The 57,543-nt window shown below is 68.6% G+C and carries 50 protein-coding genes (2 of these 50 cut by a window edge); 24 read left to right on the top strand and 26 right to left on the bottom strand.

Going from position 1 to position 57,543, the window contains the following annotated elements:
- Positions 1-362, top strand: partial view of a GMC family oxidoreductase gene (locus ACFORO_RS21350; protein ID WP_377873879.1) — the final stretch only. The gene continues 1,078 nt to the left of window position 1, outside the view; only the last 362 of its 1,440 coding nucleotides appear in the window; its start codon lies beyond the left edge, outside the window; its stop codon occupies positions 360-362.
- A 30-nt stretch (positions 363-392) separates the two neighbouring features.
- Positions 393-1,868 carry a hypothetical protein gene (locus ACFORO_RS21345; RefSeq protein ID WP_377873878.1) on the top strand — a complete coding sequence of 492 codons (1,476 nt, stop codon included), beginning with the start codon at positions 393-395 and terminating at the stop codon, positions 1,866-1,868.
- 24 nt (positions 1,869-1,892) lie between these two features.
- On the opposite strand, the gene ACFORO_RS21340 is transcribed toward ACFORO_RS21345, so the two are convergent.
- The 3 genes from ACFORO_RS21340 to ACFORO_RS21330 are packed head-to-tail and all read right to left on the bottom strand — an operon-like array spanning position 1,893 to position 6,177.
- Positions 1,893-3,503, bottom strand: a complete 1,611-nt coding sequence (locus tag ACFORO_RS21340; RefSeq protein WP_377873877.1) for an amidohydrolase — start codon at positions 3,501-3,503, stop codon at positions 1,893-1,895.
- A 3-nt stretch (positions 3,504-3,506) separates the two neighbouring features.
- On the bottom strand, positions 3,507-4,295 hold the full coding sequence (locus ACFORO_RS21335) for a molybdenum cofactor biosynthesis F family protein (protein ID WP_377873876.1): 789 nt from the start codon (positions 4,293-4,295) through the stop codon (positions 3,507-3,509).
- Positions 4,296-4,305: 10 nt separating this feature from the next.
- The gene (locus tag ACFORO_RS21330; protein ID WP_377873875.1) at positions 4,306-6,177 is read right to left on the bottom strand and encodes a primary-amine oxidase; all 1,872 of its coding nucleotides are present in this window, start codon (positions 6,175-6,177) and stop codon (positions 4,306-4,308) included.
- Positions 6,178-6,319: 142 nt separating this feature from the next.
- On the opposite strand from ACFORO_RS21330, the gene ACFORO_RS21325 reads away from it, so the two are divergent.
- Positions 6,320-7,036: an SDR family NAD(P)-dependent oxidoreductase gene (locus ACFORO_RS21325; RefSeq protein WP_377873874.1), complete on the top strand. Its 717-nt coding sequence runs from the start codon at positions 6,320-6,322 to the stop codon at positions 7,034-7,036.
- A gap of 15 nt (positions 7,037-7,051) precedes the next feature.
- Positions 7,052-7,855, top strand: a complete 804-nt coding sequence (locus tag ACFORO_RS21320; RefSeq protein ID WP_377873873.1) for an SDR family NAD(P)-dependent oxidoreductase — start codon at positions 7,052-7,054, stop codon at positions 7,853-7,855.
- 121 nt (positions 7,856-7,976) lie between these two features.
- Here the strand turns inward: ACFORO_RS21320 and ACFORO_RS21315 are convergent, their stop codons facing one another.
- The gene (locus tag ACFORO_RS21315) at positions 7,977-8,663 is read right to left on the bottom strand and encodes a TetR/AcrR family transcriptional regulator (protein WP_377873872.1); all 687 of its coding nucleotides are present in this window, start codon (positions 8,661-8,663) and stop codon (positions 7,977-7,979) included.
- 71 nt (positions 8,664-8,734) lie between these two features.
- Here ACFORO_RS21315 and ACFORO_RS21310 point away from each other — a divergent pair, with 71 nt between their 5' ends.
- Positions 8,735-9,490: an SDR family oxidoreductase gene (locus ACFORO_RS21310; protein ID WP_354740373.1), complete on the top strand. Its 756-nt coding sequence runs from the start codon at positions 8,735-8,737 to the stop codon at positions 9,488-9,490.
- A gap of 29 nt (positions 9,491-9,519) precedes the next feature.
- Positions 9,520-9,849 carry a nuclear transport factor 2 family protein gene (locus ACFORO_RS21305; RefSeq protein WP_377873871.1) on the top strand — a complete coding sequence of 110 codons (330 nt, stop codon included), beginning with the start codon at positions 9,520-9,522 and terminating at the stop codon, positions 9,847-9,849.
- Between the two features lie 46 nt (positions 9,850-9,895).
- Here the strand turns inward: ACFORO_RS21305 and ACFORO_RS21300 are convergent, their stop codons facing one another.
- From ACFORO_RS21300 to ACFORO_RS21245, 12 genes are all read right to left on the bottom strand, one after another.
- Complete coding sequence (locus tag ACFORO_RS21300; RefSeq protein ID WP_377873870.1) at positions 9,896-10,591, bottom strand: ABC transporter ATP-binding protein; 696 nt, start codon at positions 10,589-10,591, stop codon at positions 9,896-9,898.
- The gene (locus tag ACFORO_RS21295; protein WP_377873869.1) at positions 10,588-12,306 is read right to left on the bottom strand and encodes a branched-chain amino acid ABC transporter ATP-binding protein/permease; all 1,719 of its coding nucleotides are present in this window, start codon (positions 12,304-12,306) and stop codon (positions 10,588-10,590) included. The genes ACFORO_RS21300 and ACFORO_RS21295 overlap by 4 nt, the downstream gene beginning before the upstream one ends.
- A complete protein-coding gene (locus ACFORO_RS21290) occupies positions 12,293-13,153 on the bottom strand; it encodes a branched-chain amino acid ABC transporter permease (protein WP_354740379.1) in 861 nt (286 codons plus the stop codon). Before ACFORO_RS21290 ends, ACFORO_RS21295 begins: the two co-directional genes overlap by 14 nt.
- 30 nt (positions 13,154-13,183) lie before the next feature.
- Positions 13,184-14,362 carry an ABC transporter substrate-binding protein gene (locus tag ACFORO_RS21285; RefSeq protein WP_377873868.1) on the bottom strand — a complete coding sequence of 393 codons (1,179 nt, stop codon included), beginning with the start codon at positions 14,360-14,362 and terminating at the stop codon, positions 13,184-13,186.
- 91 nt (positions 14,363-14,453) lie between these two features.
- Positions 14,454-14,840 (bottom strand): nuclear transport factor 2 family protein, encoded by a 387-nt coding sequence (locus ACFORO_RS21280; protein WP_344286154.1) that lies wholly within the window; start codon positions 14,838-14,840, stop codon positions 14,454-14,456.
- Between the two features lie 11 nt (positions 14,841-14,851).
- Complete coding sequence (locus ACFORO_RS21275; protein WP_377873867.1) at positions 14,852-15,619, bottom strand: MoaF C-terminal domain-containing protein; 768 nt, start codon at positions 15,617-15,619, stop codon at positions 14,852-14,854.
- Positions 15,620-16,025: 406 nt separating this feature from the next.
- Entirely contained in the window at positions 16,026-16,967 is a 942-nt protein-coding gene (locus ACFORO_RS21270) for an AraC-like ligand-binding domain-containing protein (RefSeq protein ID WP_377873866.1), read from the bottom strand.
- A gap of 106 nt (positions 16,968-17,073) precedes the next feature.
- Positions 17,074-18,126, bottom strand: coding sequence for a 3,4-dihydroxyphenylacetate 2,3-dioxygenase (gene hpaD / locus ACFORO_RS21265; RefSeq protein WP_377873865.1), 1,053 nt, complete (start codon positions 18,124-18,126; stop codon positions 17,074-17,076).
- Entirely contained in the window at positions 18,123-19,631 is a 1,509-nt protein-coding gene (hpaE, locus tag ACFORO_RS21260) for a 5-carboxymethyl-2-hydroxymuconate semialdehyde dehydrogenase (RefSeq protein WP_354740389.1), read from the bottom strand. The genes hpaD and hpaE overlap by 4 nt, the downstream gene beginning before the upstream one ends.
- Before the next feature lie 2 nt (positions 19,632-19,633).
- Positions 19,634-20,578 (bottom strand): 4-hydroxy-tetrahydrodipicolinate synthase, encoded by a 945-nt coding sequence (dapA, locus tag ACFORO_RS21255; RefSeq protein WP_377873864.1) that lies wholly within the window; start codon positions 20,576-20,578, stop codon positions 19,634-19,636.
- A 15-nt stretch (positions 20,579-20,593) separates the two neighbouring features.
- Positions 20,594-21,268 carry a GntR family transcriptional regulator gene (locus tag ACFORO_RS21250; RefSeq protein ID WP_354740393.1) on the bottom strand — a complete coding sequence of 225 codons (675 nt, stop codon included), beginning with the start codon at positions 21,266-21,268 and terminating at the stop codon, positions 20,594-20,596.
- A complete protein-coding gene (locus ACFORO_RS21245) occupies positions 21,256-22,701 on the bottom strand; it encodes a fumarylacetoacetate hydrolase family protein (RefSeq protein WP_377873863.1) in 1,446 nt (481 codons plus the stop codon). Before ACFORO_RS21245 ends, ACFORO_RS21250 begins: the two co-directional genes overlap by 13 nt.
- An 830-nt stretch (positions 22,702-23,531) precedes the next feature.
- On the opposite strand from ACFORO_RS21245, the gene ACFORO_RS21240 reads away from it, so the two are divergent.
- On the top strand, positions 23,532-24,014 hold the full coding sequence (locus ACFORO_RS21240; protein WP_377873862.1) for a hypothetical protein: 483 nt from the start codon (positions 23,532-23,534) through the stop codon (positions 24,012-24,014).
- Positions 24,015-24,246: 232 nt separating this feature from the next.
- Here the strand turns inward: ACFORO_RS21240 and ACFORO_RS21235 are convergent, their stop codons facing one another.
- Together ACFORO_RS21235 and ACFORO_RS21230 are read right to left on the bottom strand one after the other, a co-directional pair.
- Positions 24,247-25,320: a DmpA family aminopeptidase gene (locus tag ACFORO_RS21235; RefSeq protein WP_377873861.1), complete on the bottom strand. Its 1,074-nt coding sequence runs from the start codon at positions 25,318-25,320 to the stop codon at positions 24,247-24,249.
- Positions 25,317-25,928, bottom strand: coding sequence for a TetR/AcrR family transcriptional regulator (locus ACFORO_RS21230; RefSeq protein ID WP_354740401.1), 612 nt, complete (start codon positions 25,926-25,928; stop codon positions 25,317-25,319). Before ACFORO_RS21230 ends, ACFORO_RS21235 begins: the two co-directional genes overlap by 4 nt.
- Before the next feature lie 163 nt (positions 25,929-26,091).
- On the opposite strand from ACFORO_RS21230, the gene ACFORO_RS21225 reads away from it, so the two are divergent.
- The 5 genes from ACFORO_RS21225 to ACFORO_RS21205 all read left to right on the top strand — a co-directional run bounded on the left by ACFORO_RS21225 (position 26,092) and on the right by ACFORO_RS21205 (position 33,766).
- Positions 26,092-27,486: an APC family permease gene (locus ACFORO_RS21225; RefSeq protein WP_377873860.1), complete on the top strand. Its 1,395-nt coding sequence runs from the start codon at positions 26,092-26,094 to the stop codon at positions 27,484-27,486.
- A gap of 173 nt (positions 27,487-27,659) precedes the next feature.
- Positions 27,660-28,613, top strand: a complete 954-nt coding sequence (locus tag ACFORO_RS21220) for an MsnO8 family LLM class oxidoreductase (protein WP_377873859.1) — start codon at positions 27,660-27,662, stop codon at positions 28,611-28,613.
- Between the two features lie 131 nt (positions 28,614-28,744).
- Complete coding sequence (locus ACFORO_RS21215; protein ID WP_377873858.1) at positions 28,745-29,674, top strand: ABC transporter ATP-binding protein; 930 nt, start codon at positions 28,745-28,747, stop codon at positions 29,672-29,674.
- On the top strand, positions 29,671-31,023 hold the full coding sequence (locus tag ACFORO_RS21210) for an ABC transporter permease (protein WP_377873857.1): 1,353 nt from the start codon (positions 29,671-29,673) through the stop codon (positions 31,021-31,023). The genes ACFORO_RS21215 and ACFORO_RS21210 overlap by 4 nt, the downstream gene beginning before the upstream one ends.
- Positions 31,024-31,027: 4 nt before the next feature.
- Positions 31,028-33,766, top strand: a complete 2,739-nt coding sequence (locus ACFORO_RS21205) for a bifunctional YncE family protein/alkaline phosphatase family protein (protein WP_377873856.1) — start codon at positions 31,028-31,030, stop codon at positions 33,764-33,766.
- A gap of 146 nt (positions 33,767-33,912) precedes the next feature.
- Here the strand turns inward: ACFORO_RS21205 and ACFORO_RS21200 are convergent, their stop codons facing one another.
- Together ACFORO_RS21200 and ACFORO_RS21195 are read right to left on the bottom strand one after the other, a co-directional pair.
- On the bottom strand, positions 33,913-35,220 hold the full coding sequence (locus ACFORO_RS21200; RefSeq protein WP_377873855.1) for a lipase family protein: 1,308 nt from the start codon (positions 35,218-35,220) through the stop codon (positions 33,913-33,915).
- A gap of 119 nt (positions 35,221-35,339) precedes the next feature.
- Positions 35,340-36,314: a helix-turn-helix transcriptional regulator gene (locus ACFORO_RS21195; protein WP_377873854.1), complete on the bottom strand. Its 975-nt coding sequence runs from the start codon at positions 36,312-36,314 to the stop codon at positions 35,340-35,342.
- Positions 36,315-36,406: 92 nt separating this feature from the next.
- Between ACFORO_RS21195 and ACFORO_RS21190 the strand changes: the two genes are divergently transcribed.
- From ACFORO_RS21190 to ACFORO_RS21175, 4 genes are all read left to right on the top strand, one after another.
- Positions 36,407-36,808: a RidA family protein gene (locus tag ACFORO_RS21190; protein WP_377873853.1), complete on the top strand. Its 402-nt coding sequence runs from the start codon at positions 36,407-36,409 to the stop codon at positions 36,806-36,808.
- A gap of 50 nt (positions 36,809-36,858) precedes the next feature.
- Positions 36,859-37,203: a PadR family transcriptional regulator gene (locus ACFORO_RS21185; protein WP_370934996.1), complete on the top strand. Its 345-nt coding sequence runs from the start codon at positions 36,859-36,861 to the stop codon at positions 37,201-37,203.
- Between the two features lie 79 nt (positions 37,204-37,282).
- Complete coding sequence (locus ACFORO_RS21180) at positions 37,283-38,254, top strand: hypothetical protein (protein WP_377873852.1); 972 nt, start codon at positions 37,283-37,285, stop codon at positions 38,252-38,254.
- A 13-nt stretch (positions 38,255-38,267) separates the two neighbouring features.
- A complete protein-coding gene (locus ACFORO_RS21175; RefSeq protein WP_377873851.1) occupies positions 38,268-39,995 on the top strand; it encodes an ArnT family glycosyltransferase in 1,728 nt (575 codons plus the stop codon).
- Between the two features lie 207 nt (positions 39,996-40,202).
- On the opposite strand, the gene ACFORO_RS21170 is transcribed toward ACFORO_RS21175, so the two are convergent.
- A complete protein-coding gene (locus tag ACFORO_RS21170) occupies positions 40,203-40,682 on the bottom strand; it encodes a carboxymuconolactone decarboxylase family protein (RefSeq protein ID WP_377873850.1) in 480 nt (159 codons plus the stop codon).
- 266 nt (positions 40,683-40,948) lie between these two features.
- Here ACFORO_RS21170 and ACFORO_RS21165 point away from each other — a divergent pair, with 266 nt between their 5' ends.
- Positions 40,949-41,902: an EamA family transporter gene (locus ACFORO_RS21165; protein ID WP_377873849.1), complete on the top strand. Its 954-nt coding sequence runs from the start codon at positions 40,949-40,951 to the stop codon at positions 41,900-41,902.
- Here the strand turns inward: ACFORO_RS21165 and ACFORO_RS21160 are convergent.
- A complete protein-coding gene (locus ACFORO_RS21160) occupies positions 41,877-42,353 on the bottom strand; it encodes a (2Fe-2S)-binding protein (RefSeq protein WP_037817840.1) in 477 nt (158 codons plus the stop codon). The two genes, ACFORO_RS21165 and ACFORO_RS21160, sit on opposite strands and share 26 nt — an antisense overlap.
- A gap of 8 nt (positions 42,354-42,361) precedes the next feature.
- Positions 42,362-44,698, bottom strand: coding sequence for a molybdopterin cofactor-binding domain-containing protein (locus ACFORO_RS21155; RefSeq protein WP_354740430.1), 2,337 nt, complete (start codon positions 44,696-44,698; stop codon positions 42,362-42,364).
- Positions 44,699-44,882: 184 nt separating this feature from the next.
- On the opposite strand from ACFORO_RS21155, the gene ACFORO_RS21150 reads away from it, so the two are divergent.
- Complete coding sequence (locus ACFORO_RS21150; RefSeq protein ID WP_377873898.1) at positions 44,883-46,490, top strand: sigma-54-dependent Fis family transcriptional regulator; 1,608 nt, start codon at positions 44,883-44,885, stop codon at positions 46,488-46,490.
- A 143-nt stretch (positions 46,491-46,633) separates the two neighbouring features.
- Here ACFORO_RS21150 and ACFORO_RS21145 read toward each other — a convergent pair whose 3' ends face one another.
- From ACFORO_RS21145 to ACFORO_RS21135, 3 genes are all read right to left on the bottom strand, one after another.
- A complete protein-coding gene (locus ACFORO_RS21145; protein ID WP_377873847.1) occupies positions 46,634-47,593 on the bottom strand; it encodes an AraC family transcriptional regulator in 960 nt (319 codons plus the stop codon).
- 45 nt (positions 47,594-47,638) lie between these two features.
- Positions 47,639-48,526: an SDR family NAD(P)-dependent oxidoreductase gene (locus tag ACFORO_RS21140; RefSeq protein ID WP_377873846.1), complete on the bottom strand. Its 888-nt coding sequence runs from the start codon at positions 48,524-48,526 to the stop codon at positions 47,639-47,641.
- A gap of 75 nt (positions 48,527-48,601) precedes the next feature.
- On the bottom strand, positions 48,602-50,008 hold the full coding sequence (locus tag ACFORO_RS21135; RefSeq protein ID WP_377873845.1) for a pyridoxal phosphate-dependent decarboxylase family protein: 1,407 nt from the start codon (positions 50,006-50,008) through the stop codon (positions 48,602-48,604).
- Between the two features lie 104 nt (positions 50,009-50,112).
- On the opposite strand from ACFORO_RS21135, the gene ACFORO_RS21130 reads away from it, so the two are divergent.
- The 6 genes from ACFORO_RS21130 to ACFORO_RS21105 all read left to right on the top strand — a co-directional run.
- Positions 50,113-50,565, top strand: a complete 453-nt coding sequence (locus ACFORO_RS21130; RefSeq protein ID WP_377873844.1) for an Lrp/AsnC family transcriptional regulator — start codon at positions 50,113-50,115, stop codon at positions 50,563-50,565.
- Between the two features lie 61 nt (positions 50,566-50,626).
- Complete coding sequence (locus tag ACFORO_RS21125; RefSeq protein ID WP_377873843.1) at positions 50,627-51,412, top strand: class I SAM-dependent methyltransferase; 786 nt, start codon at positions 50,627-50,629, stop codon at positions 51,410-51,412.
- A gap of 182 nt (positions 51,413-51,594) precedes the next feature.
- The gene (locus ACFORO_RS21120; RefSeq protein WP_377873842.1) at positions 51,595-53,130 is read left to right on the top strand and encodes an FG-GAP-like repeat-containing protein; all 1,536 of its coding nucleotides are present in this window, start codon (positions 51,595-51,597) and stop codon (positions 53,128-53,130) included.
- A 27-nt stretch (positions 53,131-53,157) separates the two neighbouring features.
- On the top strand, positions 53,158-55,743 hold the full coding sequence (locus tag ACFORO_RS21115) for a lectin (protein WP_377873841.1): 2,586 nt from the start codon (positions 53,158-53,160) through the stop codon (positions 55,741-55,743).
- 311 nt (positions 55,744-56,054) lie between these two features.
- Positions 56,055-57,398 carry a serine hydrolase domain-containing protein gene (locus tag ACFORO_RS21110; RefSeq protein WP_377873840.1) on the top strand — a complete coding sequence of 448 codons (1,344 nt, stop codon included), beginning with the start codon at positions 56,055-56,057 and terminating at the stop codon, positions 57,396-57,398.
- Between the two features lie 10 nt (positions 57,399-57,408).
- Positions 57,409-57,543, top strand: partial view of an ABC transporter substrate-binding protein gene (locus ACFORO_RS21105; protein WP_377873839.1) — the 5' portion only. 1,518 nt of this gene lie beyond the right edge of the window; the window shows 135 of its 1,653 coding nt (coding positions 1-135); the start codon lies at positions 57,409-57,411; its stop codon lies beyond the right edge, outside the window.

Genomic DNA, 57,543 nt, shown 5'->3' with positions numbered 1-57,543 from the left:
TCGACCTCGCCGCGCTGGCGCACCCGGCGGACTTCGAGAGCCTGGTCGCTTCGGTGGAGCAGTGCCGGTTGATCGGCAGCGCCCCGGCGTTGGCGGAGGAGTGGGGCGCGCGGGAGTTGTACCCGGGACCGGCGGATGTACGGGAGCACGTGCGGCGCACGGCGATCACCTATCACCACCAGGTGGGCACCTGCCGGATGGGGACGGACGAGCTGGCGGTGACGGACCCGACGCTGGCGGTGCGCGGGGTGTCCGGGCTGCGGGTCGCGGACGCTTCGGTGCTGCCCCGGGTGATCAGCGGGAACACGAACGCGCCCGCGGTGCTGATGGGGGAGCGGGTGGCGGAGTTCTTGCTGGCGTAATTCGGGCGCGGACGGCAGTAGGCTCGTCGGGTGGATGATCTTCTCGCCGCCGACTATTCGAAGCTCGACGTTTTGGCCGCCGATCCGCCTTCGGGACGGGCCGCGTTGGCTATGCGCGCGGGCGAGCTGTACCCGGCGGCGAACGACGACCAGCGGCGACACCTCGAGTACCTGCTGGACTTGCTCGGGGCGGACGGCGATCCGATCCTGCTCGATCTGCTGATCCGGCTCCGCACGGCCAATCTGCTGGCGGACGTGGTGCGACGGGGCCTCCCGGTGCCCGAGCCCGTGCTGGATCAGCTGATCAAGGAACTGGGATATCAGCCGCCCGTCATCGACGCGGCAGGGGTGTCCGGGGACCGCCGACGGGCGAAGGCGCTCGGTGCGCTGCTGAAAGACGACGACCGGTGCGGCCGGGCGGCGCTCGCGCTGGCCCGGCTCGGCGCCCGCGAATGGACAGTGCCGATCGCCCGGCGGCTTTTCGCGGTCGCCGGGCTCAAGCACATCTTCTTGACGGTCGCGCTGGAGGAAATGGGCGACCCGGCCGCGGTTCCGGTGCTGCTCGACTGGCTGGCGAACGGCCCGGAGCAGAATGCCTGGAACGTTCACCGGGCGCTGGTCCGGCTCACCGGGCGGTCCCCGTTGCTCCCGTCGCCGGACGACATCCGCCAGGTGTGGGCGGGGCTCGACCTGACCGTCGGGCCAGTCCCGGAGGTGCGGGACGTCGCCGTCGATTCTCCTTCCGCGCTGCGGTTTTCCGTCGACGAAGGCCGGGCCCGGGTACGCGTCGAATTCGACCCGTCGCTGCCGGGATCGATGTGGCCGCGGTGGGAGCAGACCCTGTACGTCGGGGATCAGGCGCGATTCGGTGTCGGCTCCGGGTGCGAGACCTGTGAATCAACACTGCGCCTGCTCGGCTTCGGTCCCGCCGAAGCGCTGGCCGGTGCCACCCAGGCGCGGGAAGTCCTCGCCGAGCCGCGTGAACTCACCGCTGCGACGGTGCGCGCGCTGGAACCGCTGCTTCAGGAGCTGGAGACTGGGCACTACCGGATGCTCTTGGCCGATCTTCCGCTGGAACGCGTGCGGACGCTGGAGCAGTCGTGGTGGTTGACGCGCAGAACCGAGACGCGCAGTGCGTGGGAGGGAGACCCGGACTGGCCGGGCATCGAGCATTTCCAGCTCCCGCAGGCGATTCCCGGCGAGATGCCCGCATACGGCAGCGTGGTTCCGTCGCAACCGCTGGACGCGCTGGACCAGGCGACAGTCGACCGGTACGCGGAAGCGATCGCCCGCGGCGAGCGTCCCGCGGCGTTGCTGCTGGCCTGGGCGGAGGACCGGTACATCAGCGCCCAGTGGCCGGAACGGTTCGTGCTGGGCGTCGTCCTGGACGGACATCACCGGCTTGCCGCCTATGCGGCGGCAGGCGTACCCGCGCGCTTGGTGCTGGTGGTGCGCGGGGAGAGCGGCGAGACGGTGGAGGAGGTCGTGCGTGGTTATGCCGGTTAGAACCGGCATAACCACGCACAAGCCCTAATCCCGCGTAAACACCCGCTTGCCCCCAAACCACGTCTCCCGCACCGTGATCCGGGCCAGCTGATCCGCCGGGGTCTTGAACGGATCCTGGTCCAGCACCACGAAATCCGCCGACTTCCCCGGCGTCAGCGACCCCGTCACGTCGTCGAGGCCGCAGGCGCGGGCCGAGTTCAGCGTGAACACCTGGATCGCCTCGGCGAGCGTGATCGCCTGTTCCGGCCACAGGCTCCCGGGGTGCTTGCCGTACGGGTCCTGCCGGGTGATCAGGCCCTCGATGCCCTCCCAGGCATTCGGGGATTCGCTCACCGGCCAGTCCGAACCACCGGCGACCAGTGCGCCGGTGTCCAGCAGCGTGCGGTTCGGCTGCATCCGCGCCGCGCGTTCGGCGGGAATCACCTGTGCGATGGCGTCCGGGATCACTCCCGGAACCCACAGGAACGGCGAGATATCAGCCGACACGTTGAGCGTCGCGAATCGTTCCAAGTCGTTCGGGTGGATGAACTGTCCGTGCGCCACTTGGATTTTCGTCGTGTAGTCGCCACGGGCGCGGAGGTTGCCGGCCGCGTCCAAAGTGGCCCGGACGGCCGCGTCGCCCGCGCAGTGGATCTTCGCCGAAAGACCGGCCGAGACGGCGACGTCCAGCCAGTCCGCGAGTTCCTCCGGCGGCATCGTGGTGTCGCCGCAGAAGCACTCGTGGTGCAGGTACGGCTCCAGGAACGCCGCGGTGTGCGCGGGCGGGGTGCCGTCGAGGAAGATCTTCACGAAGTCCGGCCGGTGGTGCTCGCTGCGGTACGCCGCGGCGGCGTCGAGCAGCGGTTTGCCGATCGGGTCCGCGCCGAAGATCGGGTCGTTCACCAGCATCGACGACACGACCCACGCCGCCAGTTCCCCCGCGTCGTCAAGGGTTTTCAGCGCGGCGAGGATGTCGAGCGTCGCCCCGGCGTCCTGGAACGCCGTGATCCCGTACGAGTGCAGGATTTCGATCGCCCGCCGCGACGCCTCGGCGTGCTGCTCGGCGGTGAGCGTGCGCGTGTCCCGCATCGCCCGTTCCACCGCCAAGCCCGCGGTCTCGATGAGCAAGCCGGTCGGTGCGCCGCTGGTCAGATCGCGGTGGATCGTCCCGCCCGTCGGGTCCGGGGCGGACGCGTCGATCCCGGCCAGTTCCAGTGCCCGGCTGCTCGCCCACCGGTTGTGCCTGCTGTCCTCGATGAGCACGACCGGACGTCCGCCCGCCGCCTCGTCGAGTGCTCGCCGTACGGAGTCGTGGCCGAGCTCGGGGGCCAAAGTGGACGGCCAGGCACCGCCGACCACCCACTCGTCCGGCGCGAGCCGGGAAGACCATTCCCTTACCGCGGCGAGGATTTCGTCCAGGTTCGAGCCGCTTTTCAGGCGCAGTTCGAACAATTCCCGGCCAGCGAGCGCGTGATGGCTGTGCACGTCCACGAAACCCGGCAGCACGAACGCGCCGCCGAGATCGAGGACCTCGGTGTCCGGACCGGCCTCGGCGGTCGTGATCCGGCCGTTCTCCACCGCGAGCGAGGTCGCCCACGGCCGGTCTTCGTCCACTGTGTACACAGTGGCGTTGGTGAGGAGCAGTTCAGGCGCCACGGGTCACTGTCCAGCGGGGTCGTAGTCCGGCGAATAGACGGTGTTGCTGAGCAGCCGGCCGTACGCGCCGAAGGTGAAGTGCGTCGGCGTCTTGCCGTCCTCGCCCAGGCCGAACAGCGAGCCGTGCGACCGCAGTTCCCGCACGTTCCGGTGGTCGGCCACGGTCACCGACGCGCACGGGATGACCTTCTCGCGCCAGGTGAACACGTAGATCCCGGGCCGGATCTGGTAGACGGAGTTCTCGTCGGTGTCGGCGAGCCCGCGCTCCGGACCGGACAAGCACTGCCAGCTGTACCAGTGCGGGGTGAGGTAAACGTGCTCGTACGCGTGCTCTTCGCTGTACACCCACTGCACGCGGCGGCCGATCAACGCCGTGCTGGGCGCGATCTCCTCGCCGTGCGCCTCGCGGCCCTGGATGGTCGCGGGACGGAACCGTTGCGTCACCCGCGGAAGTCCGTCGCCGATCGTGCTCGTGATGACCAGCGCGCGGCCCTGGCGGACGTCCAGCAGCAGGCTGAACGACGTTTCCGCACCGGGGTGGAACTGCACGTAGAACAGTCCGGCGTCGACCAGGAACGTCTCGGAAGCGGTCTCGCCGGTGGTGCCGTCCTCGTCCCACGAGGCGCGTCCGCCGGTGAAGCTGATCGAGAACGTGCCGCCGTCGGCACAGTCCAAAGTGAACGACTGGTTGTCGAGATCGTCCACAGTGGCCGCTTTGTTGGCGTCGAAGCCGGGGGCGAGACCGTCGAGCGGGAGCCAGGTGGAGGTGTCGGACAGGTTGGTCGCGGGCATGGAGCCTTCCTCAGTGTTCGCAGTGGCCGTGGGCGGCCGAGGGCAGGTCGAGTGCCGGGTTCCGGTCGCAGAACCCGTAGGGGCGCATCATGAATCCGGAGTAGTCGACCGGCATGACCGGCCAGTCTTCCGGACGCGGGATGTGCGTCGGGCCGAAGACGTGCCACAGCACGACGTCGGTGTCGCTGACGGAGCGGTCGGCCGCCGTCCACGCGGGCAGGCCCGCCCCGCCCGGGTGCGCGTTGGGGCGGTCGCCCGCCGGGAAGCGTTCGCCGGGCGCGTACGGCGTGACCCACAGGTGGTTCGTGGCGAACGTGGCGCGCTGGTAGACCGTCGATTCCGGTTGCGCCATCAGGGTTGCCGACGGCCGAGGCACGAGCTGGTACGCGGTCGGCGCGCCGAGCCGGTTGGTGTGCTCGGTGCTGCGGACTTCCCACACCCGCGCGGTCGCCGGGTTCGCGTGCCGCTTCGCTTCCTGTTCGGTGCGCAGTTCCGTGGCCTTCCAGGTGAAGGCGTTGCCATACGGGTTTTCTTCGCCGATCGGGATGCCGACGGCGTCCACCTCGTACACCGAGTTGCGCTGGCCGTCGACGGCGAAGTCGAGCCGGGCGCAGAACAGGTGCTGGTGCACCGGCGCGAACAGGCCGGGCGCGATCTCGGACGCGTGCGGATGCGCGGACCCGGGCTCGCCGGCGCCGGAGAAGACGATGCCGGTCGCCTTGGCCTCGCATTCGATGGTGCCGTCGAGGTAGAGGTACCAGAAGAAGCCGTAGTCGTAGTTGCCGATGGTGGAGATCGACGAGATCACCAGGCGGCGCGAACGGCGGACCTCGGCCTTGCCGTCGAGATCCGTGTGCTTCCAGAGGATCCCGTAGTCCTCCTCGTGCATGCAGATCGCGTTCGGCACGCGCACCGGCTGGCCGTGGTCGTCGGCGAGGAAGGCGTCGAAGTAGTGGATGACGCCGAGGCAGTCGCAGCCCAGCCGCAGGCTGTTGCCGTTCTTGCCGAGCAGGTATTCGCCGGCGTCGAAGTAGCTGATCCAGAACCGGCCGATCGAGGTGTCGCCGTAGGGAACGACCATCTCCGGCACCGACGCGCGGTACAGCACCGAGCGGTCCTGGAAGGTCAGCTGGTGCAGGGTCAGGCCCTCGCGCGCGTTGAACCCGACGCGCAGCTGCCAGCCCTCCCAGGTCACCAGCGAGCCGTCGACCTGGAAGCTCGGGCCTTCCGGCTGGGTGATCTCGATCGGCTTGAGCGTGGTCCGCGCGGGGTGGTGGCCGTAGCGGCCGGAGTCCTCGGGGACCGGGGTGTCGCCCTCGTCCTCGACCCGGAGGACGCGCTGTTCGGTGAGGTTGAGGTGCGCGACCAGGCCCTCGACCGGATGTGCCCAGGGGCTGTCGGTGCTGTCCTCGCGCAGGAAGGTGAGCGAACGGACGACCCGGCCGGTCTCGTCCTCGCGGCCGAAGTAGCCGGGCGCGAGCGGGGCGCAGAACGCGTGCTCGATGCGGTCGCCGAGGCCGCGGCGGTGCATGGCCGCCTGCCACTCCGGGGAGGCCTTGGTGACGGCCTCGGCCAGGTCGTACTCCTCGAAGAGATACGGGGGCTGGCCCTCGCCGCACTTCTCGTGGCTGACCAGCTCCTGGCCCGTCACCGAGACGACCGCGTCGGCCGATTCGCCGGTCGCGGTGTCGAGCAGGGTGAACTGGATCCGGCGGTCGACCGGGGCGCCGCCCAGTACGGCGGCCTTGTCCGGCTCGACCGGGAGGACCTGCGGAAACCGGGTCGTCTCGGTGACGAGCCCCTGTGCCTCCAGCACGGCCCGGCCTGCCGCGAGCTCGTCGGCGGTCAGCGGGTCAAGGGGGTGGGGGTGTGCGTTGCTCATGGTGTCCCTTCGCGCTCCTCGCCGCAGTGTTCGCGGTGGCCCGGGGGTAGCGGTAGCCGGGCTCGGGGGGTCGTGCGGTCGCTGACAACAAGGATGCACTCGTTGCCAATCCCCGGAAGAGCCGTTGCTGCAGGATTGCGCCATGCGACTGGACCTCGACGGCAAGGCCGTGCTGATCACCGGCGCCGCGTCCGGGATCGGACTGGCCTGCGCGCGGGCGTTCCTGGCGGAGGGCGCGCGGGTCGGGGTGGTCGACCGGGTCCGGCCGCCGTCCCTGCCGGGGGAGGTCGTCGCGGCGCGCGCGGACGTCACCGACGAGGGGCAGGTCGCCGCGGCGGTGCAGCTCGTGGCGGAGTCGTTCGGCGGGATCGACGTGGTCGTCGGCTGCGCCGGGGTGTCCGGACCGGTCGGACGGCCGCTCGCGGAGACCAGCGCCGCGGACTTCGCCGCGGTCATGTCGGTGAACGTGCTGGGGCAGTTCCTGGTCGCGAAGCACGCGCGGCCGTGGCTGGGAGACGGCAGTTCGATCGTCTTCCTGGCCAGCGATTCGGCGTTCGTGTGTGCGCCGGGGATGGTGCCCTACTGCGCGTCCAAGGGCGCGGTGGTGTCGTTGACCCGGGCGTTGTCGGTCGAGTTCGACGGCGTCCGGGTCAATTGCGTGTGCCCGTCGGTGGTCGATACGCCGATGGCGCGAGGGGATTTGGGAGATCTGCTGGACGAACCGGGCTTTCCGGTGCAGGCGGCCGAGGACGTCGCCCAGCAGGTGGTGTATCTGGCGTCCGCGCGGGCGCGGACGGTGAACGGACAGGCCTTGCTCGCCGACTTCGGCGTATCGGCTCGGTCTGGGTTTCCTGCTTGAAAGGGAGAAATGACGATGGCAGACACGCGGGTCGTGGCGATTACCGGCGGAGGGACGGGCATTGGGGCTGCGGTTGCTCGGCGGTACGCCGGTGAAGGCGCACAGGTCGTGGTTCTGGGCAGGCGGCGTGAGCCGCTGGAGAAGGTCGCTGCGGAGACTGGTGCACATGTGATCGCTTGCGACGCCAGCGTCCGGGAGGACGCGGAGGCGGCGATCGCGGAGATTCTCGAGAAGTTCGGGCGGCTGGACGTGATCGTGGCCAATGCCGGCGGGCACGGGCTGTCTTCGGTGGTGGACACCGGGGACGAGGAATGGGAAATCGCGCTCCGGTCCAATCTTTCCAGCGCTTTCGTTTTTTGCCGGGCCGCGTTGCCTTCCCTCGTGGAAAGCGGCGGTCAGGTCGTGATTGTTTCTTCTCTGGCCGGGTTGTTCGCCGGGCCCAATGTCGCCGGATACACGGTGGCCAAGCACGCGTTGATCGGGCTGACCCGGTCTATCGCCCGGGATTACGGGCCTCGCGGGGTCCGGGCCAACGCGGTGTGCCCGGGGTGGGTCCGGACGCCGATGGCGGACGGGGAGATGGAGCAGTTCGCCGAGGCGGCCGGGTTTGACGGCGGGCACGACGAGGGGTACCGGCGGGTGACTGCCGAGGTGCCGTTGCGGCGTCCTGCCGAGCCGGACGAGATCGCTTCTATCGTTCGGTTCCTCGGGTCTTCGGAGTCCTCGTACATCACCGGCGCGGTGCTGGTCGCCGACGGCGGTGCGCACGCGGTCGACTTGCCCACGTTGGCGTTCGAGCGTGCCGGGATGGGGTCGTAAACACCCCTAACCCGAGCATTTCTGCTTAGTTGACAAGTCCGTGAGGGGAACCCTGAGGGAATCTGATTCCCTCAGGGTTCCCCTCACGGACTTCTGCATTACCCGCCCAGGGCTGGCCGGGTTAGCTTGATTCCGCCAGTGTTCGCAGCCATTTGGTCAGCAGCTGGGTTTCCGCGGCGCCCAGGATTTCCGGGTTCGCGGCGGCGTGTTCCAGCACGCGGTGGATCTCGGAGTGCCGATCGCCGGTCGCCGAGGTGCCGGTGATCGCGGCGATCGCGCCCTCCCGGACAGCCGCCGACAGCGGGCGGTCCTCCCCGGCGAGGATGATCTGGCGCAGCGTGACCCCGATATTCGCCACCAGGATGTGCGCGGCCGCCTGGTCCGGCGGGACCGTCAGGCGTCCCTGGTCGGCGGCGGCCTGGGTCAGGGCGCGGAGCATCGCGCTGGGCCGTTCTTGCGCCGCGGGGGCGTGGCCGGGGTGGACCTGGCCGTACATGAGCGTGTAGAAGCCGGGGTTCGCGATCCCGAAGGCGACGTGGGCGTCCCAGCCGTCGCGCAGGTCCTGGATCGGGTCGCCGGACGGCTCGTGCGCGCCTTTTTCCGCCAGGTACAGGTCGAACCCCCGCTCGACGACCGCGTCCAGCAGGCCCTGTTTGCTGCCGAAGAAGTGGTACAGCGTCGGCATTTTCACCCCGGCCTGCGCGCAGATCGCGCGCAGCGAGATGTCCTCGCCCGGCGTCGCGGCGACCTGCTCGGCGGCGGCGTCCAGGAGCCGGGTCCGTGTATCCGCGTTCGCAATCTGTGTCACACCGCTATGGTAGCCACTGTCGCACTGATACAGTGATGCATATCAGCGATAAAGGGATGGAGGGGTCACCCATGACCGGCCACACTCTCGAAGGCAAGAACGTCCTGGTCGCCGCCGGGGCGAAGAACCTGGGCGGGCTCATCAGCAGGCAGGCCGCGCAGGCCGGCGCGAACGTCGCGATCCACTACAACTCCGCGTCGACCCGTCCGCAGGCGGAGGAGACTCTCGCCGCGGTCGAGGCGGCCGGCGGCAAGGGCGTCGTCCTGACCGGCGACCTGACCGTCCCGGCGAACGTGGCGAAGCTGTTCGCGGATGCCGAAGCCGCGCTCGGGAAGATCGACGTCGCGGTGAACACGGTGGGCAAGGTGCTGCGCAAGCCGATCACCGAGACCACCGAGGACGAGTACGACTCGATGTTCGACATCAACTCGAAGGCGGCGTACTTCTTCATCAAGGAAGCGGGCAAGAACGTCGCCGACGGCGGCAAGGTCATCACGATCGTGACCAGTCTGCTCGCGGCGTTCACCGACGGGTACTCGACCTACGCGGGCGGCAAGAGCCCGGTGGAGCACTTCACCCGTGCCGCGGCCAAGGAGTTCGCCCCGCGCGGGATCTCGGTCACCGCGGTCGGGCCCGGCCCGATGGACACGCCGTTCTTCTACGGCCAGGAAACCCCGGAGCGGGTGGAATTCCACCAGTCGCAGGCGATGGGCGGGCAGTTGACCAAGATCGAGGACATCGCCCCGATCGTGTCGTTCCTCGCGACGTCCGGCTGGTGGATCACCGGGCAGACTGTCTTCGCCAACGGCGGTTACACCACCCGCTGAGTTTCACCCACGACAGCAAGGGAAACGCAATGTCCGAAGTGGAGATTCCGGAACCGGTGGCGTCGTTCGTCGACGCGGTGAACCGGCACGACGACGCCGCGTTCCTGGACGCGTTCACCGAAACGGGCGTCGTGGACGACTGGGGCCGGTCGTTCACCGGGCGCACCGAAATCAAAGGATGGAGCGACGTCGAGTTCATCGGCTCGCGCGGAGTCCTGACCCCGGAGGAGGTCACCGTCGCTGGCGACGTGGTCACCGTCGTCGGGGATTGGCGCAGCAACCACGCCAACGGCCGGTCGAAGTTCGTCTTCGACGTCGACGGCGACCGGCTCGCCAAGATGACCATCCGCGAAGGCTGACCGGCCGGGGCGTGGGCGTCCCACCGCGGAACGCCCACGCCCCGGGTCAGTTGGTGCCCAGGTACGCCTGGTGCAGCGTGTCCGGATTGTCCAGCAGGGGCTGCGATTCCCCGGCGTAGGTGACTTTGCCGGAGGAGACGACCAGGGCTTCTTGCGAGACTTTCAGCGCCAGGTGGGTGAACTGTTCCACCAGGAGGATCGCCGCGCCCGCGTTGGCGAACTCGGTCACCGCCGGGAGAAGCCTGGTGAAGACGGCGGGAGCCAAGCCCAGCGACATCTCGTCGATGAGCAGGAACTTGGGTTTCGCCGCGAAGGCCCGGCCCAGCACCACCATTTGCTGCTCGCCGCCGGACAGCAGCGCGGCGGGCGAGTTCTTGCGTTTCTCCAGTTCTGGGAAGAGCGCCAGGACTTCGTCGACCCCGGCGGGGGTTTTGGCGGTCAGGCGCAGGTTTTCCAGCACGGTCAGGCTGGCGAAGACCGCCCGTCCTTGCTCGACGTGCGCCAGGCCCAGTCGCGCTCTGGACACCCGCGAGTGTTTGGTGACGTCCGTGTGTCCAACGTGGATAGTCCCGGACGCCGCGGGGATCACGCCGGACAGCGCTTCCAGCAGGCTGGTCTTGCCCGCGCCGTTGGGGCCGACCAGCGCGGTGATCTTGCCCGGTTCCAGCGTCAGTCCGACGTCGGCGATGACCGGGCCCGCACCGCGGGTGACGGTCAGGTTTTCGATGCGCAGCGTGCTCACAGCATCTCCGTTTCGCCCAGGTATGCCTTCAGAACCGCCGGATCCGCCAGCACTTCCGCCTGCGGGCCGCTCGCGAGCACCTCGCCGAAGTCGAGCACGGTCAGGGTGTCGCAGACCGACCGGACCAGGTCCAGGTCGTGTTCGATGATCAGCACCGAGACGCCGAACCTGGCCGGGACCTGACGCAGGCGTTCGCCGAACGCCACGTGTTCCTCGTGCGGGAGGCCCGCCGCCGGTTCGTCGAGGAGCAGCACTTGCGGCTTCGCCATGAGGTGTCCGACGACCTCGACCAACCGGCGCGCACCCACGTCGACCCGGTCCAGTGGCGTGGCCGCGGGCGGGCAACCGAAGAACTCCAGCGCGGCAGCGACTTCATCCGCGGGCGGGCGTCGGCGGGCCACGAAGCGGACGTACGCCTCGATGGTCAGTCCCGACGGGACCCGGTCCTGCTGGAACGTTCGGCGGAGACCGGAGCGGGCTCGTTGCGTCGGGTTGCCGGTGAGGGGACGGTCGGCGAGTTCGACGGTCCCTTGAGCCTGCGGCAGGAAGCCGCTGATGGCGTCGACCAAAGTGGACTTTCCGGCGCCGTTCGGGCCGATCACGCCCAGCACTCCGCCCTTCGGGACGGCTAAGTCCACTCCGGACAGTGCCTTGACCTGGCCGAAGGTGACGCTCAGTCCCCGGACAACCAGCACCGGTTCGCCAGGCGGCAGGCGCGGAGGTTCTTCGTCGAGGGCGGTGATTTGGACGCCAGCGCTGGCCCTGGAACGGCGACGCCACAGTTCGCGGATCGCGGTGCCCAGGTTGCCGCGTCCGGCCAGCGCCTGGATGCCCAGCAGACCGAAGATCACGTAACCCCAGTCTTGCGGGACTCCCCAACGCTTCAACAGCTCCGGTACGGCGACCCACAGGACAGCGCCGAACACCGCCATGTCGATCAGGTGCGCACCGGACATGATGGCGAGGACGTACAACGCCAGCGACTGCAGCGGAGCGAAGCTGGTCGGGAAAGCGAACCCGACCTGTGCGGTGAGCAGACCGCCGCTGATGCCGCCCAGCGTGGCGCTGACGGCGAAGGCCGAGAGCTTCGCGGTACGGACGCTGGCTCCTGCTGCGGCAGTGCCCCGTTCGGAGAACGCCACCGCGGCCCAGCTGCTGCCCCACGGACCGCGCCGGAGGAAGTGCACGAGCAACGCGCAGACGATCAGGACGATGACACAGAGCAGGAAGTACGCGTTGTCGTCGGCGACCAAGGACGGCCGGTCCACCGAAACGCCGTCAGTGGTGCCGGGGAACTGGATTTCCACGAGGGTGACGTCGGCGGCCGCGGCCAGGCCGAGTGTCACCACCGCCAGGTTGATCCCGCGCAGCCGAAGCGCGGGGAGTCCAATGAGGACACCGACGACGCCTGCCGCGAGACCTCCCAGCAGCAGCCAGAAGAGGAAGCCGCCAGGTGCGTTAGCGACGTTCAGCGCGGAGACGACCCACGCGCCGATCGCGCCGAAAGTCAGCTGGCACAACGAGATCATGCCAGCGCTGCCGGTCACGACGCCTAGGCCGAGCAGGGCGATGGCGGCTACTACGACGCTCACGCCGAGGTAGGCGAAGTAGCCGTTGAGGCCGACGGTCAGGCCGATTCCGACCAGCACCGCGACCACCGCGACGACCAGTGGGGTTCCGAAGCGGGACACTGCGCCCCGGTCAGCGAGCTGCATCCCACACCTCCTTGCGCTGAGACCACACGAGCAGGCCGACGATGGCCAGGAACGGGACGAAATTCCGCACTACCGAAAGCTGGTCGACCTGCGCGAGCGCGCCCTGCAGCATGCCGAGCACCAGGCCGCCGACGACGGCGAGGTCCAGCCGCCGGAACCCGCCGAGCAGGGCCGCCGCCGCGGCGGGCACGACCAGCATGGCCAGCGAGGTGGCGTCGTTCGACTGGGACGGGGCGACGATCACGATGATGACGGTGCTGATCAGGCCGGTGGCGCCCCACACCGCGGCACTGAGCCGTTTCGCCGGGATACCCAGCAGTTCAGCGGTCGTCGGGCGTTCCGACAAAGCGCGCAGTGAGATGCCGACGGGCGTCTTTGTCAGGATCAGCCGCGCGGCGAAGGCGATCACCACCGCCAGCGCGACCGTCACGACGGTCACCTGGCTGATCACCACGCCGCCGACGGTGAAGGCCGGACCGGCCAGCAACGCCTGGAACGGCTGCGGTTTGTTGCCGAACAGGATGAACGACAGCGAAATCAACAGCAGCAGCACCGCGACGGTCACCGCCGAGCGGGTGCCGGTGCCTGCCTCGGCCAGCCAGGTCGAGACGACCCAGCCGATCAGCACGCTCAGCAACCCGCCCAGCAGCACGCCGAGCACCACTGCCAGCCATTCCGGCAGTCCACCGTGGACGGACAAGGCCACCCCGACGTAACTGCCGAACATGCCCGTGGCCGCCTGGGCGAAGTTGACGACGCGGACCAGCCTCGACATCAAGGTCAGGCACACCGCCAGCACCGCGTAAAGCCCGCCGGCGGCCAGCCCGGCCAGCGCTCCCTGCACCATTGCAGTCTCCTCTGTCCAGAGTGGATCGGGCTAGCGCCGCGGAATCCGCAGCCAGTCGGTACCGGAGATCTCCCACCGGTTCGTGCCCGTCGCGAGCTTGACCGGCCAGCCCGCGATGTTGTCGTGGTGCGTCTGCCCGGGACCGAACACGTACGGCGTGCCGACCATCGGATCGGTGATCGGTTTCATCTCGCGCAGCGCCTTCGTCACCGTTTCCCGCGTGATGTCGCCCTGCATGCCGTTGAGCACCTGCAGGAAATACTTCGCCGCGAGGTAGCCGCCCTGGCTGAACGAGGTCAGCGGAATGTTGTTGCGCGTCATGAGATCCCGCCACTCCTTGGTGCGCGGGCTCGACGGGTCGGTGAACGGGTAGAACTCGGCGGGGACGTAAACGCCTTTGCCGGCGTCCGAAACCGCCTTCGCGTACTGTTCGCTGTAGACACTCGTGAGCAGCAGCCAGGTCACGTCTTTCCAGCCCTGTGCCTGCGCGGCTTTCAGCTGGCCGATCGAGTCCGGCTCGACGGGGTTTACCGTCACCGCTTTGCAGCCGGCCGCACGGGCCTTGACGATGTACGGCGTGTAGTCGGAACCGTTGTACGGCACGGTCGCGTCGACGTACTTCAGTTTTTTGCCGGTGATTTTCGACCATTCGTCGATGGCCGCGCGGTAGTATGGCAACGTGTTCCCGGCGATTTCCAGCAGCGCGCACATGTCCTGCAGGTGCAGCACTTCCGAGCCGTACAGCAGGGTCAGCGTCATGTCGTGGAACGGGCCGACATTGGCGGGCCCGATGTTCGGGCTGGTGAAGCACGACGGGTCCACGCCGATGCCGGAGATGGAAAGGACCTTCTCCTGCTGGTAGTACTTGGCGTTGATCTGGCATTCGATGAGGCTGGACGAACCGACCAGCGCCACCGCCTGATCGCCGCCCACGATTTCGCGAGCCGCGGCCGCCGCCGCGGCGGGGTCGCCCTTGTCGTCGATGGCGTGGTATTCGATCTTGCGCCCGTGCACGCCGCCCGCCGCGTTCGCCGCGTCGAAGACGGCCTTGGCGGCCTGGGAGGATTCCGGGAAGGTGGCGGGTCCGCTCAGCGCGTTGACCGAGCCGACCACGATCGGTCCGTTCGGATCGGCGGTGCCCGCGCAGCCCGCCGCGACCAGCGTGACGAGCACGGCCGAGGCGAGCGCGGGCAGGAACTTTCTCATCATGGCTCGGCTTTCCGGTCCGCAGTGACCAGAGGGGGAGGGGAGAGGGGGGCGGTGCCGGGGGAAGGACCGGCACCGCCGTTTCGCGAGAGACTCAGTCGGTCGCCGCGGCGACCGGGGCGGAATCGACGATCTGCTCGAAGCTCGCGACCTTGTCGCCGTCGAACTTCCACACGTGCGCGACCCGGGCGGTGAAAGCCTTGCCGGACTTGCGATTCGTGCCGGTGTACGTCCCGAGCCCGACAATCGAGTCACCGGCGTCCAGCAATGCGGACAACGTGAACTGGTAGCCGTCCCAGTCGCGGGCGATCGCCTCGAAGACGTTGCGCTTCACCTCGTCCGGGCCGGTGTAGGTGCCCGCGTAGGGGAATCCGGCGGCCTCGGTCCAGGTGGTTTCGGGGCCGATCGGGGCGAGCATGCCGTCGAGGTCGCCGCGGTCGCTTGCCTCGTAATGCGCGGTGATCACGTCCAAATTGGACACAGGAGAACTCCTTAGACAGGCTGGACGTCGGGGTAGCTGATCGAACCGAGCGGGTAGATGTGCCCGCCCGCGCGGGAATGCTCGGACCGGCCGTCGCCGGTGATGCCGAGGAAAACGCCGGTGGTGCGCAGGTCGTAGCCGAGGTCGTGCAGCCACACGCTGGCCACCGCGATGCGGAACTCCCGGAAGCAGAACAGGTACAGGCCGTCGGCGAACTTCCAGACGGTCGACATGTCCACGTCGCCGTGCCCGCGCTGCACGCCCTCGACGCACTGCCAGCAGTAGCGTTCGGAGGAGAGATAAACGTGCTCGTACAGATGATTCGGGCTGTAGCGGTAGACATTGCGCTTGCCGATGAGGTCCCGCGACGGCCCCGGCACGTCGCCGGTCGGCTCGCCGCCGTCGGTGGTGCCGGCGTGGAAGGTCTGCGAAACACGCGGCGTGCCTTCGACGTCCTCGTCGCCGATCACCGACCGCACGGTCATCGCGCGGTGCGTGGTGGTCGAGTAGACGACGGTGAGGGACTCGCCCTCGACGCTCGTCAGCGGCAGGTTCACGAAGAAGACGTCGGGACGCACGGCGACCGCGTCGTAGGGATCCTCGACGCCGTTGAGGGTGAGCCGCTCGCTGTCGAGGAACCGCAGCTCGAGCTTCGCGCCGTCATCGAGCGTGACGGTGAGCTCCCGCCCGGTGAGGTCCGCGTTGGGCAGCCGGTAGGTGTCGATCCCGGCGGCGAACTCGTCGTAGGTGCGCCATTCGTCAGGGGAAGGGTCGGACATGCCCATCATGCTCGCCGCGCCCCGGTCCGGGAGCGAATGTTCGTGCGCTGGCGGGCAACTGCCGGACGCTCGCGGTCAATACCAGGGGGTTCGGGGTGGATCGGGGGTGGAGACGACAAGCGGCGCCCCCGGGGCCGGGAGCGCCGTGCGTGGTTGGGGGCGGGATAGGCCGCAGGGCGCGAAGCTCGCTCGGCGACCACTCGAACGCCGCCCGTAAGACCCGCGAGAAATGCGCCGCGTCGACAGATCCCCATCGGCCCGCGCTTGCCGCGATGCGACGGGACGGGCCGTCAGCAACGGCCCCGTAGAGCTGGCGGCAAGTCGCTATCCGCCGCCAGATCCGATGGCTCCGCCACGGAAATGGCGGCCCAAGGTGTCCGGGAGCGCTGTGTGTGGTTTGGCGGGTTCAGCCGCGGGCGCGCAACTCACTGGGCGACTGCGCGAACGCCGCCCGAAACACCCGCGAGAAATGCGCCGCGTCCACAAACCCCCACCGAGCCGCGATTGCCGCGACCGGACGCGCCGCCAGCAACGGATCCCGCAGATCCCGGCGGCAATGCTCCAGCCGCCGCTGCCGGATCCACCCCGCCACCGTCGTCCCCTGCTCCTGGAACAACCCGTGCAGATGCCGGGTGGAGATGTAATGCTCCGCGGCGATCTGCGCGGGCCCGAGATCAGACCGCGACAGATTGGCGTCGATGTAACTCCGGATCCGCCGCATCAGGTCGTGGTGCGGGTCGGCGGCCGTGCGGTCCAGGTCGAGTTCGGTGGCCAGCATCGTGGTCAGCAGGTCGACCGCGTTGTGCGCCAGCCGTATGCCCACCGGGCTCGTCAGCACGTCCAGATTCCCGCCCAGCTGCGCGAGGAACGGCACCACCACGTTCCCGACCCCGGAGCGTCCGGACATCCGCACCGCGGTGAGCTGACCGACCAGATCCCGCGGTAGGTCGACCTGCTGTTGCGGGAACATCAGCACGAGCGTCCGGAAATTCTCTTCGAACACGAGCGAATACGGCCGGTTCGTGTCGTACAGCGCGACATCGCCGGGACGCAGCACCGCCTCGCGGCCGTCCTGGGTGAGGATTCCGGTGCCGGCCAGCATGACGCTCAGCTTGTAGCAGGGCCGGTCCGCGCGGGCGATCAATTCCGGCGTGCGCTCGACCGCGTGCGGCGACGCGGTGATCTCGGTGAGCGCGATCTCGCCCGCCTCGTGCGTGCGGAGCCTGCCGTGGAACCGGTCGCGGTGCTCGGTGCTCACCTGCAGCGGCACGAACGACCGCAGGACCGCGGACCGGAACTCCGTGAAGTCCTGCGCGACCGTGGTCGGCGTCTGCAAGATTGCCGTCATCATGTCACCTCTCCGTCGAAGTGCCGGTACCGCTGCTGACGGTCCGTGAAGGGCTCCTTGCGGGAATCAGATTCCCGGAAGGAGCCCTTCACGGACGGGACGCACCTTAGACCTGTTCGCCCAGTTTGAAACCCCGGGCGGTGTCGTCGGTGCGGGTGTAGGAGAACCCGTCCGCACCGATGGTCACGTCCATTTCCTTCGTGTCGGTCCGTTCCTCGACGGGCTGGAGCTTCCCGTCGAGGTCGAGCACCCGCGAGGCCTCGGTGTACCAGCTCGGCACCACCGGATTGCCCCACCAGTCACGACGCTGGTTGTCGTGCACGTCCCAGCTGATCACCGGGTTGTCCGGGTCGCCGGTGTAATAGTCGTGGGTGTAGATCTCGATCCGGTGCCCGTCCGGGTCACGCACGTACAAATAGAACGCGTTCGACACGCCGTGGCGGCCCGGGCCGCGCTCGATCTGGTCCGATTTCCGCACCGCGCCGAGGTGGTCGCAGATGTGCAGGATCTGGTGCCGCTCGTGCGTCGCGAACGCGATGTGGTGCAGGCGCGGGCCCGCGCCGCCGGTGAGCGCGACGTCGTGCACGGTCGGTTTGCGGAACATCCACGCCGCGTACACGGTGCCCTCGTCGTCCACGATGTCCTCCGACACCCGGAAGCCGAGGCCCTCGTAGTACTTCCGCGCGGCCGGGACGTCCGGCGTGTTCACGTTGAAGTGGTCCAGCCGCGACAGCGCGCCCGGGCCGTGCACGTCGTAGCGCTGGGTGAAGCGCTCGACGTGCTCGGCCTCGTAGAAGAACTCGATCGGGAAGCCGAGCGGGTCCTGCACGCGCACCGCTTCGCCGATGCCGCGCGTGGTGCCCTTCGGGACGCGGCGCACCTGGACGCCGAGTTCCCGGTAGTACGCCTCGGCGACGTCGAGTTCGGCTTCGCTGCGCACGCGGTACGCGAGCACGGACAGCGCGGGCTCCGCACCCTTGCGGATGATCAGCGAATGGTGCAGGTATTCCTCGAACGCGCGCAGGTAGACCGCTTCGTCGTCTTCGTAGGTCACCACGAGACCGAGAATGTCCACATAGAACTCGCGCGACGCGCGGAGGTCGCTGACGATCAGTTCCGCGTAGGCACAGCGGATCACGTCCGGTGGCGTGGTGGTCATGCCTTGTCCTTCCCGGCCCCGAAGCGCGCCGTGTGCACGTCGCCGAGCGTGATGTGCACGGCCTGCTGTTCGGTGTAGAAGTCGATCGAGCGGTAGCCGCCTTCGTGGCCGAGGCCGGACGCCTTGACCCCGCCGAACGGCGTGCGCAGGTCGCGCACGTTGTGCGAGTTCAGCCAGACCATGCCGGCGTCGATGCTCTGCGCGAAGTTGTGCGCGCGGGTGAGGTCGGCGGTCCAGACGTAGGCGGCCAGGCCGTACTTGACGTTGTTGGCCAGCTCGAGCGCTTCCTCGTCGGTGTCGAACGGCGTGATCGCCACGACCGGGCCGAAAATCTCCTCCTGGAAGATCCGCGCGTCCGGCTTCACGTCGGCGAAGACCGTCGGGGCGACGTAGTTCCCGGTTTCCAGGCCCTCCGGACGGCCGCCGCCGGCGAGCAGTTTCCCTTCCGTCTTGCCGATTTCGACGTAGCTCATCACCTTGTCGAAGTGCTCCGGGTGCACGAGCGCGCCGACCTCGGTGGCCGGGTCGTGCGGGTCGCCGACCACGATGTTGCGGGCGCGTTCGGCGTAGCGGGTGCAGAACTCCTCGTAAATCGGGCGCTCGACAAGGATCCGGCTGCCCGCCGTGCAGCGTTCGCCGTTGAGCGAGAAGACGCCGAACAGGGTGGAGTCCAGCGCCGCTTCGAAGTCCGCGTCGGCGAACACGACGGCCGGGGACTTGCCGCCCAGCTCCATCGACATGCCCTTGAGGCCGGGCGCGCAGTTGCGGAAGATCGTTTCGCCGGTGGTGGTTTCGCCGGTGAACGAGATCAGCCGGACGTCCGGGTGCTTGACCAGCGCGTCGCCCGCTTCCTCGCCGAGGCCGTTGACGAGGTTGAACACCCCGTCCGGCACGCCCGCCTCGCGGAAGATGTCCGCCCACAGGCTCGCCGACAGCGGCGTGAACTCGGCGGGCTTCAGCACCACGGTGCAGCCGGCCGCCAGCGCCGGCGCGAGCTTCCAGCTCTCCAGCATGAACGGCGTGTTCCACGGCGTGATCAGCCCGGCGACGCCGACCGGCTTGCGGTTGACGTAGTTGACCTGCTTGCCGGGCACCTTGTAGGTGTCGTCGGCCTGCGCGACGATCAGGTCGGCGAAGAACCGGAAGTTCTCCGCGGCGCGCTGCGCCTGGCCCAGCGCCTGCTTGATCGGCAGGCCGGTGTCGAAGGTCTCCAGTTCGGCCAGCTGCTTGTCGCGGCTCTCCACCAGATCGGCGATCTTGTTGAGGATCCGGGCGCGCTGGCGCGGCAGCATCTTCGGCCACGGACCGTGGTCGAAGGCTTCCTTCGCCGCGGCGACGGCGAGGTCGATGTCCTCGGCCTTGCCCGCCGAAGCCGTCATGTACGGCTTGTTCGTGACCGGGTCGAGCACCTCGAAGGTGTCGCCCGAGACGCTGTCGGCCGGCGCTCCGCCGATGTAGTGGCGGATGTGCTCCGGCAGGTTCTCCGGAACGTAGTGCGCGGTCATGGTCACTTTCCTTCCACGGTGAAGCCGTCGACGGGCGAGAGGTACTGCTCGCCCTGGCGCATCAGTTCGGTGATCCGGGCGATGCCCGGTTCGGTCGGGGTGATCAGCGGCGGGCGCACGAAGCCCGAGCGGATGAGCCCGCGCTGCTCCAGCACCCACTTGCCCGGCGCCGGGTTGGTCTCGACGAACAGCAGGTCGACCAGCGGGTGCAGGCCGTAGTGGATCTCGCGGGCGCGCTCGAAGTCCCCCTCGGTCCACGCGCGGTACATCTCGGCGCTGGCGGCCGGGGCGATGTTGGCGGTGGCGCTCACGAAACCGGTGCCGCCGAGGGAAAGCAGCGGCAGGCACAGCAGCTCGATGCCCGACCAGACGAGCAATTCCTTGCCGCACAAGTGAAGCACGCGGGAGAAGTGCTCGAAGTCCTTGGTGGTCTCCTTGATCCCGACGAAGTTGTCGAAATCGCGGAACAGCCGCGCGACCGTCTCCGGGGCGAGGTCGACCGACGTCCGGCTCGGCACGTTGTAGGCGACGATCGGCAGGTCCGGGAATTCCTTCGCGACCGTGGCGTACCAGCTGTAGAGCGCTTCCTGGGTGGGCCGCGCGTAGTACGGGGTGATGATCAGCGCCGCGTCGATGCCCGCGTCGCGCGCCTCGGAGGTCAGCTCCAGCGTCTCGTCGAGCTTCGCCGAACCGGTGCCAGGCATGAACGGCACCTTGTCGTCCACCGCCTTGGCGACGGTGCGGATCGTCTCCGCGCGCTCGGCCACCGTCATCGCGCCGGGCTCGCCGGTCGAGCCGCCGATCGAGACGCCGTTCGAACCGGACGCGAGCTGCCAGTTGACCAGGTTGGCCAGGCTCTCGTGGTCGACGGCGCCGTCGGCGGTGAACGGGGTCATCAGCGGCGCGATCGAGCCGGTGATGGCGTTCGGGGTACTGCGGAACCTCATGGGGTGGGGTCCTTCCTAGGGAGCTTCGGCGGGCGGGGCGGCCCGCCGGTCGAGGTAGGCGTCGAGGGTGGCGGTGCGGTGCCGGCGCGCGGCCAGTTCGAGTTCCAGCGGGTCGGCGTTCTGCTCGATCAGCACCAGCAGCTGTTCGTGTTCCTTGACCGATTCGTGCGCGCGGCCCGGGACGAAGCTGAACGTCGAATCGCGCAGCGAGGCCAGCCGGTGCCAGCCGCGGTGCACGAGGTCGAGCACGTGCGGGTTCGGGCACGGTTCGAAAAGGACTGAATGGAACTCTTGGTTCAGCTCGGTGAACCGGTGCGGCTCGAAGTTTTCCAGCGACAGCCGCAGCTGCTCGTTGACCGCGCGCGCCCGTTCGATGTCCTCGGCGGACAGTTTCGGCGCGGACAGCGAGGTGGCGAAACCTTCCACCAGGGCAAGGGTTTGCATGGTGTGCTCGTACGCGGTCTCGTCGACCATCACCACCTGCGCGCCGACGTTGCGCTCGAACGTGACCAGCCCTTCGGCTTCGAGCAGCCGGATCGCTTCGCGCACGGGGACGACGCTGACGTCCAGTTCCTTGGCGATCTGCCCCAGCACCAAGCGATAGCCGGGACCGAAGGTCCGGTCGGCGATCCGGTCCTTGATCCAGCGGTACGCGCGCTGCGACTTGCTCTCGCCGGCTACGGGCGCCACTGGGCGTACCTGGCCTTCCAGTGCTCGTTCATCGGGTAGAGGCCGTCGACGCTTTCGCCGTTCGCGACCTGCTCCGCGATGAACGTTTCCTGGCGCTCCTGCTCGATGGCCGCGTCCGCGATCTTTTCCACCAGGTGCGGCGGAATCACGAGCACGCCGTCGGAATCGCCCACGATGACGTCGCCCGGCTGAACTGTCGCGCCGCCGCACGCGATGGTGATGTCGACGTCCCAGGGAACGTGACGGCGGCCGAGCACCGCCGGGTGCGGGCCGGAGTGATAGGTCGGGATGTCCAGCGCGGCCACCGCCGCCAGGTCGCGCACGCCGCCGTCGGTGACGATTCCCGCCGCGCCGCGGACCTGGGCACGGAGGGCGAGGATGTCGCCGATCGTGCCGGTTCCCTTTTCGCCGCGGGCTTCCATGACCAGGACGTCGCCGGGGTTGAGGCTGTCGATGGCGCGTTTCTGGGCGTTGAAGCCGCCGCCGTGGGACTTGAAGAGGTCCTCGCGGAAGGGGACGTAGCGGAGCGTCCGCGCGCGGCCGATGAGTTTCGTGTCCGGACGGGTGGAGCCGAGGCCGTCGATGGAGACGTGGTTGTAGCCGTTCTTGCGCAGCTGGGCGGAAAGCGTTGCCGTGCCTACGCTGGTGAGCTTGGTCTTGAGTTCCTCGGTGAGCACGAATTCGGCCGGGAGCCCCGCGGATTCCCTGTCGCCGTAAGCCTGTTCGCGCTGGTTGTCGTCGATTTTGGGCTGAGCGCTGAACTCCGGGAGCGGCGTGGTGCCCTCCGTGACCGGCGTGACCAGCCGCCCGGTGGTCTTCGCGCCGTAGCTGACCTCCACTTCGACCGTGTCGCCCGGCTGCACGACGGACGATCCGGCTGGCGTTCCGGTGAGGATGACGTCGCCGGGTTCGAGGGTGCTCAGCTGGGAGAGGTCGGCGACGAGGGTGCCGAAGTCGAAGATGAGGTCCTCGGTGGTGTCGTCCTGGACGAGCTCGCCGTTGACCCAGGTGCGGACGCGGAGTTTCGCGGGATCGACCTCCGCGGCCGGGATCGTCGCCGGGCCGAGCGGCGTGAAGCCGTCGCCGCCCTTGGAACGGAGGTTGGAACCGCCGTCGGCGTGCCGAAGATCGTATACGCCGAAGTCATTGGCGGCGGTGACGCTCTCGACGTAGCTCCAGCCTTGGCCGGGGGAGACGTGGCGGGCCCGCTTGCCGATGACGAGCGCGATCTCGCCCTCGAAGGCGAGGAGTTCGGTGCCCGCCGGCCGCTCGATGGGGGTGCCGGAGGCGCTGATGGAGGTGGCGGGCTTGACGAAGTACGAGGGCTTCGCCGGGGTCCTCCCACGCTGCTTGGCACGGGACGGATAGTTCAAATGAAGCGCGATGACCTTGCCCGGCCGCTCCGGCGGGGTGGTGCTCGATACGGGACTCATGGGGGTTGACCTGCCCGGATGTCGTCGGGAGAGGAAGATATCTCAAAAGATATACGATCCTGGCGGGTCGGGGCAAGAGGTGCGTCCGGCCGAAGCCAGGACTAAGGTGACCGATGATTCACGGCCCCTTTTGGGGAGGACCGGAAGCGCTGTCTGACCAAACAGTGCAGGCTGACTTACCACCAGCCGCCGAGTAGCACCCGGACTACGCGGTTCCGGTTACAGAGCGACGTGGGTCATGACAACCGCAGACAACTCGAGCAGCAACACCGGTGCCGGGGCCGGTGTACGTCGTTGCGGAGTTGACTTGCTGTTGCTGGTGGTTCCCCTGTGCACCCTGACTGCCTTCGTCGCAGTGCTCGGTCTCGCGGCGTTCATCGTGCACAAGACCGGAGATACCAAGGGGCTCAGAGACCTGGCCGTCCTGATCCGCGCCTTCCGCCCGTCGCGGCGGATACTGCGTCGGTGCCGCCGCTCTTTGCCGGACGTCCACCGGCCGCCCACACCTCCGGATCAGCGGGGAACTGCTTGAGCGCGTACGGGCCTCGTGAGTGCCTACGCCGGTTCGGGGCTCTAAATAAGCAGGAAGTCACTTCATGACAGACGCATCGACTCCAGGAAGCATGGGCGGATCAGCCGGTCTTCCTCCTCGGCCGGATTCGCAGACCGGTGAGCCGTTCCCGCCGCACGGTCTGAGCTACTTCGGGGGAGAACAGCAACCGCCGGACGCTGACCCGACACGGGAGAACCGTCTCTCTTGGCGGCCGGAGCCGCCGCCTGGCAAGGGTCCTGTGCTGGCCTGGCACCGGGAGAGCCGAAGCGGGAAGATCATGGGCGCCGTCGTCGGTCTGGCATTGATGCTGGCGTTGGTGGCGGGTGTTTCCCTGGTTCGCGGCCTGGGGCTGAGCGCGTTCAAGTACTGGCAGCTCTGGGTCGTCATCGCGGTGTTCACGTTCCTGACGACCAGTCCGTTCACGTATTTGACCTACGCGGCGGGCGCTGACTGGCTTCTGGTGGAACGCTCGAGGTGGGGAATCAAGAAACGAGTCTGGCTTGACCTGTACCACCTGACCAAGATCGACGCGTCCTACGGCGGGACAACCTTCCATCTCTGGCTTTACGGCAAAGACGGCGGATTTTCCCGCAGCTCGCACGAGTTGCAACTGGATCGGCGGATCTGGGATCTCGTGTACAACGGCATCCTGCACTCGGTCGCGAACGGGGCCCAGGTCAGCAACCAAGCGATCGGTATCTTGCAACTGGGCGCAACGCCAGCTTTGAAGATGCGGGACGCGGAGCACCGTGACCTGTGACGGGTGGGGCAGGTATGGGCCTCGTGCGTGCCCATCCCGGTTAGAACCGCGCACTCACGAGGCCCTCGGCAGGCTTTCGCGGGTGCCGCGGGTCTCGCGCGTGCCGGGGAGGGGGTCGGCACACGCGAGACCCTTCTTGCGGCGGGGGCGGGGTCTGTGGGGTGGAAGTCCCGGCTCGCCCGGACGCGGCGCGTGGTCAGCCAAGCGCCCGGGCGAGCCCGCCGCGCCTGCTCTAGGCCCCCTCCTGCCAGCGGGCCAACGGAAGCGACGGAACCCGGTGCCCCCGATGTCCGACCATCTCGTCATTGGCCACCAGCGCGTTCAGCACCGCCTCCTCGACCGCCTGCACCACCGCCTCGAAGAACGGGTCGATCGCACCCCACGGAACGAACCGCATGCTCTCGTACGGCTCGTCGTCCGGCCGGGGGAAATGGCTGGTCAAAGCACCTGCGTTAGCCGTGCTGAAGGCCAGGAACAGGTCGCCGGAGAAGTGCGAGCCGGTGGTCCCGGTCCGAGCCAGCCCGAGCGGCACCCGGCGGGCCAGAGCGGCGCACTGACCAGGCAACAGAGGCGCATCGGTCCCGATCACGACGATCACCGACCCAGCACCGGCGGGAGCGAGCCAGTTCGTGTCGGCCATCGGGTTGTCGTCAAGAAGCTCGGCACCTAGGTGAGATCCAGCGACCGTGAGTTCCGGGCGGCTCCCGAAGTTCGCCTGCACCAAAGCGCCAACGGTGTAGCTGTCCGAACCATGCGAAACAACCCGCGAAGAAGTCCCGGTCCCGCCCTTGAATCCGTAGCAGGTCATCCCGGTCCCGCCGCCCACCGAACCCTCGGCAATGGGGCCGGAGGCAGCCGCGTCGATGGCGGCGACGGCGTGGTCGGTCCGGATAGTCGGGGCGTTGACGTCGTTGAGGTACCCGTCCCACGTCTCCGCCACCACGGGGAGCAGCCACTCCGCCGCGGCGTCCGGGCGTTCCCGCACCACCCAATCGATCGTGCCCCGGTGACACTGTCCGACCGAGTGGGTGCTGGTGATCAAGACCGGCAGGGTCAGGGACCCGGTCTCCGCGAGCCAAGCGCGGCCGGTCATTTCTCCGTTGCCGTTCAAGGAAAAGGTGCCCGCCGAACAAGGCACGTCGAACTGGGAACGGCCGCGCGGCAGGATCGCGGTGACCCCGGTGCGCACCGACGAGCCTTCGATCAAGGTGGTGTATCCGACCTCGACGCCGGGGATGTCAGTGATCGCGTTGTGCGGGCCGGGCTTGCCGCCGAGGGCCAAGCCCAGGTCGCGGGCGCGGGTCATGCGGGGTCCTCCAGGGAGCATCGGGTCGAAACGCGGGCATACGAGAGCACCATCGCCTCGGCGACGGATCGGTCGAGCGGCGGGACGGCTTGGGTCAGGTGCAGGCCGTACCCGTCTTCGAGGGTGACGAGGTTGCGGGCGATGGTGACGGGATCGTCGGTCAGGTCGAAAATCCCGGTCGCGGCACCGGCTTCCAGGATTCCGACGTATCCGCGGACCTGGCGTTCGTACAGCGCGATGTGCCGCGCGGCGTACGCCGGTTCGCGGCGGGCGATGGTGCCCAGTTCGTAGAGCAGCACGCACAGTTCGTCGTTCTTGCCGTTCGGCAGGCCGCTGCCGATCATCGCGCGCATCCGGGCGCGCGGGTCGGCCTCCCCGGCGACGGCGGCTTCGCGCGCGACGCAGAAGCGTTCGACGGCCTCCTGCTGCACGTCTTCGAGCAGGTCGCTCAGGGAGGGGTAGTAGTACAACAGGGAACCCGGCGACATGCCGGCGTGGTCCGCGACGTCGCGCAGCTTCAGGTTCAGCACGCCGCGTTCGACGACCGTGTGCCGCGCCGCGGCCACCAGTTCCGCCCGCCGCTCGGGGGCCTTGCTCGGTCTTGCCATGCCTTGATTCTTTGAACAAATCTCGAAAAATGCAACCCCTGAACGGATCGAGACCGCTGAAGTCTTGACGTGGCGGGCGTGAGGGCCTTAGCTGAACGCCCGGCTGGTTATTTGAGTTCCATTCAAACAACGTACCTGAGCAACGACTTGATGGAGGCCAGCGTTGTCCACCCCCGTCTTGCGCCGCGGGTTGCGCACCCTCGGCATGCTGCTGATCACGCTTTCCGCGATCAGCCCGGCGTCCTCGGTGTTCGTCATCGCACCGGGCGTCCTCACCGGCGCCGGATCGGGCGCCTTCTACGCCTTCCTCGCCGCCGCCGTAGTCGGCATCTTCATGGCCTTCGTGTACGCCGAACTCGGCTCGGCCTTCCCGAGCGCGGGCGGGGAGTACACGATCGCCGCGCGCACGCTGGGCAAACTGCCCGGATTCATGGTGCTGGGCATCATGATCGTGACGCAGGTGCTGATCGTCGCGGTGATCGCGCTCGGCGTCGGCCAGTACCTGAGCGTGGTGCTGCCCGGCGTGTCCCCGGCGGTCGTGGCGGCGGTGACGTGCGTGCTCGCGGCGATCGTCGCGGTGTTCGACATCAAGCTGAACGCCTGGGTCACCGGCATTTTCCTCGCGGTGGAGCTGCTGGCGCTGGCCGTGGTCGCGGTGCTCGGGCTGGCCAAGCCGGCCCGTCCGTTCACCGACCTGATCGCGCATCCGGTCGCCCCGGGCGGCGGTCCGGCGACGATCAGCGCGGTGATGATCGCTACCGCCATCGCGATCTTCGCCTACAACGGCTACGGCTCGGCTGTCTACTTCGGAGAAGAGACCAAGGACGCCGGACGCGGGGTGGCGCGCGCTGTCCTCATGGGACTCGGGGTGACCGTGCTGGCCGAGCTGATCCCGGTCACCGCGGTGCTGATGGGCGCACCGGATCTCGGCACTTTGTTCAGCTCTCCCAACATGTTGTCGTACTTCGTGCAAGCTCGCGGCGGCAGCACGCTCGACACCGTGCTGAGCCTCGCGGTCGCGCTCGCCATCATCAACGCCGTCCTCGCGATCGTGCTGATCAGTTCCCGGCTGGTGTTCAGCAGCGGCCGCGACCGGGCGTGGCCGAAGGCGATGAACCGCGCGCTCTCGGCGGTGCACCCGAAGTTCGGCACCCCGTGGGTCGCGACGCTGGCGACCGGATTCATCGCTGCCGCACTGTGCTTTGTGGACCCGCAGATCCTGACAGTCGTGACCAGCACGTCGATCGTCGTCGTGTACGCGGCGCTGTGCCTCGGCGCCCTCCTGGGCCGCCGCTCCGGAGCGACGGCGGGGGCCAAGTACCGGATGCCCGGGTTCCCGATCGCGCCGGTCGTGGCGTTGATCGCGCTGGCGTTCGTGCTGTACGTGAACGCGACCGACCCGGTGATCGGACGGCCGAGTCTCATCGTCACCGGCGCGATCGCGTTGCTGGCCTTGGGTTATTACCTCGTGGTGCTGCGTCGCCGGGGCGGCTGGCAGCTGAGCGAGGCGGTGGAGGAAGAGGAGACCGCGCCCGCGCCGGTGCGGGAGACCTCGTAAGCCGCGGCTGGACCGTCCACTTGCGACGCGGGCGGCCTGGTCGCGCGGTGCCGAGGTCCGTGAGGGGAACCCTGAGGGACTCTGATTCCCTCAGGGTTCCCCTCACGGACCTTCGCCGCGTTCCTGCCGTACGCCGCACTGCTGAGAAAGCCCCGTTGCGGGATGATGCCCTGGTGCGGGTTTCAGTGCTGGACACGTCGCCGATCGTCGCGGGATCGACCGCGCGGGAGGCGTTGCGGCGCACGGTCGATCTCGCCGAACTGGCCGACGAGCTGGGATATCACCGCTACTGGCTGCCCGAACACCACGGCATGCGTGGTGTCGCGAGCGCCGCGCCTGCCGTGGCAGTCGCCCGCGTCGCGGATGCCACGAAACGGATCCGCGTCGGCGCGGGCGGCGTCCTGCTGCTCAACCATCCGCCGCTCGTCGTCGCCGAGCAGTTCGGCACGCTCGCCGCGTTCCATCCGGACCGGATCGACCTCGGGCTGGGCCGCGCGCTCGGCGGTCCGCAACGAGTGGCCGCCGCGCTGAACCCCGGTCCGGCGGACAGCTTTCCCGGCCGCATCAAGGAGTTGCTGGCCTACTTCTCCGACGCGGACCAGCCGCTGCGCGCAACTCCGGCGCAAGGGAACGTGCCGGGCATCTGGCTCCTCGGCTCGAGCACCGCCAGCGCACACCTCGCCGCCGAACTAGGCCTGCCGTACGCGTTCGCCTACCACCTTCGCCCCGCCGAAGCCGCCGCCGCGACCCGGATCTACCGCGAGCACTTCCGCCCCGGCCACACTGCTGAACCGTCCATTGTGGTCAGCGTCGCGGTGGTAGCCGCCGCGACCGAGGAACGGGCCGAATGGCTCGCCAGGTCCATTCGGGCTAAAGCGTTGAGCCGTTCGCGCGGCGAGCGGATCTTGTTGCCGCGCCCGGAAGACGCCGTCGTGGACCCGGCCGTCGGTCCCGGCCCGGTACTCGCCGGAGCCCCGGCGGCGCTGCGGAATTCATTGCGCACAGTCATCGCCGAAACCGGCGCGGACGAACTGATGATCACCACCCCGATCCACGACCACGCGGAGCGGAAACGGTCCTATGCGCTGGTCCGGGAGATCTCGGACACTTTGCCCGCGCGCGATTGATCCCGTTTTGCCCGATTAGCTGCCAGGAAACCGGCTGCGGCGCACGGGGTTTCCCCAACGTTCAACCTGGCACGGGTTCGCATGTCACTTGTCGTGCCTAAGTTCCTCACGGCTTCGGAAAGTGGGGATTCATGAAAACCAGCGACGCGGTGCGGGCCCGCGCGATCACCAAGTGTTTCGGCGACGTCATCGCGCTCGACGGTGTCGATCTCGACGTCGCCTACGGCGAGATCCACGGGCTCGTCGGCCCGAACGGCGCGGGCAAGACGACGCTGCTCGGCCTGCTGCTCGGACTCGCGGTCGCCGACGAGGGCGAACTCGAGATCCTCGGCCGCCCGGTCGGCCGCGCGCTCGCCACCCCGGACGGCATCTCCGGGTTCGTCGACGGCCCGGGGCTGTACCCCTCGCTCACCGCCCGGCAGAACCTCGCCGCGCTCGCCTCGCTGCGCGGACAGACGGTCGACATCGATGACCTTCTCGCGCAGGTCGGGCTCACCGACGTCGCCGACGACCGGGCACGCGGGTTTTCCCTCGGCATGCGCCAGCGCCTCGGCCTCGCCGCCGCGCTGCTGACCAAGCCGCGTCTGCTGATCCTCGACGAGCCCGCCAACGGCCTCGACCCGGCGGGCAAGAAACACGTGCACAGCGTGCTCACCCGGCTCGCCGACGAGGGCACCGCGGTGGTGCTGTCCAGCCACCGGATGGACGACCTCGAAGCGCTCTGCTCGGAGGTCACCATCCTGTCCGCCGGTTGCGTCGTTTTCACCGGCCCGCTGGCGAAACTGTCCTCCGACGACCGCGAACTGGCTTACCGCCTGGTCACCTCGGACCAGAAGGCCGCGCGCGAGATCGCCGAGAACGTGCCCGGGCTGCGGATCGACGACACCCAGGCCCCGCGCGGACAGGCCGACGTCCTGGTGGTGAGCGGCCTGGTGCCCGCGCTGGACGACCTCGTCGCACGCGTCGTCGGCCAGGGCATCGGCGTACGGGAACTGGCTCCGGTCGTTTCGCCGCTGGAGGCGGCTTTCCTGGAGCTCACGGAGCAGGGGGACAAGCGATGACCGTCACCGAGGAACGGGCACCGGCGCCGGTCCGCCCGGTCGGACTGGGCCGCGGCTACCGGTTCGAGCTGGTGAAGTTGTTGTCGCAGTGGCGGATCCGGGTGCTGCTGCTCGCCTGCTGGATCGCGCCGGCGGTGTTCGTCGCCGCGGTCAGTCAGCAGAGCGACCTGCCCGTGGACACCCTGTTCGGCCGCCTGATGAACACCACCGGTTGGGCCGGGCCGCTCGTGCTGCTCGGTTTCGCGGGCAGTTACGCGCTTCCGCTGCTGACGTCGCTGGTCGCCGGGGACGTCTTCGCCGCCGAAGACCGGCTCGGCACCTGGCGGCACCTGCTGGTGGCGATGCGGTCGTACCGGCGGATCTTCGTGTCGAAGGCGCTCGCCAGTCTCACCGTGATCTTGTTGCTGGTCCTCGGATTGGCGGTGTCCAGCACGGTCGGCGGTCTCGTCGCGGTCGGCGGACAGCCGCTGATCGGCCTCGACGGGCACCTGCTGTCCTCGGGCGACGCGGCGGTGAAGGTCATTCTCGCCTGGATCTGCGTGCTCGCCCCGACCCTTGCCCTGGCGGGGATCGGCCTGCTCGGCTCTGTCGCATTAGGACGGTCGCCGATGGGCTTGCTGCTGCCCGCGGTGGTCGCGCTCGTGATGGCGGTGGCGCAGTTGCTGCCGCTGCCGGTCGTCGTGCGGCTCGCGCTGCCGACGTACGCGTTCATCTCGTGGAACGGCCTCTTCACCGACCCGGCCCAGGTCGGTCCGCTGCTGATCGGCGTCGGGGTGAGCCTGGTCTGGGCAGTGGTCGCGACTGCGCTGGCCTACCTGCTCTTCGTGCGTCGTGACTTCACCGATCTGACCTATGACGGCGCCGGTCGTCGCGTACTGACTGCGGGCTTGCTGCCGCTCGCCGCGCTGGTCGGCGTCACGGTGGCAGTCGTCGCGGTCGCAACGCCTGCCTCGGGTTCGGGCATCGACCAGGCCAAGCTGCAGCAGTCGCTGTCCGCCGAATTCGCGCACCTCTACCGGCTCCAGGCCGCACAGCTGCACCGTCCGGACGTCACGGAGGAGCAGCTCGCGGCCAGCACGGAATGCACCAAGGGCGGCGGTCTCGTCGAGGCCGAAGGCCCCGGCAACGACTGGCGGTGCGTCGTCTCCTGGCATCTCCCCGGCATCTCGGCGACCGGACAGGCGATCTACCAGCTCGATGTCACCTCGGACGGGCGGTATGTCGCCGACGGCGACGGACCGAAGGAAGTGAACGGCTACTTCCAGGTGCGGACCCCGGAAGGGGACCGGCCCAACCCGCTGTGGCAGTTCGACGGCAACGTCGAACTGCTCTCCTCCACGAAGGGATGAGGACATGCAAGTAACGCGCCGTCGCAGGCGTGGCGGGAAGAAAGAACTCCGCAGATCCCGCAAGCTGCGCTTCGTCACGGCGGGCGCGACCACGGTCGCTCTCGTCGCCACGGGCTCGGGCATCGGCCTCGCCTCCACCAAGCAGTTCGGCACCGACCAGGTCGGCCAGGAAACCGCGAACGGCCTGACCATCTCCAGCGACCAGTACCTCAAGCCGATCGGCGAGCGGCTGGTCGTGCCCAACGGCAAGATCATGTCCTCGACGGTCAGCCCGGACGGCGGCCACCTCGCCGCGCTGACCACCGACGGCGGCATCGCGCTGACCATCGTCGACCTGAAGAGCTGGAAGGTGCAGCAGCTCGTCGGCAAGGACAAGAAGGCCGACCTGCAGCTGCCGGGCAACGACGTCGGCCAGGAAGGCCCGTCGTACTCGCCGGACGGCAAAACGCTGTGGCTGGGCCAGATCGACGGCTACCGCAAGTTCGACGTGAAGCCGGACGGCACCGTCGCCAACCCGACCTGGGTCGCGATCCCGGCCGACGGGGACAAGCATTCCCTTGCCGCGGGCGCGATCTTCTCGCCCGACGGGTCCACCGTGTACTCCGCGGTGAACGGCCAGAACCGGGTTGTCGCGATCGACGCCGCCAGCGGCCAGATCAAGCAGAGCTGGACCGTCGGCAACGCGCCGCGCGGGCTGGTGCGGATCGGCAACCGGGTCTACGTCGGCAACGAGGGCGGCCGCGCGGCGAAGCCGGGCGACACCACGATCAACTCGTACGGCACCGACATCGTCGCCGACCCGAAGACCGGGGCCGCCACCACCGGCACGGTCAGCGTGATCGACCTGGCGAACCCGGCCGCGCCGGTCAAGAGCATCGACGTCGGCCTGCACCCGACCGCGCTGCGCGCCAAGAACAACACCCTGTTCGTGGCGAACACCGGCGGCGACAGCGTTTCGGTGATCGACGCCCAGCGCGACGTCGTGGTGCAGACCATCGCGACGCAGCCGTGGCCGGAGGCGAACGTCGGCTACGAGCCGACCGACATCGCGCTCACCGACGACGGCCACCTGCTGGTGACCCTCGGGCGGGCGAACGCGGTCGCGGTCTACCGTTACTGGTTCCCGCAGGCCCCCGCCGCCTTCATCGGACTGCTGCCGACGGACTACTTCCCGTCCGGCATCTCCGCCTCGGGCAAGAACATCCTCGTCGCGAACACCCGCGGCATCGACGCCCGCCGCCCGACCACCGCGGCCGGGCACGCCACGCACGACACCACGTCGAGCCTGCAGCGGTTCACCCTGCCGACCGACTGGCAGACCTGGGCGCAGACGTATCAGGTGTTCAAGCAGAACGGCTGGACACCGGGTTCGGTGCAGAAGGCCAACGGCAACCGCAACGTCAAGCCGGTTCCGGTTCCGCAGCGCCTCGGCGACCCGTCCACGATCAAGCACGTTTTCCTGCTGGTCAAGGAAAACCGGACGTACGACCAGCTCTTCGGCGACATGCAGAAGGGCAACGGCAACCCGGCGCTCGCGCAGTTCGGCCAGGCCGTCACGCCGAACCAGCACGCGCTGGCCGACCAGTTCGGGTTGTACGACAACACCTACGACATCGGCACGAACTCGGCCGAGGGCCACAACTGGCTGATGCAGGCGGACAACCCGGAGTACACCGAGTCGTCGGCGGGCGAGTACAAGCGCAGCTACGACACCGAGGACGACGCGCTGGGCCACCAGCGCAGCGGCTTCCTGTGGAGCGGGGCGCAGGCGGCGGGCAAGTCCGTCCGCGACTTCGGCGAGTTCCACCAGTTCCTGACCAAGCCCGCGGGCGCGAGCTGGCAGAACCTGTACTGCGACTCGAAGAACATGGCCGCGACCGGCGAGCCGACCGCGTACCCGCTGGTCTCGTCGTCGCCGATCCCGTCGCTGAACAGCGTTTCGGTGCCGGGCTTCCCGAAGTTCGACACCGACGTGCCGGACCAGTACCGGTACGAGATCTGGAAGAACGACTTCGAGAAGAACGGCCCGGCCGACCTGAACATGTTCTGGCTGTCGAGCGACCACACCGGCGGGCCGCCGAGCCCGGCCGCGCAGGTCGCCGACAACGACCTGGCCGTCGGCAAGATCGTCGACAAGATCTCGCACAGCCAGTACTGGAAGGACTCCGCGATCTTCGTGGTCGAGGACGACTCCCAGGCCGGGCTGGACCACGTCGACGGACACCGGGCGCCGATCCAGATCATCAGCCCGTACGCCCAGCACGGCGCGACCGACAGCCGGTACTACTCGCAGATCACCATGATCCGCACCATCGAGCAGATCCTCGGGATCCACCCGATGAACCAGAAGGACAGCGCGGCCACCCCGATGGCGACCGCGTTCACGCAGAAGCCGGACACCACGCCGTTCACCGCGGTGCCGAACCAGACGTCGCTGACCGCGGGCCTGAAGACCCCGCCGTCGTGCGGCACGGACAACGTCCCGACGGCGTCGACCGCGGCGGCGTCGGCGGCGGTGCCCGCGGACAAGCAGCAGCTGGCGCAGCAGTGGCAGCAATGGCAGTCGCAGCAGAAGCTGACCGGCCCGAACGCCACGGCGGACTACGCCAACCCCGCGCAGATGGACCACTTCACGTGGTACCAGGTGCACGGGTGGAACCAGCCGTATCCGGGCGAGAGCAAGATTTTCGCGCCGGACCAGGTTCCCGGGGCGTTCATTCCGTCGGCCGAATCCGACGGCTGATTCGTTAGCTGGTAAGGGAAAGCCCCTGTCCGCCGGTGTGCGGGCAGGGGCTTTTCGCACGGGCTGGCGGGTCGTGAGGGGAACCCTGAGGGAATCAGATTCCCTCAGGGTTCCCCTCACGGCGGGCAGTGTCTTGCGGGGCCGCGTCAGGAGCCGGTGTGCTGCTCCGGTGCCAGCGAGTTCCCCGGCGGGATCTGCCCGCAGCTGGACGGGGCGGTCTTGCCCGCGAACCGGTCGCCGAGCCAGGCGATCGCCGTCGGGGCCCACACCGGGAGCGCGGTGGCGTGGCTCAGCGCGTCGTACTGCGTGTACTTGATCGAGGTGTTTCCGGTGTCGCAGTACTGATTCGCGAGCGCGCGGACGTCGCCGGCCACCATCACGCCGTCGCCGGTGCCGATGCCCGGCTCGTTGCTGACGGTGCCTTCGAGCGCGCCGTTGTTGGCCTGCGCGATGAACCCGGGAATCGACGGCGTCGCGGCCGAGCCGATGTTCACCTTGTTGACCGCGTCGACGAACGGCGGCACCGAATCCGGGTCCGCGTACTCCGGCTTGACCAGTTTCTGCCAGGTCAGCCCGGGGTAGTGGCCGAGCGCCTCGGCGATCGACGCGTGCTCGAGGTCGGCGAGCACCTTCAGCCCGTACTCGCTGGCGTACGGCTTGAGGTCGATGCCGTAGCCGCGCGAGACGCCGATCAGCGCCATCGGGATCACGCCGGACCAGACCGGGCTGCCGCCGACGTACTTGAGGTTGTGCGCGGGGTCGACGAGCACCCCGCCCTCGGCGAAACCGACCAGGTTCTTCTCGACGTCCGGCGCGTAGCTCGCGGCGATCGCCGACGCCCAGCCGGTCGCGATCGCGCCGCCGGAGTAGCCGATGAGGCCGAACTTGGTGGATTCGGTCATTCCGGTGCCGGGCGCGTGCGTCGCGGCGCGAATGGAGTCCAAAGTGGTCTGACCGTATTCGGGACCAGCGGCGAAATCGGCGGACGGGCCTTCGGTGTCCGGGATGACGACGCTGTACCCGAGCGCGAGCGCCGGTGCGATCAGCAGCGATTCGGCGTTCGGCAGCACGCCGCCGAGCCGGACGTCGCCCGCGATCGCCCGGGACGGTGCGTCCTCGGGGTTGAGCGAGTCGTACGCGGACTGGTACGAAACGACCTTTCCGTTGCCGCCCAGGGGGTTGCGGACGACCGAGGTGACGTTCGCGGTGGGATTGCCCTGTGCGTCGGCGGTCCGGTAGAGCAGCTGGGTGGCCTGTACCGGCGTCGGGAAGCCGAAGACGTGATAGTTCAACGTCCGCGTCTTCAGCACGGTGCCCGGCGCGTACGACGAAAGCGGCGTGCTGCCGTCGTAACTGTAGAAGGAATCAGCCGAGGCGGCGGCGGGCAGCGCGACGGCGGACGTGATCGCGAGAGCGGCGGCGGCGATCAACGCGCGGACGGGTTTCCGGATCATGACTCCCCTTTGAACCATGAAGTTCGAACCATGATGTGGATCACGACTGGCGGGTAACTTACCAGTGGGTAGGTATCCGCACAACTACGGAATGTGCAGGCAGTGCCGGTGCCGAGGGGTCAGGCGGGCTCTGCGTAGGTGGCGGCGAGCTCGGCGGCGCGGTGGTGCAGCGCGGCACGCAACGATTGCGGCGCAAGGACTTCCGCGTTCCGGGCGAGCTGCCACAGCGCCCACTCGGCGTGCCGGGAATCCTGGAAAGCCGCCTCCAGCCGAATCCACCCGTCCGAGCCGGGTTCCTCGGCGAGAATGGCGAGTGCGGTGCGGGCCAGTTCTTCACGCTGCTTCGGGCGAATCCGGACTAGCGCGACGATTTGGTCGCCGCCGGTCCGGAATCGCGTGCTGCGGTCTTGCCAGGCCCGGCCGAGGTCTACTCGATCGGGCCGCTGCGCTGGTTCGTCGAGCTCCTCGGCGGCCAGCACGCGCGATAGCCGATACGTCCGGTCCTCGCCTTCGCGGGTAGCCAGCAAGTATCCCTGCTCCCGCACAGTGACCAGGCCGATCGGGTGCACTGTGCGCCACTTCGGGGCCTGGTTCACCGCCTGGTAGCGGATCCGCACCTGATGTCCGGCGAACACCGCGCGAAGGATCTCGGCGACCACGGCGTCCGGCACCTCCTCGGCGACCGCGCGGCGCGAGAGGAGGTCGATCTCCGGGTCGATCAGCAACCGTTCGGCCACGCCCGCGGCCGTGGTCCGATGGCTTTCCGGCAGCGCGTCGACCACTTTGAGCATGGCCGAAGCGAGCGCTGAACCGAGGCCGAACGCCTGCGCGCCACGGCGCGATCCGGCGACCAGCAGCGCGAGCGCTTCGTCGTGGTTCAGCCCGGTGAGTTCGGTCTGAAATCCGGGCAGCAGCGCGAATCCGCCGTTGCGCCCGCGTTCGGCGTAGACCGGGACCCCCGCCGCGGACAGCGCGTCGATGTCCCGCAGCACAGTGCGGGTGGAGACTTCCAGCTCGCGGGCGAGAGTGGCTGCGGACAGCCGGCCGCGCTGGCGCAGCAGCAGGACCAGCGAGACCAACCGGTCGGCGCGCATACCGGAAATTCTACCCAATACGCGACACAGGATGTCGTGTATTGCTTGCCAAGCTCCTCCGCGTACTGCTGAGAGTGTGAATGGAGCAAGTGGTGGAGCGAACGACTGTCAACCCGTGGGCGTGGTCGACGGCGATGGGATACAACCAGGGCGAACTGGTGTCCGGGCCGGTCCGGACCCTGTACTGCTCCGGGCAGACCGCGATGAACGCCGACGGCGAACCGCGGCACGCCGGGGACATGGCGAAGCAGGTGGCGCTGAGCCTCGACAATCTGGAGGAGGTGCTCGCCGAAGCGGGCATGACGCTCGGAAACCTGGTCCGGCTCAACGTCTACGCCACCGACGTCGACGAGCTTTTCCAGCACTACGGCGTCCTCGCGGCCCGGCTGGCCGCGGCCGGGGTCGCCCCGTCGACCACGATGCTCGGCGTGACCCGGCTGGCCATCCCGACCCTGCTGGTCGAACTGGAGGGAACGGCCGTCGCTGAGCAGTAGCCCGTTGTCTCGGCCACCCGCATATATCGCGACGTGATATATATGGACGGGTGACCGAACGAGGCATGTCGGAGCAGGTCTTCCTGATCCTCACCGCGCTCGCCGACGAGCCGAAACACGGCTACGGCATCGTCCAGGCCGTCGAGAAGCTGTCGGAAAACCGGGTCCGCCTGCGGGTCGGCACGCTGTACGGCGTGCTGGACCGGCTGGTGGCCGACGGATGGGCGGAGCGGGACAAGGAGGAGATCCACCAGGGCCGGCTGCGGCGCTATTACCGGCTGACCGACCTCGGCGGCCGTGTTCTGGCCGAGCAGGCCCGGCGGCTGGCCGCGAATGCCGCCGCGGCGGATTCGGTGCTGCGGGCGAGAGGCTGGGCGCTCGGGGGCGGGGCATGACCGCTCCCGGGCTTCAGCGCTGTCCGGTGGCGCGAGTCTTGCCGCGCTCTTGCCGGTGCGTCGAGCGGTCGGCCCGATCATGACCGCTCCGGAACTCCACTGCCGCCGGATGGTGCGGTTTCTGCCTCGTTGGTATCGCGCCGACCGCGAGGAAGAATTGGTCGGCGCCCTGCTCGACGCGCGAGAGGCCGGTGGCGGTCGGCTCGCGGAAGGGCGCGAACTGCTCTCGATGCTGGGTCTGGGCCTGCGCGCCCGGCTGGCTGCTGGCTCAGCCCCGGCTCGCGTGGTCGCGTTCGGCGACACTGTCCGGCTGGTCGCGCTGCTCGGGCTCCTCTGGGGCGTGCTGAAGGGCGTCCTCTCCCTCGGTCACGATCTCTACGACGCACTCGGCTTTTCTCGGACAAGCACCCTCTACGCGGCACCCGGATCCCCGGTCGAAGCCGCCATGTCGCTCTACGCCGCGCAGTCTGCCCAGCAAATCTGGCACGACATCGCAGTGGCCGTCGCGGCCGTCGTGCCTCTCGCGCTCCTCTTCGCCGGGCGCCGCCGGGCCGCGCGCGGAGTCGCCGGCCTGGTGCTGATCGCCGGATTCGCCGCCTTCCTGTATCAGTATTCGTTCAGTTTCAGTCCCGATCTGCTGGGCTATTTCATCCCGCAATGGCTGCCGCTGCTGCTGATGATCGCCGGATTCCATATCGGCGCACCGCTGCCGTCCGCGCGGAAATGGTGGCTTGCCTTGTCCGGGGTTACGGCTTCGGCGCTCTACCTCGGCATCTTCGGCGGATCAGACCTGCGCGGTCTTTCCTGGTTTGTGTGGGTGGCAGTGCTCGTCATCCCAGCCTATTTCGCTTTCCGGCGACGCTCTCCCGCGTGGTCGTTCTCGCTCGCGGCGTGCTGCGCGCTCGTGCTGGCCCAGTCGCTTGTCCTTAAGGCCACCATGGCCGCGGCCGACTTCGAGGCGCTGGAACTGGCGCAGGTGTCACTGGTGAGCGCGGGCATCGTGGCGCTGATCGCGGCCGGAATCGTCGACTACCGCCGAACGCTCTCGTAGCAAGGATTTTTCCATGGACACAATGCCAAGGGTGCTTCCGCGCGCCGTAAAACAGCCAATTTTCGCACGTAATTACTGGCGAAGAAATAGCTGGATAACCGTCGGCGCCATTCTGCTGATCGCCATTCTCGGCTATTTCACCCGCTGGATCTGCGACGACGCCCTCATCTTCACCAGAATCGTCGAACAGATCCTCGCCGGAAACGGGCCGGTCTACAATATCGGCGAACGGGCCGAGGCGTCCACGAGCACGCTGTGGCAATGGCTGCTCGCGTTCGCCGGGTTCGTGTTCGGCCAGTCGGACACCTCGACGCTGTCCTGGATGCTTGGTTTGCTCCTCACCGCCGCCGGATTCGGCTTCGCGGTGAGCGCGACGAGTCGCTTGCACGGCGGGCACGTCGCGGCGATGGTGCCGTGCGGGATCCTCGCGCTGCTGGGCGTGCGGCCGGTGTGGCAGTACGCGACGTCCGGGCTGGAGACCGGGCTGAACACGTTCTGGATGGCGCTCTGCTGGTGGCTGCTCGTGCGGCTGCGTGACAGCGAATCAGCCAAACACGTTGTCGCAGCGGCGTTCGTGATGGGGTTGGGTCCGCTGGTCCGTCCCGAACAAACGCTTGTCGCGGCAGTGTTCCTGATCGCACTGTGGTTGGTGGCAAAGCCGACCTGGCGCGTCACCCTCGCCGCGGTGGCCGCCGCCGGAGCGCTGCCGGTCGGGTACGAGATCTTCCGCATGGGCTTCTACGGCATCCTCGTGCCGATGCCCGCGCTCACCAAGAACGCGAGCGAATCCTTCTGGGCACGCGGATTCGCCTACGTCGGCGATTTCGCGAACCCGTACCTGCTGTGGTTGCCGCTGGTGCTCTGCACCGTCCTGCTCGCCGGGGTGCTGCGGAGGCACCGCAGCGATCGGATCGTCACCCTCACCCCGGTGGTCGCCGGTGTGCTGTCGCTGGCGTACCTGCTGAAGGTCGGCGGCGACTACATGCACGCACGCATGGTGCTGCCGATCTTCTTCCTGCTGATGCTGCCGGTGCTGGTGCTTCCGGCGGCGAAGAAAACGCGCGTGCTCGGCGTAGTCCTGCTGGTGTGGGCGGTTCTCTGCGCCAGCATCGGACAGTTCGTCCCGCAAGACAGCAAGCTCATCGACGACGAACGCGGCTACTACCACGCGTGGACCGGCCAGACCTATCCCACCGAATCGGCGGATTTCACGCCGAGGATGCGATATCTCAAGGACGCCCTCAGCCCGCGCACGCTGATCTACGAAGACCCGCACGAGCGGATCCTCACAGCACGCCTGCGCGAGGACGTCCCGTCGAAGAGCATGGTCATCGGGGTCTATCTGGGGACGGTCGGGGTCATCTCGCCGGTGGACGTCGGTGTCGTCGACTTCTGGGGCCTCGCCAACCCGATCGGCGCGCGCTTCGAATTCCCGACGGTGAAACCGGGACACTCGAAACCGCTGAGCAACGCGTGGCTGCTGGCGGATTACGCGGACCCGGACGCCCCGGTCCTCAACCCAGGCAACTTCGCCCTGCGCGCGGACCTCACCGCGGACCAGGTCGCCGCCGCCCGGCACGCGCTGAGCTGCGGAGATCTGGCGGAGATCCAGCGGTCCACGCGCGAGCCGATGTCGCCGGGCCGGTTCTGGGCCAACCTCACCGGAGCCGTGCACCGGACCGGGGTGACCGTGCCGCCGGACCCGTTCGTCGCCGAGCGGAAGTTCTGCGGAAACCCGTGATCCGTCCGGCGGAACCTCCGGTTGCCGAGTCCGGGGGAGCGGCGCAGGCTGGGAAGGCGGAGCTGCCCGGCCTGCACCGGATTCACCGCCCCGGCCTCTTCCGCGCTGAAAGCACGCGGACCTGCCTGCGACCGGCAAGCGCACGGGTCACCGCCGAGCCCCACCGCTGCTCGGCGGCGTCCCGTGTTCCCCCGCCTCGGCCTCGGGTCAGCTGGCGTTCGCGAACTGGCCCGGCTGGTACTGCCCGGCCGGCGTGCGCACGATGACGTTCATCCGGTTGGCCGCGTTGATCAAACCGATCAGCATGACCAGCGCGGCGAGTTGATCGTCGTCGTAGTGCTCGCGCGCCTGTGCCCACGTCGCGTCGGAAACGTCGCCGGCGTCCGCGATCCGGGTGCCCTCCTCCGTCAGCGCGAGCGCGGCCCGCTCGGCGGGGGTGAACACGGTCGCCTCGCGCCAGACGGCCACCAGGTGAAGCCGTTCCGCGGTCTCGCCCGCCGCGGTGGCGTCCTTGGTGTGCATGTCGGTGCAGAAGCCGCAGCCGTTGATCTGGCTGGCCCGCAGCGAAACCAGCTCCTGCGTGGACGTCGGCAGCGACGAGTTGCGCAGCAGCATGCTCAGCCCGGCGAACCGCTTGCCGAGCGACTTGCCGAGGTCGTTGGTCATCATGTCGAAGCGTGCGTTCATCGGATCCTCCAGAGTGGTGAAGCGGATGCCCATGAGATGCCGGCCGCCCGCCGGATGTGACAACTCCGGATGTGACCCGCGTCGCATCCGGAAACCAGTGCACGCCGCGCCCGGCTGGCCGGCCGGGCGATGTCCGTTGTCCGTGAGGGGAACCCTGAGGGAATCAGATTCCCTCAGGGTTCCCCTCACGGACTTTCCACGATGCGGCCGCGTCGCACCGGGAAAACCGGTGGCTCGGGCGCGGGGCCGGGACGCAGAATGCGGACGTGGCCGAGCAGGGCGGTACCGCGCGGGCGACCGGGCTGAGCCTGGTCTCCTGGGTGCTGTTCGCGAGCTCCGGTCCGCTCGCCAAAGCGGTGCTGGACACGGGCTGGAGCCCGGCGGCGGTCACCGCGGTGCGGATCGGGCTCGCCGCGGTTCTGCTGACTCCCGCTGTCGCGCTGCTGCGGCCGCGAGCGTTGCGGTTCCGGCGCGCTGAGCTGTGGTTGCCGCTCGGCTACGGACTCCTCGGCGTCGCGGGCGTGCAACTGTTCTTTTTCGTTGCGGTGTCGAGGATTCCGGTCGCGGTGGCGATGGTGCTGGTGAACCTGTCGCCGGTGCTGGTCGCACTGTGGGTGCGCGTAGTCCGGCGAACGCGGCTGCCGGTGGCGGTGTGGCTGGGAATCGCGCTGGCGATCGCCGGGCTGGTGCTGATCGCCGGTCTCGGACCCGGTGCGCGGCTGGACTTCCTCGGCGTCGCGGCGGGATTGGCGTCGGCGGTCTGCTCCGCCGGATACTTCCTGCTCGGCGAACGCGGTGCGCGACAGCACGATCCGCTCGGGATGACCGCCGCGGGACTGGCGATCGGGGCGGTGGCGGTGCTCGCCGTCAGTCCATTGTGGACCATGAAGGCCGCCGCGGGTCCGGTGACGATGGGCGACGCGATGATGCCGGTCTGGCTGGCGTTGCCGGTGCTGGCCGTTTTCGGCACCGTGCTGCCGTATCTGGCGGGGCTGCGTGCGCTCGGCGGGCTGCCGGTGGCGCTGGCCGGAGTGCTGGCGCTGGCCGAGCCGCTTGCCGCCGCGCTGCTCGCGTGGCTGTTGCTGGGCCAGGAACTGGTACCGGCGCAGGTGATCGGGGTGGCGGTGCTGCTGAGCGGCGGGGGTCTCGTGGGTGTTCATCCCGGTTCTGACCGGGATGAACACCCACGACCCCTTACATCTTCGCGGCGCCGGCCTTGATGGCCTCGCGAATCCGCGAATACGTGCCGCAGCGGCAGACGTTGCGGATCTCGTCCAGGTCGGCGTCGTTGATCTCGCGGCCCTTCGCCTTGGCCTCCTTGACCTTCGCGACCGCCGCCATGATCTGGCCGGGCTGGCAGTAGCCGCACTGCGCGACGTCGTTCTCCAGCCAGGCCTCCTGCATCGGGTGCAGGTCGGCCTTCACCGTGTCCGGCAGGCCCTCGATCGTGGTGATCTCGTCGGTGGCCTTGATGTCGGCCACGCGCACCGAACACGGGTTGAACGCCTTGCCGTTGAAGTGCGACGTGCAGGCCTTGCACACGTTGATGCCGCAGCCGTACTTCGGCCCGCGGACGCCGAGGACGTCGCGCAGGACCCACAGCAGCCGCACATTGTCGTCGACGTCGACGGACACCGGCTTCCCGTTGAGGATGAAGGTGTGCTTGCTCATCGTGCTCCTCAGTAGGTGTGGCTCAGGCCGTCGGTCGGCGATTCGGGAACGGGCGGGACGAACGACTTGACCTCGAAGCCGATCGGGTCGTCGTGGTTGATCGGGAACCGCTTCGGGACCTTCCCGGTCGCGCGGGCGTACGCGCACGCGACGGCCGCGACGGAACAAGCCACGCCCGCTTCTCCGCCGCCGCCGGGCTGCTCGCCGTTGGACGGCATCGCGATCGCGGTGAAGTCGTGCGGGATGTTCCACTGCCGGGTGTAGAAGTAGTTGTCCCAGCTGGCTTCCAGGAAGTGCCCGTCCTTCAGGTGGACACTGCTGGTCAGCGCGAGTGCCAGCCCGTCGGCGAAGCAGCCCATCATCTGCGCTTCGAGGCCGCGCGGGTTGATCACCAGACCGGCGTCGATGGCGATGACCGCCTTCGTCACGCGCGGGCCGCCGACGCCGTCGCGGATCTTGCGGTTCACCGTCTCCGGGCGGCAGTCGATTTCCACCAGACAGGCGCTGGCGCCCTTGTACTCCTTGTGGATCGCGATGCCCTGCGCGGTGCCCGCGGGCATTTTCCGGCCCCAGCCGCCGACCTCGGCGACCTTGCGCAGCACGCCCTTCACCTTGTCGTTCTTGAGGTATTCCAGCCGGAAGTCCAGCGGGTCCTTGCCCATCGACTTGGCGAGGATGTCCACCATCAGCTCGTTCGCGCAGCCGACGTCGGGCGAGTAGACGTTGCGCATCGACCCGGTGTTGAACCGCTGGTCGGTTTCGGTGAGCGTCTGGTCGACGACGCCGAAGTTGTACGGCATTTCCTGGCTCAGCACGAAAACCGCCTCGGCCACGCCGAGGTTGCCCAGCCCGGTCGGCAGTTTCGTGGCGACCGAGGTGAGCATTTCGCCGAGCCCGTGCCGGAACGACGTCTCGACCGAGGTGTGCCGCTGCTCGAAGGTGAGCACCTGTCCGGCGAGCACGGTGGCGCGCATCCGCGACGTGGACATCGGGTGCAGCCGCCCCTGCCGCGGCTCGTCGGCGCGGTGCCACATCAGCCGTACCGGTTTGCCGAACGCCTTCGACGCCTGCGCCGCTTCGATGGCGTGGTTGCCGAACAGCTTGTGCCCGAAGGAACCGCCGCCGGTGATGACGTGGACCTTCACCTTGCCTTGGGGCAGCCCGATCGCCTGGGCGACCTCGCCCTGGGAGACGATCGGCGACTTCAGCCCGGCCCAGATCTCGGCGCTGCCGTCGCGCACGTCGGCGACCGCGCAGTACGGCTCCAGCGCGGCACTCGAGCGGAACATGAACTCGAAATCCGCCTCGACCGTCTTGGCCAGCACCGGAATCTTCGGCACCGCCAGCGGAAGCTCGGCCCGGCGCAGGTTGGCGAGCACCGATTCGTCGTTCTCGCCCTCGACACTGCCGGGGCCCCAGTCGACCTGCAGCGCACGCACGCCGTCGATGCACTGGCCGAACGTCTCCGCGCGGACCGCGACCCCGGTCGGGATGATCGCGACGTCGGTGACGCCGGGCAGCTTCAGCACGTCGGCCTTGTTGCGGACGGCCTTCGGCGTGCCGTTGAGCGTCGGCGGACGGCAGATCATCGTCGGCAGCGCGCCGGGGACGTCCAGGTCCATCGCGAACTGCTTCTTGCCGGTCACGATGTCGCGGGCGTCGAGGCGGGTCTGCGGCTTGCCGAGCACCTTGAAGTCGCTGGAGCCCTTGAGCTTGCTCGGGTCCAGCTGTACCTGCTTGGTGGTGCTGGACGCGGCCTTCGTCGCCAGTTCGCCGTACGTCGCGGTCTTGCCGTTCGGCGCGGTGACAACGCCGCCCTTGACGATGAACCGCTCCGCGGTCCCGCCGAGCAGGATGACCGCCGCTTCGAGCAGTTGCTGTTTGGCGATCGCGGCGGCGACGCGGATCGGCGTGTAGGTCGAGACCGTGGTGTTCGACCCGCCGGTGAGCTGGTTGAACAGCAGTTCCGGACGCGCCGGGGCGAGCGCGACGTGCACCTTCTCGACCGGCAGGTCCAGTTCCTCGGCGATGATCATCGCGGTCGAGGTGGTGATGCCCTGGCCGACCTCGGCGCGCGGGATCTCGAACGAGGCGCTGCCGTCCTTGTTGATGGTGACGGTGATCAGCTGCGACGTCGGAAGCCCGGCGTCGGTGAGCGCGTCGTTGAGGTCGTACAGCTCGGGCGGCTGCGGGGCGGAAGGAACGGAGGCCGCCGCCGGGGTGGCGAGCCCGACGTCCGCGGCGACGACGAGGGTCCCGGCCGCGACGACGTAACCGAGGAATCCACGCCGGGAAACGCCCCCGCGCTCCTTCCCGGTGTCCGGCTCGGAGTGACTGAGAGTCACGCTGGTTCCCCTTTCGAGGTAAGGACCGCGTGCCGGAACGCAGCACGTGCACGCGGGTGGTGGTGGGGGACCACCTTGCCGGGTGAATCCGACCTTGAGTGTTCAAGTTCTGTACAGCGGCAGCGGAGAGCGATGGTTATCCTGCTGCGCGTCACCAACGAAGGTGGAGATCCGCGTGAGCTCGATGACGTCCGCGCGCAATGTCGCGCTGCGGGAACCGATCGCCCAGTCCTGGCGGCGTGCGTCGCTCGCCGGGGTGCGCCCCGAAACCGCGCTGCTCGGCCTGCGGTCCGCGGAGGTGGACCCGGCCAGCAAGCTGCTCGCGGCGGCGGCACCGGTGCTGGAGGACCTCGACGAGCGGCTCGCCGGCACCGCGATGTCCACTGTGCTCGTCGACCACGACGGCAGGCTCGTGCACCGGTGGAGCGCCGACCGCGCCGTCGAAGACTGTCTCGACCAGCTGGGCATCGGGGTCGGCACCTGCCTGCTGGAGGACGAGGTCGGGACCACCGGGCCGGGCACCGCGCTGGAAACCCGGTCGAGCATCGTGGTGCACGGGGAAGAGCACTACGCCGAGGCGCTGCGCGGGTTCAGCTGCTACGGGCACCCGATCTTCCACCCGGTCACGCGGCGGCTGGAGGGCGCGCTCGACATCACGCTGCTGGCCGCCGAGGCGAATCCGCTGCTCGCGCCGCTGGTCGCGAAGGCCGTCGAGGAGATCGAACGGCAGCTGCTGGAGGGCAGCCGGGTGTCGGAACGCTCGCTGCTGGCCGCGTTCCAGGCGACCTCGCGCCCGACCCGTCCGGTGGTCGCGATCGGCCCGGACCTGTTGCTGTGCAACCAAGCCGCGGCCGACCTGCTGGAAGGCGCGGACGTCGCGCTGCTGTGGAACCTCGTGGGCGACGCGAGCCGAACGTCCGAAATGGAGACCGAACTGCGTTCCGGCCAGCGCGCGCGAGTCCGGGCCGAACCGGTGGCAGGCGCACGCGGCGGAGTGCTGGTGGAGATCCGCCCGCTGACCGCCGCCGAGGCCAGGCCGACGCGACGTCGCGCTGCTGTCGTGCCCGGACACGTCCACATCTCGGGCCCGCCCGGAACCGGTCGCACCACCGAGGCGCGGCTGCGAGTGCCCGAGGAACCGTGCACGACGCTGACCGGCTCGGAAGCTGTACTCGGCGGCTCGGCAGCCTGGGCAGCGCAGTTTTCCGCCGCGGTAGAGGCTGGTTCCGGCAGCATCTGCGTCGACGGCGCGGACCTGCTCCCCGCCGAACTGGTCGACCTGGTCGCCACGCACGCCGCCCGCGGTGTCGGCCCGCACCTCCTGCTGACGACCGGCCCGCGCGAGGGACTGACCGGCCCGGAGCGGGCGCTGATCGCGTCGTGCGCGGAGCACGTCGAGCTGTTGCCGCTGGCGCACCGACCGGACTTTTCCGAGGTGGCGACGCGAATGCTGGCCGAACTCGGGGCCGCGCGGACGCACAACATCACGCCGGGCGCGCTGCGGATCCTCAGCTCGTACGACTGGCCGGGGAACCTGCCTGAACTGCGCGGCGTGCTGAGCCAGGCGATCCGCAAGAGGTCCGTCGGCGCGATCGGGCCGGGGGATCTGCCGCCTGCCCTGGTGGCGGATGCTTCGGGGCACGAGCTGGCGCCGATCGAGCGTGCTGAGCGGAACGCGATCGTGGCGGCGCTGCGGTCGGCTGGCGGGAACAAGGTGCGGGCGGCGAGCACGTTGGGGATTTCGCGGACGACGCTGTATGCGCGGATGCGGGCTTTGCGGGTGCCGGGGTAGCGGTTTCGTGCCGTGAGGGGAACCCTGAGGGAATCAGATTCCGTCAGGGTTCCCCTCATGGACCCGAAGGGCCGGTCACCTGGTGATCACTCGGGCGTTTCGGCTGGGCGAGGTCCTGGAGCTCGATTCCCCTGGTATTGGCACTAGCGGTAGTCGGCGGGAGTGCGCCCGGTCCACCGGCGAAACGCGCGTCGGAATGCGCTGGCTTCGGAAAAACCCAGCCGTTGAGCCAGTTTCTCGATCGATTCGTCACCGCGGCTAAGGCTGGCGATCGCGGCGTCCCGGCGAACGCCATCCCGGATCTCGCCGATCGATGTGCCCTCGCCCCGCAGCCGCCGACGCAGGTGCTGGGCGCTGATCCCGAGCCGGTCGGCAATGTCGTCCGGCGCGACGGTGCCCTGCTCGACGATGGCGCGGACTTGGTCCGCGAGAGCTGAACCGTAGTCGCGTGTGGCGAGCCAGGCGTCCGGTTGATCTTCGAGAAACTCCGCCAGTTCAGCCTCGCTGCGGATTACCGGCGCGGGCAGGAGTTTGCCGTCGAAGGAGAGGACCAGCGCGTCGGCGTCGAACTGCGGATGGCGGCCGAAAACCAGCTCATAATGCGGCGCGTGGTCCGGCTTCGGCCACGGCAGGCGGAGTTCTCGCAGGTCGATGCGTTGTCCGGTGAGCCAGCCGAGCAGCCGGTGCACGACGATGGCGACCAGTTCGGCCGCGACGTGCTCGGGGTCGGCTAGCTGGCGGACGTCGATCTCGACCTCCGCCAGCGGAGCCACCGCACGGACCGCGACGGCGGGCATGCCGGGCAGGACGTGAGCGGCTTCTTCCAGGCGGTGCAGGGCGGCCCGCAGATCGGGGGCGGGGGCCACCGATCGGACTACCAGCCGGAATAGTCCGCGCGGGGCGCGCGGGCCGAGGGCGAAGAGTTCGTCGTCGGTCTGGAGCCACAGTTCGCGGGTGAGTTCGGAGACCTGCTGGCGGGTGACGCCGGTGCGGTCCGGCGGGATGCCGAGGCGGCGAAGCAGCGCGGGGACGTCGAGATTCCGGCGTTCGCCGATCCGCGCCAGCCGCTGGGCCAGGGCGTCCAGAACCGCCGGATCGTCCACGGTTCAAGGCTAGCTGGCGGTTAACGGGCGGCTCCGCGCGGTTTTCTACCCGATCGGGTGACGCGGCTCGGTCGGGATCCGCGCGCCGAGCAGCCGTTCGGTCTCCGTCCAGAGCCACGCGCCCAGCTCCGGATCCAGGCTCGTCGTCACCGGCTGTTGCACTTCGGCGTGGGCGGTCCGATGCGGACCGAGGTACTCGCCGCTGCGCAGTTCCGGCGACGCGACCGCAGCCACGACCGGCCGGGCCGCCTGGTCCTTCCCCTGCACGATCCCCCGGAACAGCGCACGTGCCACCCGCGCCCCGGGCCGCCCGGGCGTGAGGGCGTCGATCGCCCCGCCGGGATGGACGACGATCGACTGGGTCTCCGCGAGCCGCCGGTGCAGTTCGAAGCCGAAGATCTCCACCGTGTGCTTGGACATCGCGTACGCGACCCGCGCCCGGTAATGCCGTTCGGACAGCCAATTCTCGCGATCGAACGGAATCTTGCGGGTGAGCATGCTCCCGAGGCTGACCACCCGCCGGACCGTCGGGAGCGCGCGCCGCAGCAGTTCCGCGTGCGCGAGGTGATTGATCCCGACGATCTCCTCCACCCCGAACGCGCTGATCCGCCGCGCCGGGCCGGGGCCGAACGCGCCGGCGACGACACCGGCGTTCAGCACCAGCGCGTCCAGCCGCGGCAGCTCGCCGAGCCGGTCGCCGACCTGGGCGATCGACGTCCGGTCGGCGAGGTCCAGCCGGACGAACTCGTGCCGGTCCGGGTTCGGGAGGGCGGAAACCGTTGAGCGGCCCCGGGATTCCGATCGGCCGAGGACGAGCACGCGGGCTCCGAGATCGGCGAGCTGGGCGGCGGTGAAGGAGCCGATTCCGGAGGTGGCACCGGTGATCGCGACGGTTTGGCCGTCGATGCGCCCGGGTTGCACTTCTTTCGACACGGTGGGGACGTTACGTTCGCCGCGGGGGCCCGCACCAGGACCGGGGTTAGCGGATTTCGGGACCGTTCCGCGCATTCAGCAGTTGGCGAGCGTGGCCAGCCGATCGGCGATGAGGTCGATGTCAGCGTCGGTGGTGCGGTAATTCGCGACGCACGCGCGAATCGCGGTTTGCCCGCGCAGCCGTGCCGGGCCCAGCAGCGCAGTGCCTTCGTCCACAAGCTGGGCGAGTAGCGCCGGATATTCCTCGTCGCGGCGGCCATCGATGCGCACGCACACGGCGGTCAGCGCTACCGGATTCAGCAGCGTCAATCCCGGTTCCGCGGCGATGCGTTCGGCGAGCCGCGCGGCGAGGCGGAGGCAGCGTTCGGCGGCGGTGCGGAAGGTGTCGACGCCGAACGTTCGCAGCGCGGCCCAGACCTTCAACGCCTTGAAACTGCGTGAAAGCTGCGGGCCGTAGTCCATGAAGTCGAACATCAGGTCGTCCTCGGCGACGGTCAGATACGACGACGAGAACGCGAAGGCCGCTCGAAGTTTTGCGGCGTCTTTCACCACCAGCGCACCGGCTTCGAGCGGCGTGAACAGCATTTTGTGCGGATCCAGCGCGATGGAATCCGCGCGGGACAGCGGGGCGAACGTCTCTTGCGCGGAGTCAGCGAGGACGAACAGCGCGCCGTACGCACCGTCGACGTGCAGCCAAAGGTCCTCTCGCGCGCACAGATCGGCGATGGGCCCGATCGGATCGATCGAGCCGCTGGTGACCGTGCCGGCGGTGGCGACGACGCAGAACGGCTCGAGCCCGGCGGCGCGGTCGGCGGCGATGGCGTCGGCGAGGAGGTCGACGCGCAGGCGGAACTCGTCGTCAACCGGGAGGTGCCGGACGTGGTCCAGGCCGATGCCGAGCGTCGCGGCGGCTTTGTCGACGCAGCGGTGGGCCTCCTCGGAGGTGTACAGCACCAGCGGCGGCGCACCGGATTGCAGGCCGCGCTCACGGAAATCCGGCCGGCGGTCCGCGAGTGCGGTGGTGATCGCGTCCCTGGTCGCGCCGGAACCGCCGTTGGTCAGGATGCCGCCGGATTCGGGGCCGAGATTGAAAAGACCGGCCAGCCATTCGACAACCGAGCGTTCGACCACGCTCGCCGCGGGGGAGAGCTGCCAGAAGTTGCAGTTTTGGTTGAGGACAGCGGCGATCGCGTCGGCGTAAGGAGCGATGCCGTTCGGCGGACCCTGCACGTACGCGAGGAATCGCGGGTGCGCGATGGCGGTCGAGTTGGGCACGATGCGGTCCCGGAGATCGGCGAAGAATCCTTCTACCCCAATGCCTTCTGTCGGGAACGGCTCGGCGAGGAGCTTCGTCAGGGTGTCCCGGTCGACGTCCGGGAGGATCGGCCGGGTCGGGAGGGATTCCTCATAACTGTCAACGAAACTGGCCAGCGCGGCGGCGGCTTGGGAGCGTTCCGCTGGGGAGAGGACGAGAGTGTTCACGGTGCTGCCTTCCGGTCGGATGCCGAAATCGACGGTAGTGCGGAAGGCGGGGCAGCCGATGCCGAAGATTGCGCAGCTTGCGCTCCTGATTAGCATCGGATGCCATGGACAAGACTGATCACGCAATCGTCGGCCACCTCATGGCCGACGGCCGGCTACCGAACAACGAGCTCGCCGACCGGGTCGGGCTGTCGCCGTCGCCGTGCCTGCGCCGGGTCCGCGCACTCGAAGCGTCCGGCGTGATCACCGGTTACCACGCGTCGGTCGACCCGTCCGCGCTCGGTCGTGGCCTCGGGGTGCTGCTGCACGTGGAGATGGCGGATCAACGGAGCGAGGTCATCGAGGCGTTCGAGGAGGCGGTGCTGCGGCTGGACGAAGTGGTGTCGTGCCGCCGGATGTTCGGCACCCCGGACTATCTGATGCAGATCGCGGTTCCTGATATGGCGGCGTACGAAAAGTTGTATATGACTGAGCTGACTCGGATGCCTGGTGTGGCACGGACGAGTTCGCAGTTCGCGATGAAGACGGTTAAAGCGACGCCTGGTCATCACTGGTGATCCGCGTAGGATCTGACTTGTGACTACGGGGCGGGTAGATCTCACTGGCGTGCAGTCGACGATGCTTGTGACACTGTTTCTCCGTGCACTGGACGCGCGGGATCCGCAGCCCATTCTCGGCGACCGGCTCGCGGCCGAGGCGGTCGAGCGGATCGACTACGACTGGGCGAAGCTCGACAAGCCGTCCATCGTCCGCGGGCGCGCCGGGGTCGCGTTGCGGGCGCGGCAGTTCGACACCTGGGCGGCGGATTTCCTGCGCGAGCACCCGGAAGCGACGGTTCTGCAGATGGCGTGCGGGATGGACAGCCGCGCGTTCCGGCTCGATCCGCCTGGCGTGCGGTGGTTCGACGTCGACCTGCCGGATGTCATCGCGCTTCGCCGGAAGCTGTACTCGGACGGCGGCAGCTACCGGATGATCGCCGCATCGGTGACTGATTCCGCGTGGCTGGAGGAGATTCCGGCCGATCGGCCGGCACTGATCCTCGCCGAGGGATTGCTGATGTATCTGCGGGAGGCGGAGGTATCCCAGTTGCTGCGCCGGCTGACCGGACATTTCCCGTCTGGCGCGCTGATCTTCGACGGTGTGTCCGTTTCGACCGCCCGAGCCACCCAGTTGCTGAAGAAAGTGCTGCCGCCGCGCTGGTATCCCTACCCGGCCTACTGGACTGCGATCCGGGACGAGTCCGATATCCCGCGCTGGAATCCGGATCTGCGGCCGCGCGGGTCCGAAGCGGTCCTGAAGGCCTACGGCCAGATCCCGGATCCCCGGGTGCGTCGCTGCTACCGGCTGGCGAGCCGATTCCGCTGGACCGGTGACTTCCTGCGGGTGTTTCGCGCCGAATTCTGAACGGCTGCCCGCGGTTTCCCTCGGCCGGGATTTTCTGACAAAGACATGTCTGGACCAGTCCGTTGACATGGTTGTCATCGCGGGCTGACCATGGTCTCGTCGCCGGAGCGCACGCCGGTTCCGGATTCGCCTCGCTCGCCTGAACGGGTTCCGTCCGCTTTGCCGTGCCGGAGGAAGCTGCCATGCCGCTTCGTCGATTTCTCGCTGTTTTCGTTCTCCTAGCCGCCGCTGCCGTACCGAGTCAAGCCGCCGAAGCGGCGCCGCTCGGCCAAGCGGTGCGGATCATGCCACTCGGCGACTCGATCACCGCAGGGGCGGGCAGCGCCACTGTGTCGTCCTATCGCGCTCCACTGTGGACAATGCTCTCCGGGGAATCCCGTTACTCGCCGCGGTTTGTCGGCACGCAGACCAACGGGAGCTTGCCCGATCCGGCCAACGAGGGCCACAGCGGTTACACGATCGACCAGATCACCGCGGGCATCGACGGCTGGCTCGCGTTCGACCGGCCCGACGTAGTGCTGCTGCACCTCGGCATCAACGACCTCGACCGCGGTATCGACGTGGCCAACGCGCCAGCCCGGCTGCACAGTCTGCTCGACCGGATTTACGCCGATCGGCCGAACGTCGCCGTCCTTTTGCTGGGGTTGATCCCGACGTCGGCGGGGTTGGAAAGCCGGGTCGCGGCGTTCAATTCCGCCGTGCGCGGCTTCGAGGCCGACGAAACCCAAGCCGGGCACCGATTCCGCTACGTCGAGCCGCCTGCGCTCACCTCGGGGGAAATGGTCGACCACTTGCATCCGAACGATGCCGGGTACCGGCGAATGGCGGAAAGCTTCTCCGGCGCGCTTGGGCAGGCGTACACCGGCGGCTTGTTCAGCGGACATCCTCCGCTCGGCGCGGGAACTGAATCCGGCGGTACCGGAAAGGTTCGCTGGGCCGATTTCGACGGCGACGGCCGCGCGGATTACCTAACGGTCGCGCAGAACGGCGCGGTCAGCGTTTATCTGAATCGCGGCGGTGACGGGCACGGCGGCTGGCAGTCGCTCGGGCAAACCGCCACCGGGCTCACCACGGATCCGGCGCGGGTCCGGTTCGCCGATTTCGACGGTGACGGCCGCGCCGACTATCTCCTGCTCGAACCGAACGGCGCGGTGGTCGTCTACCTCAACCGCGGCGGGGACGGGCACGGCGGCTGGCAGCCGCTGGGCCAGGTCGCGACCGGCACCACCGCCGACCCGGGTCGCGTCTGGTTCGCGGACTTCGACGGCGACGGTCGCGCCGACTACCTGACCATCGGGCAGAACGGCGCGGTCACCGCCTATCTCAACCGCGGCGGCGACGGTCGCGGCGGCTGGCTCGGCCGAGGCCAGGTCGCCGGTGGCACGACCACCGACGTGCGCAGCGTGCGCTTCGCCGACCTCGACGGCGACGGCCGGGCTGACTACGTGACGATCGCGCCGGGCGGTGCGGTCAACGCGTTCTTCAATCGCGGCGGCGACGAGCAAGGCGGCTGGTATTCGCGAGGCCAGGTGGCCACCGGCGTCACCACGGATTCCGGCGCCGTCGCCTTCGCCGATTTCACCGGCGGCGGCAATGCCGATTATATTCTCGCCGATAAATCCACCAACGCTGCTTCCGTCTATTCCTGGGAAGGCGGCGACGGACACGGAAGTTGGATCGACCGCGGCCGGGTCGCCAGCGGTGTGCCGATCAGCTGATCAAACCCCGATTGAAAAGGACGCGCGATGAAAGTTCGAGCGAGAGTGAGCTGCGCGCTGGCGACGGCCGTGACCGTCGCCGGATTGTGCTCCGGGCCAGCACAAGCGGCTGAACACCGAGCAGCGGCCGATCCGGCCAGTCTGGTCAACCCGTTCATCGGAACCACTAATCAGGCCAACGATTTTCCCGGTGCCGACGCCCCGTTCGGCATGGTCCAATGGAGTCCGGACACCAACTCCCGGCCACCCGGCGGCGGCTACGAGTACAACGATTCGACCATCACCGGCTTCAGCCTGACCCACATCGCGGGCCCCGGTTGTGGCGCGGCGGGCGACCTGCCGATCCTGCCTACCGTCGGCGGCGTGAACTCGTCCGCGAACGTGAACTTCCAGCACAGCAACGAATCCGCGTCCGCAGGGTATTACCGGGTCAAGCTTGACAACGGTGTCAATACCGAACTGACCGCCACCACGCGCAGCGGAATGGGCCGGTTCACCTTCCCGGCCGGAAACCAGTCGAACCTCGTGTTCAAAGTGGACGGAAGTCAGAACCCGTCCAGCAACGCGCAGTTCTCCGCCGTGTCGAACATCGAGGTGCGCGGTCAGGTCACCAGCGGCGCGTTCTGCGGCGCGGCCAACAGTTACACCGTCTACTTCGACCTGCTCTTCGACCGTCCCTTCTCGAGCAGCGGCAGCCGTTCAGTCACCTTCGACACCTCCGGAAACCAGGTGGTGCAGGCGAAAGTCGGCGTGAGCTACGTGTCGACCGCCAACGCGGCAGCGAACCGGGCGGCCGAGAATCCCGGCTGGGACTTCGACGGCACTCGCGCCGCCGCCGCGCGGGCGTGGAACGACCAGCTCGGCAAGATCAAGATCACCGGCGGGACGTCGGACCAGCAGACGATGTTCTACACCGCGCTGTACCACGCGCTGCTGCATCCCAACGTGATCAGTGACGTCAACCGCCAGTACCCGGGTTTCGACGGCAAACCGCACACAGTCGACGCGGGCCATGACGCGGTGTATGCCAACTACTCAGGCTGGGATATCTATCGCTCCCAGGCCCAGCTGGAAGCACTGCTGGCGCCGAAGGTCGCGTCCGATACCGCACAGTCCATGGTGGACGACTACCGGCAAACGGGGATCTTCCCCAAGTGGTCGGAAAACAACGGCGAGTCCTACGTGATGGTCGGCGACCCGGCCGCGGCCATCATCGCCGACTACTACGCCTTCGGTGCCCGCGACTTCGACACCGCCGACGCGCTCAAGGGACTAAGAGCGCAAGCGTCCAACCCGAACAACGACCGCCCAGGCCTGAACTACCTCGACAGCCTCGGCTACCTCCCGCACGACGGAAAATTCGGCTGCTGCAACGCTTACGGTCCCGCAGCGACCACTTTGGAATACAACACCGCGGACTTCGCGCTGTCCGCCTTCGCCGGCGCGCTCGGCGACACCGCCAACCAGCGCACGTACCGCAACCGCGCGCAGAGCTGGCGAAATCTGCTCAACCCGCAGTCCGGTTTCGTCCAGGCCCGCAACGCCGACGGCAACTGGCCGCTCGACTTCGACCCGACGAACGGCAAGAGCATGGTCGAGGGCACGTCGTTCATCTACACCGGCATGGTGCCGTTCGACCTGGCCGGACTGACCCGCGCCAAGGGCGGCCCGACCGTCATGAACCACTACCTGGACAACGTCTTGCGCACGTACGACGGCAACGACGGCCTCGCCTGGATGGGCAACGAGCCCAGCATCGAACTGCCCTGGGAGTACGACTACACCGGCGCGCCGTACCGGACGCAGGAGACGGTCCGGTCGATCCAGGGCAAGATCTGGCGCACCACCCCGGACGGTCTCGGCGGCGGCAACGACGACCTCGGCACGATGAGCGCCTGGTATGTCTGGTCCGCGCTCGGCATGTTCCCCGAGACCCCGGGCACCGCCGACCTCGCGCTGGGCTCGCCGGTCTTCAGCCAGGCCGTCGTCACGCTGCCGTCCGGCAAGACCCTCACCGTCAACGGCAACGGCGCGGCGGACAACGCGCCGTATGTCCAGGACGCCTCGTGGAATGGCGCGGGCTGGAACAAGGCGTACGCACCGGATATCAGCAACGGCGGCACGCTCAGCTTCACCCTCGGCACCACGGCCAACAAGGCCTGGGCTGCGGATCCGTCCGCCGCACCGCCGTCCTACCCGGGAGACAGCCCGGCACCGGCGAGCCCGCGAGTCGGCCCGATCGTCGCGGGAGTGTCGTCGAGCCTGTGCATCGACAACGCGTTCTCGAAGGTCACCGACGGCAACCCGATCCAGATTTACGGCTGCGATTCGACCTACGCGCAGGACTGGGTCGTCGGCACCGACCACACGCTGCGCGTCCACGGCAAGTGTCTCGACGCCGACAATTCCGGCACCACGAACGGCACCCGCATCCAGCTCTACACCTGCAACAACACCGGCGCCCAGCAGTGGGTCGAGGACAACGGTTCGCTGCGGAACCCGCACTCCGGGCTCTGCCTGGACGATCCGAACAGCAGCACCAAGGAGCTCACCCAGCTGCAGCTCTACACCTGCAACAACAGCCCCGCGCAGAAGTGGGCCCTGCCCCGCTGACCTGCCTGGTTGCCCGGGCCGCCGCCCCTCGACGGCGGCCCGGGCACCAATGCCGGACTTGAGGCGGCGCCGCGGCCGCGATGTGTGTCCTGGTCGCGGGGGTGGTGTGCGGTACGTGAGGGGAACCCTGAGGGAATCTGAGTCCCTCAGGGTTCCCCTCACGTACCTCAGCAAGTGCTTTGGCGACCGGCACAAGTCCCGGGCCGAATCTCTGGGCTCTCGTCCAAGGCTGCCGCGATCCGGCCGGATCGATACTGGCGCCCATCGACCCGCCGTGGTCGGGACACCGAGGTCCCGGAGGTTTTCAGCACATGACGCCGCCCCTGCCCCAGGCCTCGGACGAGGCGCTTCGCCAGGCCTGCCGCACCGCGTTGCACGAACGGTCCTTCGCCGCCGGGCTCTCGACGGCGGTCACCGGCCGCGACGGGATCCTCTTCTCCGGCGCGTTCGGACACGCCGATCTGGCCGCCGCCCAGCCGGCGACCGAGGACACGCTGTTCCAGATCGGCTCGATCTCCAAAGGCATGACCGCCGCGCTGCTGCTTCGAGCGCGCGACGCCGGGCTGGTCGACCTGGACCGTCCGGTGACCGAATACCTGCCGTGGTTCTCCGTCCGGTCCGCGCACGCGCCGATCACCGTGCGCCATCTGATGTCGCACACCGCCGGGATCATCGCGGGCACGGACGTCTCCGGCGACTCCGCCTTCGAGGTCTGGGCGCTGCGCGACACCGAGGCCACGACGCCACCGGGGACCTGGTTCCACTACTCGAACTCCGGGTACAAGGCGCTCGGGCTGGTGCTGGAAGCGATCTGCCAACGGCCGTACCAGGAACTTCTCGGCGACTTCCTGGCCGAACTGGGGATGTCGGCTGCCATTCCCGCGATCACCCACGAGATCCGGGCCCGCAGCGCCGTGGGATACGAACCGCGCTACGACGACCGCGTCCCGGCCCGTGAGGACGGCATCGTCCCGGCGACCTGGATCGAGACCGCCACCGCGGACGGCAGCGTCGTCTCGACCGCACGGGACATGACCGCCTGGCTGCGGCTGTTGATGAGCGGCGGATCGATGGTGGACGACCTCTGTACTCCCGCGATCCGGATGGACGAGGAAGACTGTTCGTACGGCCTCGGCATGATGGTCGGCGAGTTCGAGGGCCGCCCGCACGTCTGGCACACCGGCGGCATGATCGGCTACTACGCCGCGATCGCGTGCGATGTGGACGCTGGGATCGGGGCTGTCGTGCTGGCCAATGGCACGGGGCCGTGGCAGGAGACCGTCGTCCACCTGATCGCCGCGACGCGAGCCGCGCTTGCTGGCGCTTCGGTGCCGGAATTCGTTCTGCCGGAACGGGAACGTCCGGCGCTGCCGACTCCGGACGACCCGCCCGCACACTGGGCTGAGGTCGTCGGGCATTACCGCTGCCACAACCCCTGGCTGTCCAATTTGCACGTCTATGCCCACGACAACCGGCTGTGGGTGTCGATCACCGGCGGCCCGCCGGACGAACTGGTCCCGCTGCCGGACGGCTCTTTCCGCGTCGGCGAGGACGAACGGCTGCCGGAGCGGCTGAAGTTCGATGTCGTCCTCAATGGAGTCGCGGTTCGCGCCGACTACTCCGGATGCCCGCTCTACCGCACCTTCACGCCCTAGGCGGCCCTTGATGAGAAACCGTTTCCGCCGCGCGGCAGCGGCGTTGCTGGCCGTGGTACTGGCCGCGGGCGGCGTTGCCGCGTGCGGCCAGGCCGAGAGCGAGACCGCCGACGGCGGCGTCTTCCGCTTCGGCGCCAACCAGCCG

The organism is Amycolatopsis halotolerans, from assembly GCF_042647905.1.
GTDB classification, from domain to species: Bacteria; Actinomycetota; Actinomycetes; order Mycobacteriales; family Pseudonocardiaceae; genus Amycolatopsis; species Amycolatopsis halotolerans.
This window is presented reverse-complemented; position numbering and strand designations above follow the sequence as displayed.

Bases quoted from the DNA above. Each gene is read 5' to 3' on its own strand.
- ACFORO_RS21320 (WP_377873873.1), top strand. From the start codon at position 7,052: ATGGCAGACACGCGGGTCGTGGCGATTACCGGCGGAGGGACGGGCATT.
- ACFORO_RS21335 (WP_377873876.1), bottom strand. From the start codon at position 4,295: ATGCCCGCGACCAACCTGTCCGACACCTCCACCTGGCTCCCGCTCGAC.
- ACFORO_RS21200 (WP_377873855.1), bottom strand. From the start codon at position 35,220: ATGATCCGGAAACCCGTCCGCGCGTTGATCGCCGCCGCCGCTCTCGCG.
- ACFORO_RS21195 (WP_377873854.1), bottom strand. From the start codon at position 36,314: ATGCGCGCCGACCGGTTGGTCTCGCTGGTCCTGCTGCTGCGCCAGCGC.
- ACFORO_RS21115 (WP_377873841.1), top strand. From the start codon at position 53,158: ATGAAAGTTCGAGCGAGAGTGAGCTGCGCGCTGGCGACGGCCGTGACC.
- ACFORO_RS21310 (WP_354740373.1), top strand. From the start codon at position 8,735: ATGACCGGCCACACTCTCGAAGGCAAGAACGTCCTGGTCGCCGCCGGG.
- ACFORO_RS21170 (WP_377873850.1), bottom strand. From the start codon at position 40,682: ATGAACGCACGCTTCGACATGATGACCAACGACCTCGGCAAGTCGCTC.
- ACFORO_RS21125 (WP_377873843.1), top strand. From the start codon at position 50,627: ATGCTTGTGACACTGTTTCTCCGTGCACTGGACGCGCGGGATCCGCAG.
- ACFORO_RS21245 (WP_377873863.1), bottom strand. From the start codon at position 22,701: ATGAGTCCCGTATCGAGCACCACCCCGCCGGAGCGGCCGGGCAAGGTC.
- ACFORO_RS21160 (WP_037817840.1), bottom strand. From the start codon at position 42,353: ATGAGCAAGCACACCTTCATCCTCAACGGGAAGCCGGTGTCCGTCGAC.
- ACFORO_RS21150 (WP_377873898.1), top strand. From the start codon at position 44,883: ATGACGTCCGCGCGCAATGTCGCGCTGCGGGAACCGATCGCCCAGTCC.
- ACFORO_RS21130 (WP_377873844.1), top strand. From the start codon at position 50,113: ATGGACAAGACTGATCACGCAATCGTCGGCCACCTCATGGCCGACGGC.
- ACFORO_RS21240 (WP_377873862.1), top strand. From the start codon at position 23,532: ATGGGCGCCGTCGTCGGTCTGGCATTGATGCTGGCGTTGGTGGCGGGT.
- ACFORO_RS21175 (WP_377873851.1), top strand. From the start codon at position 38,268: ATGGACACAATGCCAAGGGTGCTTCCGCGCGCCGTAAAACAGCCAATT.
- ACFORO_RS21235 (WP_377873861.1), bottom strand. From the start codon at position 25,320: ATGACCCGCGCCCGCGACCTGGGCTTGGCCCTCGGCGGCAAGCCCGGC.
- ACFORO_RS21230 (WP_354740401.1), bottom strand. From the start codon at position 25,928: ATGGCAAGACCGAGCAAGGCCCCCGAGCGGCGGGCGGAACTGGTGGCC.
- ACFORO_RS21330 (WP_377873875.1), bottom strand. From the start codon at position 6,177: ATGAGCAACGCACACCCCCACCCCCTTGACCCGCTGACCGCCGACGAG.
- ACFORO_RS21325 (WP_377873874.1), top strand. From the start codon at position 6,320: ATGCGACTGGACCTCGACGGCAAGGCCGTGCTGATCACCGGCGCCGCG.
- ACFORO_RS21295 (WP_377873869.1), bottom strand. From the start codon at position 12,306: ATGCAGCTCGCTGACCGGGGCGCAGTGTCCCGCTTCGGAACCCCACTG.
- dapA (WP_377873864.1), bottom strand. From the start codon at position 20,578: ATGAGGTTCCGCAGTACCCCGAACGCCATCACCGGCTCGATCGCGCCG.
- ACFORO_RS21270 (WP_377873866.1), bottom strand. From the start codon at position 16,967: ATGACGGCAATCTTGCAGACGCCGACCACGGTCGCGCAGGACTTCACG.
- ACFORO_RS21275 (WP_377873867.1), bottom strand. From the start codon at position 15,619: ATGTCCGACCCTTCCCCTGACGAATGGCGCACCTACGACGAGTTCGCC.
- ACFORO_RS21210 (WP_377873857.1), top strand. From the start codon at position 29,671: ATGACCGTCACCGAGGAACGGGCACCGGCGCCGGTCCGCCCGGTCGGA.
- ACFORO_RS21290 (WP_354740379.1), bottom strand. From the start codon at position 13,153: ATGGTGCAGGGAGCGCTGGCCGGGCTGGCCGCCGGCGGGCTTTACGCG.
- ACFORO_RS21110 (WP_377873840.1), top strand. From the start codon at position 56,055: ATGACGCCGCCCCTGCCCCAGGCCTCGGACGAGGCGCTTCGCCAGGCC.
- ACFORO_RS21285 (WP_377873868.1), bottom strand. From the start codon at position 14,362: ATGATGAGAAAGTTCCTGCCCGCGCTCGCCTCGGCCGTGCTCGTCACG.
- ACFORO_RS21120 (WP_377873842.1), top strand. From the start codon at position 51,595: ATGCCGCTTCGTCGATTTCTCGCTGTTTTCGTTCTCCTAGCCGCCGCT.
- hpaE (WP_354740389.1), bottom strand. From the start codon at position 19,631: ATGACCGCGCACTACGTTCCGGAGAACCTGCCGGAGCACATCCGCCAC.
- ACFORO_RS21205 (WP_377873856.1), top strand. From the start codon at position 31,028: ATGCAAGTAACGCGCCGTCGCAGGCGTGGCGGGAAGAAAGAACTCCGC.
- ACFORO_RS21305 (WP_377873871.1), top strand. From the start codon at position 9,520: ATGTCCGAAGTGGAGATTCCGGAACCGGTGGCGTCGTTCGTCGACGCG.
- ACFORO_RS21215 (WP_377873858.1), top strand. From the start codon at position 28,745: ATGAAAACCAGCGACGCGGTGCGGGCCCGCGCGATCACCAAGTGTTTC.
- ACFORO_RS21180 (WP_377873852.1), top strand. From the start codon at position 37,283: ATGACCGCTCCGGAACTCCACTGCCGCCGGATGGTGCGGTTTCTGCCT.
- hpaD (WP_377873865.1), bottom strand. From the start codon at position 18,126: ATGACCACCACGCCACCGGACGTGATCCGCTGTGCCTACGCGGAACTG.